The sequence below is a fragment of the Enterobacter sp. Bisph1 genome (assembly GCF_000814905.1).
Taxonomy (GTDB): Bacteria; Pseudomonadota; Gammaproteobacteria; order Enterobacterales; family Enterobacteriaceae; genus Kosakonia.
Genome location: NZ_JXAG01000051.1, coordinates 1 through 57,671 on the forward strand (window position 1 = coordinate 1; position 57,671 = coordinate 57,671).

Below are 57,671 nucleotides of genomic sequence, written 5' to 3' on the forward strand. Positions count from 1 at the left end.
CTTCCCGCCGATGAATGGACGCCGCGCCGCAGCAGAACGCCGCATTCGCCCAGTTGCGTCGGCGTAAAATCACATCGTAAAACATCCGCGGATCGTTAAAAAACGGGTCGCGGCCAATCGTTACCGGGCCGCAGGCTTTCTCAATAGTCCAGCCGAGGGCATAGCCTGCTTTGCCGGTTTTACGCTTAAGCCAGCGCGGCAACCGTTCGCCTTCCGGTAGATCGTAAAACCACTGTGGGGTTTGTACCCATGCGACGTCCGGATCGCGAAAATAGCCCAGCGTATGGCTGAGCAACGTCGGAAAGACGCGCGTGTCGGCATCACAAATCACCAGAAAATCGCCGTCGGTTTGCTCCAGGCCGTTGCGCAGATTTCCCGCTTTGTAACCGATATTGTTCTGGCGGGTGATATAATTCACCCCCTCTTCATCACAAACGGCTTTCATCTCCGGACGACGCCCGTCATCAAGCACATGAATGCGGTAATCCAGCGGCCAGGGATAGGCGATTTTCAGGGCGTCGCGAATGGATAAACGCACCAGTTCCACATCCTCGGAGTAGGTAGCGATAAACAGATCGACTTTTAGCGGCCGGGGATCGACGGCATCGTCAGGATGAAGGCATTGGTTAATATCTGCCGGTGGGCTTTGCTGCGGGACATCTTTTTCTTGCCACAAATTAATCGTGAATAATGCGGTGCCGATCCACGCCAGCGTCTCTGCTACCACAAGGGGAATGGCGTACCACAACGCATCCATATTCAGGGATTCCATCCAGCGCCAGCGAATATAATTGGCCCCCAGAATCAGCGCCGCAACGGCTAAAATTTGCCATGCTTTTTTCACCCATCCGGGCGTGGACAGAGGTTCTGGCGGGCGACGCGTTTCGAACCGGGAAAAATAGAAACCCATAATGGAGATATCCTGCCTTGTGAATTATTTACACTTGAATAATTTTTTCGCTAAATAAAAAATCGATGCGGCTTTAATGGGTTGATAAAAATGCCTTTAACGTCAGTGTAGAAGCCCGGGGCTAACTTTCAAGACCGGCTGTTAATATCTGTAAGAGTGAGTTAATTAATGCTGAGCACTGCTTAAGGATATATTTTGGCGCAAAAATAAAAGGTGTTACATATGCCGCGAAAGGTGAACTACGCTAATAAATATATACTTCTCTATTTTTTTTAAGGCACCTTTTACGCGATGGAAATAAGCCAGCCTGCGCCTCACGCGATAGCAGAAAAGCGTGAAAAGACAACGTGGCAGTATGCAGTTGCCGGAAGTCGCGATCTGCGTATCGATATGATGCGCGGCGTGGCGCTGGTTATGATGGTGGTGGCCCATACGGAAGTGATGTCGATTTTTAATATTTTCACCTGGGAACGATTTGGCCTGACGTCCGGGGCGGAAGGGTTTGTTATTCTTTCCGGGTTCATGCTCGGTATGCTTAATCGAACACGTTTACAAAAAGCCGTGTTATTAACGATTTCCTGGGCGCTCTGGCGGCGCGCCTGGAAAATATATCTGGTCAATATCATCATCATACTTTCAATTTTGCTACTGTCACATCTGTATTTTATTAACACCTTTGAAGTGACCCATTTTACCGATCGTTTCACAGGGACTTCATGGTCTTTATTTCCCACCAGCCCACAAATTCGCGATACCTGGTTTAATATCATTCTGTATTTGCAAATTGGCCCCCATCAGACGCAGATCCTCGGGCTCTATATTTGTCTATTACTTATTAGCCCGTTATTTTTGTGGTTACTGAGGAAAGGGCGCGTATTTTGGTTACTGCTGTTGTCGCTGACGCTCTATTGTTTCTGGCAAATTCACCCCCTGCGCATTACCGAATCGGAGTTTGAATTTGCCTTTCCGCTGCTGGCCTGGCAACTGATTTATGTGCTGGGAATGTGCTGCGGCTGGTACAAAGAGGAACTGTTTTCACTGGCGCAGACACCGGGCGGCAAATGTTTATTAGTGTTGCTGGTGGCGATTGCCGTTGCGCTGGCGTTTATCGCGCAAAACCATACCAATCCGTTTATCCCACCGGGATTGATGCTGCACGTTATTACGCCCGAGGATTTCAACGCCTTTTATCATACCTGGGCGGCGAAAAACGGCCTCGGCCCGGTGCGGGTGCTGAACGATATTAGCCTGCTGGTGACGGTGTACCTCATTCTGACGCGCTACTGGACGCCGTTCTATCGTGCCTTCGGCTGGTTCTTTATCCCGCTCGGACAGCGCTCTTTGTACACCTTCACGGTGCATGTCTTTGTGGTGCTGGCGGTAAGCCAGTTTGTCACCTTCGGTTTATGGCGCCAGGCCTGGTTTACTAACACGCTTATCCACGCGAGCGTGCTGGGCGTGTTATGGCTGCTGGCGAAATACCATGTTGGCGGGCGCTGGATACCCAATTGAGGGAAGATGCGATGCGGGAAAAACTTATACTGGCAGGGCTGCTGTTCGGTGTGATATTTCAGGCCCAGGCAGAGGAAAACACCCCGGACCCAGCGGCGCAACAGCCTACGGTGGAAAAAGTGCCCGCAGGAGGATTAAACAGCCGTTGGGGGCGTCTGTTTGCCGGGAATACCGACACATTCTCCGCGTCGCTGAGTTTTAATTCAGGGCTAAAAGAGCAGTGGATCACTATCCCCAACAGTTCTGAATCGGCGACGCGCAAAAAGAAGCTTAACCAGACGCTAAACCTGAGCATGCAGTATTCCCCCTATAGCTTTTGGTTTGCCAATATCACCAACCGCGTACCCATCACCGATACCAGCCGCTACACCACGGATTTTCGCTATAGCTTCGGCTATGACGACTGGCATCCCAATACCCTAAGCCTGGTCTACAGCAACGATGGTGATAACCATTTCTGGACCTCCGGCAATAAGCGCCAGACCTGGTTTGAACAGGGGACGGTCACGCTGGCGTATAAATTCTCTTTACCCAAGCCGATTGAGAGCAGGCTGCTGATTAACGACGAGGACGCGCTGACCTGCCAGGTCGGTTACAGCTGGGTACCGCGTTACTACGATTTGCAGAGCAACAGCGTAAAAGCGAATAAAAATCTGATGCTTGGCGGCTGCGGCTACACCTTTAAGCAGCACTTTTTTGTTCGCGCCACCGCCTTCTGGTTTCCCGACACCCACCAGCAGCAGCCGTGGAACGGGGATTATAGCTACAGCTTCGGTTATGCCTCTTACACGCCGGGCTCGCTCTCTATTCAGTACAGTAATTATCAGGGCACGCGTTTCCCGGGGCATAAAAACGGCAATGCGCGTTTCCGGGAAGGCACCGTGAGCCTGATCTGGTTTTTACCCCTTTAGGAGCCATGATGACGGAGCGAAAACAGGTTCTGATTGTGGATGACTCGTTAATCTATCGCCGTTTACTGGCCAATCTGCTGGCGCAGTGGGGCTATGGGGTGAGTGAAGCGGAGAACGGCGAAGAGGCGCTGGCGATGATGGCGCAAACGCCTTTTAGCATGGTGATTAGCGACTGGGAGATGCCGGTGATGGACGGGCTGGCGTTGTGTCGCGCTATTCGCAACATTGAATTTGGTCACTATGTTTATTTGATCTTGCTGACGGCACGCGAAAGCGCTGACGATCTCACCGAAGGCTTCGAGGCAGGAGTGGATGATTTTCTCAGTAAGCCTGTTAACCAAAGTGAACTGCGGGCGCGTCTGCATGCCGGGTCGCGTATCCTGGCGCTGGAAGCAAGCCTTGCCGCTCATAATAATCGCCTCACGCAAGCCTTAAGCCAGATTGAGCAGGATTTACAGGTGGCGGCGCGTTTGCAACGTGCGGTATTACCGGCGCACCAGCTGCGCTACGAGGCCTGGTTTGCCGACTGGCTGTTTCTCCCTTCGGCGTGGGTTTCTGGCGATATTTTTAATATCTTTCCGCTGGATGGTCATCTGGGGTTCTATTTCGTTGATGTCGCCGGGCATGGCGTTGGTGCAGCGATGATGTCGCTGGCGGTTGCACGGCAGTTTCTTCATGGCCGCGTCGTTGAACGTTTTCTGTTTGATGAACAGGGCGGCGTGGCGTCACCGGCGGACGTGGTGCAGATGCTGAATACGCGTTTTTGCAGTGAAGACGCAGAGGTAGTGAGTTATTTCACCTTGATCTATGGCGTTATCGATCGGCAAACCGGCTGCGGAACGCTGTGCCAGGCCGGGCATCCGACGCCGTTTATCGTCTCGCCGGATGGACGTGTGCGGCAAATGGGTAACGGCGGCGCGCCCGTCGGGCTACTGGCGGAGATGTGCTGGGAAGATACCCATTTCACTCTCCATGAAGGAGAGCGTTTATGCCTGTTCAGCGATGGCATTACCGAGTGCGAGGGGGCAGACGAGGAGCAGTTTGGCGATCAACGCTTACAACAGTGGATTACGCAACGGCGCGACCATGATATTGAGACGCTGCTGACGTTATTTGGTGAACATTTAACCCAGTGGCGTAACCCTGACGGCGGGCGCGACCGGACCATGACCGATGATGTGTCGCTATTAATTATTGAGCGCAGAGGGTAGCAGGATGAACATTGAAATCGAACACATGCCGCAGATGACGATTATGACGCCGGTAGTCAGGCGACTGGATGCCTCGGTGGCGGCCTCATTCAGAGAGCAGATCGCTAATGAGATGGCGGATGCGCACCACGCGCTGATTATTGATTTTAGCCGGGTCGATTTTATAGACAGTAGCTGCCTGGGAACGCTGGTGTCGCTACTGAAAATGATGAATGGCAAAGGGGAGATGCTGGTTTGCGATTTGAAACCGGGCATTCGTAATATGTTTACCCTGACGCGCATGGACCGGGTCTTTCGTATTTGCGACGATCGTGCAGCCGCCTGCGCCGAGCTGGCCAGGTAAGCGCGATGTCTGACGCGATTATCCTGCCAGCATCCCTTAATTCGTTAGCGCCGCTGGCCGCCTGGCTCCAGCGGCATATGGCCGCGCTGCCGGTGGATGACAAGTGGCGCTTTGCCCTCGATCTGGCGGTGTGTGAAGCGGCGGCCAATGTGATTCGCCATGCGCTGGGTGAAGAGTGCTGTCGCCATTTTACCGTCACTTTTGAGTGCCGCAACACTGCGGCACAGGTGGTTTTTATCGATAATGGCGTGGCGTTTCCTCCACAGTCGTTGCGCAAAGCACGGGACAAAATCGGCAGCGATAGCGAAAAGGATCGGGAGAGCGGCAGGGGGTTAATGCTGATTTTACTCAGCGTCGATAGCCTACAGATTGAGCGGGAGGGCGATCGCAACAAAACCACCCTCACTAAACATCTTTAGCGTTTTAACCACGCACGGTGCGAACCAGTAATTTGCCCTGCAGTAATAGCATCAGGGTTTTGACCATCAACAACGCAATCACCAGGTTGGCAGCGATAAACAGCGGGAAGGAAATCCAGTAGAGCGCGCCGCCCGGTGCGCCATGTCCCAGACGAATCGAGGTAGAAGCCAGCGACGCTACGCCGAATGAAAAACTCCAGAACGACGGATTAAACGGCTGCGCGCTGTACCACGGGATCAGTCTGAGCATAAATAGCATCTGTAACAGACCATAGCCGAATAACAGTTTGGCAAACACATCGACCTGGCCGCCGTTAACACTCAGCCATGCGCTGCAGGCAACGAAGGCGGGAGCCATCTGGATACCAAGGGATGTGCGCACCGCGGGCGACATCTCATCGAGGTTGCGCATGCGGCTCAAAATTGCCGGTTCGAGACTCAGCCAGGAGAAGATCCCCGCGCCAAGAAACAGCATCCCGACATCGTTAAAACCGAACGCGCCGCAGGCCATTGCGCTGATAAAGTTATTCGCTACCGTCGGCAGATAGAGCCCTGGCGTGGTCGCTTCTTTCAGGTGCTGACCACGCCAGAGCCCGCCGGTATGCCACGCCGCATAGATAAGCTGAATCACCACGGCGATAAGAAACAGCCCCAGCGCCAGCGGGTAACACCAGGGATGAATACCAATAGCCACCAGCATCGAGGTGGCCGGGGCAAGGCTGACAAAGCTGCTTTTGAGCGGATGCGCAACCTCTTCCAGCACGCTGGCACCGTGGCGAAACAGGCGGCTGACAAAAGCCATCATCAGTAGCGCCCAAATCACCACCGCCAGAATAATTAAGCTGTCGGCGGGGATAGCCGTCACCGGCCAGATCGTGGCGGCGAAACGCCAGGCAAAACCCAGACCGATAATACCCAGCACAATGCCAAAGTAACCCGCCGGAAGGTTGAGGTGTGAATCTTTCATCACCGAACTCCTGAAATGTAAAAGAGGCTGCATAAGCGCGCGTCATTATATATGACATTTTATATACATGAATATTTTTATTATACCGATCATATTGCTCAAATAACCTTCGCTTCGCCACGTTGAATTATTTCTGGCTTAGTCTAAGGTTAAAGAGTAAATGATAGACGTTGCATTTCCGCTATTCCTTACTGGTTAAAAACTATCCGGAGCATGCGTAATGAACACAAAAAGCATCGTGATTTTTAGCGCCTTAACATTATTAGCAGGTAATGCATTGGCCGCTAAATTAATGGAAAAAGCAGAGTTTGATAAAGTCTCATCCCAGTATGAAAAGGTCGGCGAGATCACCACGGCCGACGAGATGTCGCCGATGGATGCGCGCCATGAACTGAGCAAAGAAGCGGACAAGAAGGGCGGTGATGTCTATGTTGTGACCTCCGACCAAACCAAGCGAAAAATTCACGCTACCGCCGATGTGTACAAGAAAAAATAAAATGACAACTGCCTCTTTTTACGCAGGCGGTTAATTTATTAACCCAATCCTCACTGTATATATCCCGTATCGCCCTCACCAGGTTTAATTGTTATTAACCGCCTCTTGCCGTGCCAGCTATTTAGCAGCACGGCTTTTTTATATCTAAACGGTGAAAAAAATTTTTAAGGCTGCTCATAAAATAATCTACTAACGTGAGAGTGGTATTTTTAATCAGCAAAAAGCGTTTTTTCTTTATCAAAAACGACACAGCCAGAAAGCATCACCCTGTGTTTATCGACCATCGGATTATTCATTCTATTAATTTCTTTTGCTATCAATTATTTATGATTTAATTCATTTTTTTAGCAATATTTTTCTGTCTCATCCGTCTACCTCATAACAAGCATGATTTACTAACACCACGGAGTAGAAAAAGATGAGAGATTTCGATATGCACAGGCGCAGACACGGGCATGGGTTTTCAGGCCCGCGGATGATGAAGCCGCTGATCATTGGGGCGGTGGTCTTTATTGTATTGGGGCTGCTGGTGATGTCCTTATGGAATGCTTTGCTGCCCGCGATCCTCGGCGTAAAAAGTATTGGTTTCTGGCAGGCGCTGGGCGTTTTAGTGCTGAGCCGCATCCTGTTTGGTGGGCTTGGCTTTCATGGCGGCATGTTTGGTATGGCGCGACGCCGTATGCATGAGCGCTGGATGCAGATGACGCCGGAGGAGCGTGAAGCCTTTATCCAGCAGCGCCGCGAAGGGTTTGGCCGGCGCGATCGTTGCGGCTGGCACTCGCGCTTTGACGAACGGGCAGAGCAACGCCCGCACGAGCAAGAGAGTGAGAGCCACGCGAAAAAACCGGACGCTGAGTGACCAGGGTGAAAACCGTGGCCGGGGAGTCTTTGCTGATCGGCGCGCTGAATGCATGTCGGTCACGGCTGACGGCATTTATCCGCAGAAGAACTGCGGTGCGTGAGGACGCCGACGATATTTTGCAGGAAGTGACGTATCAGCTGATGAACGTTGAACAACCGGTGGAGAACGTCGCCGCCTGGTTGTTCCGCGCCGCGCGCAACGAAATGACCGATCGGGCGCGTAAAAAGCGTGAGCTACCGCTGACCGGTTTTTTTAGCGGCGGCGAGGATGAAAGCGATTTTGCGGAAGACGAACTGGCGGAAACGCTATTTGGTGTCCCGCAAACGCCGGAAGATGCCTACTTGCGGGAAATGCTGTGGGAAGAGCTGGAGATCGCGCTGGCGGAACTCCCTGCAGATCAGCGCGAGATGTTCGTCCAAACCGAGCTTTATGGCATGAGTTATAAAACCCTGGTGGCTCAGACGGGGGTCAGCCAGCAGGCGCTGCTGTCACGTAAGCATAAAGCGGTGCTTTACCTGCGCAGCCGGCTGCGTAATGTTTATGACGCGCTTATCGATAGTGCCAGGGGTTAAAAAAACACCTATTCACTGAGAACAGGGGCGCTATATCGTTCGGCATAGCGCGGTAGAGAAAGAAACTTACTACCGCGCTATTAAAAAAACGAAGTGCTTGCACATTAAACGAATCAGAGGGTGTTTAAACCCTTCGCTTAACCCACTACGTTTTTTATTCAGCACCCCAGCGGCTCTTAATATAATTCACCGCCTGCTGGGTTTGCGGCCGCTCGAGAAAGTTTTCACGAAACAGGATCGTGCCGTGGATATGCGGCAGCGATTCATTGAGATCGAGCTGTTTTTTTAACTCCGGTACGCCGCCGTTTACCGCCCAGTCGGGTTCAATTTTTGAATATTCCCCAACCTTATAAAACGCAACGCCGATATAGAGGCGCGTGTTTGTGGTTTTCACCACGTCTGCCCACCATTTTGCCAGTACATCATACCGTGCAGCGTCGCGGGAGAAGGGCCAATAAATTTGCGGGGCAATATAGTCGAGTAATCCTTGTTGCACCCAGCGGCGCGTATCGGCAAAGGATTCGTCATAGGCCGCCGCGCCGCGCGTGTCAGAGCCTGCTGCATCAAAAGAGCGGTTACGCCAAACCCCTGGCGGGCTGACGCCAAATTCCACATTGGGATTAAGCTGGCGGATGGTGCGCGATACTTGCTCAATTAACTGCAGGGTGTTATTGCGCCGCCAGTCGCCTTTTGAGCTAAACGCCTGGCCATATTGCCGGTAAGTCTGTGCGTCATTAAGCATCGAACCGGGTGTTTCGGTATAGAAATAATCGTCAAACTGCACGCCGTCGACGGGATAGCGCGACACCACTTCGGCAACGATGCTGGTTATCCAGTCGCGTACTTCCGGAATACCCGGGTCGAGGACAAAGCGGTCACCCGAGGTACGGATCCAGTCACGATGCAGAACAAATATGCTGGCAGGGTGCAAAGGTAAGGTGCGATTAAGCTCTGCTGCCGTCGACGGTTTAATATTGCTGGAGACGCGATAGGGGTTAAACCAGGCGTGCACCTTCATCCCGCGTTTATGGGCTTCATCAAGGATAAACTGCAGCGGATCGTAGCCCGGATCCTCGCCAATCGTCCCGGTCAGCGTATCTGACCAGGGTAAAATCTTTGACGGCCATAGCGCGGTACCGTCGGGTTTGACCTGGAAAAAAACCGTATTAATCCCCAGGCTTTTCAGTTTATCGAGCTTTGTTATCAGCGCCTGTTGCTGCTGCGTGATACGCAGCGGTGCGCTCAGGTTTACGGAATTGACCGGCGGCCAATCGAGCCGCGAAACCGTTGCCAGCCAGATACCGCGCATCGGCTGCGTATTTTTTGCCGATGGCGAAGTGAGAGGATGTTTCGCTACCGGCGGTAGCGGTGTAACGAGAGATTTCGGCGTTTTTGAGGCACAGCCGACCAGCAACAGCGCAGCGGCAATAAGCACGCCTGTCTTGGGTAGTGACATCGAAAATTCAGCTCTTGGGCGTTTTATCGCGCATCCATGGATTAAACGCAGGTTCTTCAGATTCTGCCGGGGCGCTCTCTTCCAGCGAGTCGAGATACAGCGCTTCGACTTCCGCGCGCGCCCAGGGCGTGCGCCGTAAAAATTTCAGACTGGATTTAACGCTTGGATCGTTCTTAAAGCAATTGATATTGATGCGTTTGCTCAATTCATGCCAGCCGTAACGGGCAACCAGCGCGTTGACCTGCATTTCAAGGGTTACGCCGTGCAAAGGATCTTTTGAAACATGAGCGGGCATACAACGTCCGTTAGTGTGCGGTTGAAAGGAAAGGTTGCGCAGAAGATTACAAGAAGCCCTTTAAGGGGCACGGGCTTTAGCGCTACGGATTTTAAGGAGGGTGGTTTCGGGCGCGAAGCGGGGGAGCGGCAGTAAGCGCATATTCGATGCTGACCGGGTAACCGCTGGCAGCATTGCTGCCAGCGGTTACCCGTATGCGCGCGAAGCGCTGCAACCGCCGTTATTCTAATAAGTTACGGTGTAATGTTTTCATGGCGCTCTCAGCGCACTCGGCTGGCAGCAGGAAGCAAAGTGCATGACTGGAGGCACCGTGGCAAATCATCCGTACGGCATGGGTATCCAGATCGGCAAAAACTTCTTTGCACATAGCCGGAGCCTGCGCGAGCGCATTGCCAATCAACGACACTAACGCCAGCCCGGTCTCGATTTCAACATGGCTGTAGGACGAAAGCTCCGTCAGCAGCGCGGTCGTCATCGTCTCGGCCTGACCGGAAGTAGAACCCGTCGCGTTGAGGATCAGCGCAATACTGCTTTCCGAGATGGTCACCAGATCCAGCGCGACATCATGGCGCGATAAAATGGCAAAGATTTCCGCCAAAAAGCGGTGCGCGGGCTGTCCGTTGACACAGGTTAATTTCAACAGGGTTTGCTGACGGCGAAGCGCCAGCGCCCGGTAGCGCGGAGGCTCCTGAGTATCGCGGCACACCAGCGTTCCCCCCGCGCGCGGCTGGGCGCTGGAACCGACAAAGACCGGAATGTTTTTACGCACTGCGGGCAGCAGGGTCGCCGGATGCAGCACTTTCGCGCCGCAGACTGCCATTTCGCTGGCCTCGGCGAAAGAGAGGGTATCAATGCGTTTTGCCTGCGGCACAATGCGCGGATCGGTAGTGTAAATCCCGGCGACATCGGTCCAGATATCCACGCGCGCCGCCTGCAGCGCTTCCGCCAGCAGCGAGGCGGTATAGTCACTGCCGCCGCGGCCCAGCGTCGTTGTCTGGCCTGCGGCGTCGCTGCCGATAAATCCTTGCGTCACTACCAGCGCCTGATCAATGCGCGGGCGCAAACGCTTTTCAGCCAGTTCGGCAATGGTGTGGATTTCTGGCGCTGCACAGCCAAAGGTATCGTCAGTGCGGATCACTTTACGCGCGTCGAACCATTGTGTTTCCACCTCGCGTTCGCGCAAGACTTCCACAAACAGCAGGGAGGACATCATTTCCCCGTGGCTCACCAACTCATCGCAAAGGGCAGCGGAACGGCTGTCAACGGCCATGGCTGCAAGGTGGCTGATATTGTCGATCAGGCGTTCGATCTCTTGACCGATGGCTTCCGGCTGTTTCAGGCGGGAAATAATGTTGTATTGCAGAGTGCGCAGGGTGTCGATTTTATCTTGTCGAACGCTGCTCTCCAGACCGCCGGAAAGTTCAACTAACAGGTTTGTGACGCCTGCGGAAGCAGACAAAACAACCAGACGAACTGCTTTATCAGCAAGGACGATGGTGGCACTGCGGCTCATCGCATCAAAATCGGCGACGCTGGTTCCGCCAAATTTGGCAACGATGATTTGTGGATAATTGCGAGTCATAACAATCTCATATCAGGGCGCCATAATCTTATGGCATGAAAATTTTCATTCTCGGCATAAGGCGCGAATGCTTCGCCTTACGAAATGTCCGCCCGCGAACATTTCTCTGTACAACCCAGGATTCTGCTCCCGTTGTCGATAACCTGTATTGCCTCTCACGAGTTACCGGGTGTGATGCGCTTTAATGAAATAGATGTTCCTTTTTTGGCCGTTGGGATTTTTATCGCGGGCATAGTAAGTGATTTAACTCGCCGGATCGATATTTTCCTCACCCTTTGCATTAAACCGATGGAAAATCTTAGGATTTATTCATTATTTGCCTGTGAAGTTTGCTTTAAATAACCATTTAATAACAAATAAAATCACTGAGTTTTAAAAGTTATGCATTATCAGCCGCTTGTACATGTTGCCGCCGGGACGTATTTGCTAACAGAATTGTTTACAATTCATCCCGTATGCGTGATGGGCGTTTATATTTTTTGTGATTGATTTTTAAAGAAAATGATGGAAATAGCCGTATAAAAGAAAAGATTGAGTCCGCGGGCGAAAACACATATATTAGCCGCGTTTTTTCCAGACCCCCTTAAACCTTTATTCAACCGGGTGTTAAAACGACCCAGGTTGTAGGAGAGATATGATGACGGATAAAGTCCGTATTGATTCTTTGAATGCTAATTCATTCCCGCAGAGCAACGAGACCTTTTTAGCCAGACAAGCTGAGTTTGAATCCAATGTCAGAAGCTACCCGCGTAAATTGCCATTAGCGATCGCTAAAGCGCAGGGCGTGTGGATCACTGATGTTGAAAACAATCAATACCTTGACTGCCTCGCCGGTGCCGGTACCCTGGCGCTGGGCCATAATCATCCTGAGGTCATTCAGAGCATCCAAAGTGTCATTACCAGTGGCTTACCGTTACATACGCTCGACCTGACCACGCCGTTAAAAGATGAGTTTTCCGCTTATCTGCTCTCGCTGCTGCCGGGTCAGGGTAAAGAGTATTGCCTGCAGTTTACCGGTCCTTCCGGTGCGGACGCTGTTGAGGCCGCGCTGAAGCTGGCGAAAAAAGTGACCGGCCGCTCCGGTGTAATTAGCTTCTCCGGCGGTTATCACGGCATGACTCACGGCGCACTCTCGGTGACCGGCAACCTGTCGCCGAAAGAAGCGGTAAACGGCATGATGCCGGAAGTGCAGTTTATGCCTTATCCGCATCAGTACCGCTGCCCGCTGGGTATTGGCGGTGAAGCCGGCGTAAAAGCGCTGACTTACTATTTTGAAAACCTGATTAACGACGTCGAAAGCGGCGTGCGTAAACCGGCTGCGGTGATCCTCGAAGCGGTGCAGGGCGAAGGCGGCGTGAACCCGGCGCCGGTTGAGTGGCTGCAGCGCATCCGTAAAGTGACGCAGGAACACGGCATTATGCTGATCCTCGACGAAGTGCAGGCGGGCTTTGCCCGTACCGGTAAGCTGTTCGCCTTCGAACATGCCGGTATCGAGCCGGATATTATCGTGATGTCCAAAGCGGTTGGCGGCGGTTTACCGCTGGCAGTGCTGGGTATCAAAAAACAGTTCGACGCCTGGGCACCGGGTCACCATACCGGCACCTTCCGTGGTAACCAGCTGGCAATGGCCACCGGTCTCACTACGCTGAAGATCCTGAAAGAAGATCGTATCGCCGATAAAGTCGCCGAGCAGGGCGAATGGCTAAAAGGCAAACTGGCGGAAATGCAAAAACGTTTCCCGGTGATGGGTCACGTACGCGGTCTGGGTCTGATGATCGGGATTGAAATCGTCAAACCGAACGACGCGCAGGATCATATGGGTTGTTACCCGGCGGACGGTGAGCTTTCTGCGCTGCTGCAGAAAAAATGCTTCGAATCGGGTCTGATCCTCGAGCGCGGTGGCCGTGGCGGTTGCGTGCTGCGTCTGCTGCCGTCTTTGCTTATCAGCAATGCCGAACTGGAAATTTTCCTCGATAAGTTTGAAAACGCACTGCTTAGCGCTGGCGTAAAACCTGTTTAATCGGAGTAAGTGAGCGAATGTCTGATTTAAATCCGATTCTCTCTGGTTCCGCGCAGAGTATTGCCGCCTATCAGGAAGCGATTGAGCAGAGCACGCAGGCCGTGGTGCAGTGGCTTAAGCAACCTGAAATGTATCAGGGCAAAACCGTTGCGGAACTGCGTGAGCGCATCAATCTTGAGTTCACCTCGCAGGGCCTGGGCAACCAGGCCGCCATTGAGCGTGCCGTTGAGTACTTCCTCAAAGACAGCCTGCTGGTCCACCATCCGCAATGCGTGGCGCATCTGCACTGCCCAAGCCTGGTGATTAGCCAGGCCGCGGAAGTGCTGATCAACGCGACTAACCAGAGCATGGATTCGTGGGATCAGAGTCCGTCGGCGACGATCATCGAGATGAAGCTGATCGCCTGGTTGCGCGAGCAGGTGGGCTACCCGGCGGGTGACGCCGGTGTTTTCACCAGCGGCGGTACGCAGAGTAATCTGATGGGGCTGATGCTGGCCCGCGATGCATTTTTTGCGAAACGTGGTCACTCTGTTCAGCAGCACGGCTTAACGGGCGCTCTCAGCAAAATTAAAGTGTTATGTTCTGAAAATGCGCATTTCTCCGTGCAGAAGAACATGGCGCTGATGGGGCTGGGTTACCAGGCTGTGACGCTGGTGAAGACCGATGAGTTTTCACGCATGGACATCAGCGATCTGCAGCAGAAGCTGGCCGACGCGAAAGCCAACGGTGAGCAGGTGATGGCGATTGTCGCCACCGCCGGCACTACCGATGCGGGCGCTATCGATCCGTTAGGGGAGATCGCCGCGCTGGCCGCTGAGCAGCAGATTTGGGTTCATGTCGATGCGGCCTGGGGCGGCGCGTTACTGCTCTCTGAGAAGTATCGTCATTTCCTCGATGGTCTTGAGCTGGCGGATTCCGTCACCCTGGACTTCCACAAGCAGTTCTTCCAGACCATCAGCTGTGGCGCGTTCCTGTTGAAAGATGCTCGCCATTATCAACTGATGCGTTACCAGGCGGCGTACCTCAACTCTGACTTCGATGAAGAGCAGGGCGTACCGAACCTGGTGTCGAAATCGCTGCAGACTACGCGCCGTTTCGATGCGCTGAAACTGTGGATGGGCCTTGAAGCACTGGGTAAAAAGCAGTACGCCGAGATCATTGATAACGGCGTAACGCTGGCACAGCAGGTGGCGCAGTTCGTCAGCGAACAGCCGCAGCTGGAACTGGTGATGCAGCCGCAGCTGGCAAGCGTGCTGTTCCGTTTCCGTCCGCAAAACGGCGATCTCGCTGGCGTTGCGCTGTTGAACCAGCGTATCGGCGACGCGCTGTTGGCTTCCGGTAGCGCCAACGTTGGCGTCACGGAAGCAGACGGTGTGACCTGCCTGAAATTGACGCTATTGAACCCGACGGTAAGCCTTGCGGATGTAAAAGTCCTGCTGGCGAGCGTGGTGGCCTGCGGTGAGCAGTTACATAACGCCTGATTAGCGACCCGATTAAAAAGCCGACAGCAGCGATGTTGTCGGCGTTTTTGTATCTGGTATTGACGCACAAGCACCAAACGACCTGAGCAAAGTCATCATCGTTAGCAGAACAACCAGACCCGGCCACCGCGTCGGGTTTTTTAAGCCCAACGCGTACGAAACCGCAATACAGTGCGGGCAGGGTATGAAAAGCAGATTTTGGATAGAGGTTTGAAAATAAGGGTGAAAATGGTCCTGGTCTATCCCTGTGCGCAATAAGTTCATTTAACATAATATACATTATGCGCACCAATAGTGTAGTAGCTAAATTAAGATGTCCGTCTCTGACCAAATAGACATGTCCGAGCTACAGTCTCATCGCAGCAATCACTGCTTCCAAAGGATGAGACTCATGACGGCATACGGAACGGAGTTTTTCTCAATGAACGATGTGAACCGGCTCAGGATCCTTCAGGACGTTATTGACCGTCGTCTTACAACAAAGACTTTTTCAACGCGTCTACTTTATGCTTCCATGCGACGATTGCCGGGCTTTTGATAAGGGATAATGCGGTGCGCACAACGGCGTTTTTCTTGGTAAGCGCGAAAACCGGCTCAGCACCATTCAGGTTTTAATGGACTGCGATATTTCAATCTTTGGTGATTTAAGGATTATCGCGAATACGGTCTGCGGTCTCTGCTAAATCCATATTGGATTGCAGGGAGAACGCTAAATTTCAGCTGGCAGCAACGATCCCCTTTGACGTGGCTGTTCACACAGCCACGTTTTAATGTGCAGCTATTAGTTTATTCTTCTCAACGTAACATCCCAACCGCCATTATTTTCCTCGGTAGCAAATTCTACCAATCCTTCACATCTTCCGTAGACGTTAGGTTTTCTCAGCGTTCCCGATATACCAGAATCGGCCTCAGGAGCGCCAAAGAATACTTTTGTGTCGGGTATTTTCGAGCAGGCATTTATTGGAGGGTAATATTCCACAAAACCGGCCTCACTATTATTTATTCCTTGTGAGCCGTCTCTGGGTTGCCAGGCGCCTATTTCGCTAATATCGCCAGTGACAGTATCCTCAACATATCCTCTCCATACTTTTGCATTTTCTTCGTCCCTTTTGACCGTTAAATTGTATGTGTGACCAAATACTAAATCGATGGTTTTTGAGCAACTGGACCCTGCTCCGCCATCTGCCGACCCTGTACAATGCGCAGCGATCGGCGTCACGCCATTACCAAATACCGAGAAAATAGCCAGTCCAGTATTTTTTCCCCTCGGCTGCAATCCAATATAACCTAAGTTGCCATTAATGAAGCGATATTGCATCGCATAGTAATAGCCACGTTCTTCAGGCGAGTGGTCTATTCTCATTGGGAACGATAAACGTTCAAATCCTGATTTCGGTGCTTCGGGCAAAGAGTATGGAATACGCACGATACCTGTGGGTGCCCAGGGTCTACCAAAGGGGAACACATCTGACATCCACTGACGCATCGAGGTATAGTCTGATGCGCCGCCCTGCGCGCGACAGCTACCCATTTGCACCGAGTCATTATTATTAAATGTTCGCAGACAATTGGGTTTCACGGCATCCTGAGTATATTTATTTTGCAACTGGACATAGTTTCCATTTTCAACAATTTTCCACAGCCTCATCGAGTTATAATCTGTTGCACCTCCCAGAGCATTACAATCTCCTACACCTACATCGTCGCGCCCGTTAAAGGTTCTTAAACATTGGCCTTTATTCGCATCTCTTTTATATTTGTTTCTTAATAAAAAGAATCCACCGGACTGTTGAACGATTTCCCACTGCCTCATGGAGGTATAGTCTGTTGAACCCCCTAAGGCCGTACAGTCACCCATTGAAACGGAACTGTTATTAGAGAAGGTCCGCAGGCATTTTCTTTTCCCTGCATCCTCTTTATATTTGCTTATAATGGTTGAATAGGTAACGTTATCTGCAGATATTGCATGATTTGAAACCATTGGCGGAATCATAACCGAAGCGAATAATGCTGCGTTTTTAAAATTCATCTCAAACTCCTTTTGTTATATTCTACAGTATAAAAACTGCACCCCAATCCGAACTAGCCTGCTAGCTGGAACCTGCTATCGCTGTCAGCAAAATATCGTCAACGCAAACACACTTTTTACCTGTCCGGCCCATAAGCACTGGCGATATTACTGCTCTTTGTCTATTTCAATAAAGATATGATGTGGAAATGCTGTGAGCCGATAAAGACCATGGATCTGAAGGTTTCTGGCCAATGTTAAAAACAAATTTTCATTGCTGAAAGGAATTTTCCAGGGTTCAGGTAAAATATAGACCCCCCTGTTGGCATCATAAAAATAGAGTGTTTGTTCATTGTTTATCACCACTGTGGTATGAGAGAATCTGTATTCTCCTTCATTTGCTATCACTCGCCTGGTTGTTATCACCATTGCTGTATTTTCATAGTCTTCTCGGTTTTTGATTAGGCCATTAAGCTTTTCACTTGCCTCATCTCCATTGTAGATACTGTATTTCAGCTGGTTTTCACGGCTGGCATTATATTGTTTGCTTTGCGCAAGTAGTTTCTCCTGCGCATTGAGTGAGTTGATGATTTTCTTTTTACGCGTAAACATACCATGTTCACTCCATTCGCACGCTTCATAATATTTCTGCATATACTTGCTGAAATCATAAAATTCACGCACGCTGGCCAGCGGAAAATGAGGTTTTTCTAGTTTGTTAGCGGCCTTTATTAACTCATTTTGCATAAGCAGTCGTTGTGTGTCTTTGATTGCTTGCTTTACTTTACTCGATTTAGGTGTGGATTTAATTAACACATCCTGGAATCTTAGCTTATGGTTTTCACTTAACGTCATGCCAGTGGGTTTATCATATTTGCCTGCCTGCTTTAATATTTCCACAGCTAAATGAAGGCTTGCGCCAAAACAAATGGAATTCTGGTTATCCTGGGCGTTCAGATAGCCGAGATATATATTTTTTGTGGGTATAAAAATATCGTTATCAGTGAGTATATACATCATTTAATCCCTCATGTTGAAGGGTGAAATATATAGGAAAATAAAATTAAGGTATCAATCTGGTGAGTGATTAATTGTGATACGGTGTGAATTTGCACGATTAGAATCTGATTATTCTTTTATGCATTGAACTGTAAGGAATTTTTTATGTTATTTTCCCGGCACTAACTCCCGGCAAACGTTGAACATAAACTGACGTAACCAGCGATGGGCGGGATCGGCTCCCATGCGCGGATGCCACATTTGCGATACGGTAATTGTGCATAGTATGACGGGCAGTTCAATCAATGCTATTCCCTGCCCGATACAGGGTTAATCAGAATTTTGGTGAACAAATGACATCGTCAGATATGTACATCGTCAGACATGCTATAAGCCTTATTGTCGGTAATGATAAAAATATGATGCTTATCATTAGGTAAACCGTAAGGATCTTTCAGTTCTAACGTTTCGGCCAGCGTTGCCACCAAACTATCGCAGTCAAATAAATGTGATTCCTGGTGTGGTAAGTAATAAACTCCAGTATTTAAATCAAAAAAATAATTATCATTATCGTAGTTCAAAATCGCTGCACAATGCGAAAAGGCTTCAGCCGGGGGTAGTTTTTTCTTTAATTTAGCACCAATAACTAAAGCTGTATTTTTATATTGCGGAAATCTATTTATTATTCGAACTAGTATTTCTTTTGCTTCGGCGCCGCTAACCAGAAAATATCTAAGTTTATTTTCGCTTCCGTTATTATATTTTCCTCTCATATATGATAATTCTTCCTGATCGTTTAGCATGTTAACGGTTTTTTGTAACCTTGCAGCAAGGCTCTCTTTAGGTTTTTTTGTTAGTCGGTAATTATCATGCACATGCACTGCATAATCATAAAATTTTTCCATATCCCTATAGAGGACACTTTTGATGGGTCTGTTTTTACCTGCAAACCTCATAGCCTCTACGGCCCAATAGAGGGTGCCGCCAAAGCATATACCCTTATCCCTACCCCTTCTCTGCATGTAACTTAAAAAACTATATCTTATAAACATAATAAGGTCACGTTTTGTTAATAAACGCATTTTTGACATCCTTTTATTTATACAGAATATTCGCATAAAAATTAAAATTTTTTACGATTTAAGTAAAGTGATAAAATGTGATTGTCATTATATTTGTATGGCAGCAAAAGACGATTAGGCACGTTTCTCGTTTTACAATGTTTTTGATAGATTTCTCGTGTATAAATAGCCATGCCCATTGCGGTCAATAGATGCATAGTTGAAAACGCCTGATTCAATTCCTGCGCATTATTAAATTTTCTCAAATACTGTGTGATTTGATATCCATTATTTATTGGGGAATATCAGTATGCAATTAACTTGATTTTTGGTTTCAAAGAGACAAAGTGATTAAATGTGATTCGTTCTGATTTTGCATTGCCATAAGTTGAACTTGCTAATAAGTATTCTGATGCCGCAGAGATTATTCGTTGTTTTTCTCTGGCACTAACTCCCGACAGACGTTGAGCATAAACCGACGCAGCCAGCGATGGGCGGGATCGACTTCCGCGCGCGGATGCCACATTTGCGACACGGTAATCGTGCGTGTTTGTACCGGTAGTTCAAACATTTTTACGCTCTGCCCAATTGCCGGGTTAATCAAAAACGAGGCCGGAACCAGCGCGATAAGGTCACTGGCGCGCGCTACGGCCAGTGCCGCAGGAAAGCCGGGTACCACGGCGGCAATTTTTCGGCGAACGCCCTGCTCTGCCAGACCTTCATCGACCGGTCCGCTTGTCAGGCCACGGCGGGAAGCGACGACATGGCTCCAGGCGATATAGTCGTCAACGGTGACCTGTTCCCGCTGTGCCAGCGGATGTGAAGGACGCACTACACCAACAAAACGGTCCCTGAACAGGGCCTGTATGCGAATTTCCGGCCCCATCTCGCTAAGCACACCAATCTCCAGGTCAATCTGCCCCTCGCGTAGCGCGCGTGACCCCTTCTCCGGTTTTGGCAGAAAGCGCAGCGTTACACCGGGCGCAGCGGCGGCCGCTTTTGCGATCAGCGCCGGGCCAAACCCTTCCACAAACCCATCGTTAGCGCGCAGGGTGAACATCTGTTCTAGCGACGCGACATTAAGCTCCGGTTGCAACGGTTTCAATAGCGCACGGGCTTCAAATACTGCGTTGTGTGTACGTGTGCTTATCGTTTCCGCCCAGGGCGTGAGCACCATATTGCGACCGGCACGCACCAGTAGCGGATCGCCAGTGGTTTCCCGCAGGCGGCTCAATGTTCGGCTCATTGCCGAGGCGCTAAGGCCAAGCCGACGCGCTGCGCCAGCTACGCTGCGTTCGGCGATTAAAACATCCAGCGCAAACAGCAAATTCAGATCGGGCTCGTTCATAGCATGCTTTCCGTGGAAAAGTGAGCCAGGGGTTTGTTGCATTATATACATGCAAATGCTGCGTCTTCCGCCATATATGTCGCGAATCAATCATTATCGCAAGCACTTTTATTATTTTTTTATGTTAGCAACACGGCATGTTGCTGATGAAGGCCTGCCCCTTCTGCTACGGCCTGTCAATTTGAACTCTGATATGATGCGGAAAAGGAGAAAGCCTGCAGGTTTCTCTAATTTTTAAGTTGCGGGCGATCGAAACAAGCAAATTTTGGCACGTGAATGAATCATCTTCCGTTGAGGGTATAATATACACGCCAAAGTTAGGATCGTAAAAATAGAGATATTTTTCGAGGTTTATCAGGACGGTACTATGTTGGAAAAGATCATTTGCATCGTGGTTTCCGCTAATTTTCGTGGTGATGATTAAGGCTATGTTTTGAAAATCTGTACGATGCTTAATCATCATATCAATTTCGTCAGCTACTTTTACTCCTGACACTAATGTATAAACTAATTTATTATCATGGTTTTTTTTGTTGTGTTTGGTGGTTTTATTTTTATTAGCAATGAAATTTTCTTGCGCCGTTAATAACCCAGCAGCAATTTTTAGTACATCAGTGAGTCGCATATTTTTGTAGATACCGGTTTCGATCAGGTTTTGTATATGCGCACTAAAATCGTAAAAATGATAAGGTTCCTTATTAAATAAATTATAAAATGTTAAAAGATGCTCATCTTTAAAAAGTCCATTTGCTGATTCAACATTATCATGTGCCCGTTTTAACATTTGAACTGCAAAACAAAGACTGGCAGCAAAACATATCCCATCAGGTGTGTTTCTTGTTTTGCAATGTCTTTTATAGGTCTTGCGTGTGTAAATAGCTATGTATTTTGCGGTTAATAGATGCATAGTTGGAAACTCCTGATTCAATTTCTGTGCATATATAAGGTTGAATCCCACTCTCGAAACCCTGCGCAGCGCTAATCTACTGGTCTGATCCTGCCCCCTCTGCCAGAGGCATATCTATTTTCACACGGATATGGTGCAGACCTCCGGAAAGTCTATAGGGTTCGCTAATTTTTAAACTACGCGCAAGTGATAAAAGTATGTTGTAACACCTGAATGAATCATCCTCGCTCCACGGGATGATAAATACGCCAAAATTACAATCGTAAAGATAAAGACATTTTTCTAAGTTTATTAGGGTTGTACTATGTACATTCAGGCTCTCTACTGTTGGGCCGTCAGTTAGTTTTGTTGTAATAATAAAAGCCGTGTTTTGATTTATTTCACGACACTTGAGCATGGCGTTGATCTCACTAGCAACTTCGATCCCAGAATGAAGCGAGTAGGACAGGTTATTCTCTGGTTGATTATCTAAATAGTTACTGCTTTTTTTATTTGTTATTATACGCATGAATTTATCTTGTTCGTTTAAATAATTTGTGGTTATTTTTAATAAAACATCTAATGGTATATTTTTGCTGGTGCCAATTTCTAAAGCACGTTGTATGTGCATGCTAAAATCGTAAAATTTATAACCTTGCTTTTTGAGTAGATCGTCCATTTTTAAAAGGTGTTCATCTTTAAAGAGACTGGTTTGTGATTTATTAATTTCTTTGGCCCCCTTTAACATTTCCGTAGCAAACCAAAGACTGGCAGCGAAACATGAACCTTCCTTAATTTTCCTGTCCGCACAATATTGGGCGTATATATTATATGTGCAAACAGCAATATCCATTATCGATAATAGACGCATGATTTAAAAGCTCCAACTTGTTTGTAAAAAATCTATCAGCGTGAGAATCAAATATACCGTATCGATTAATATCGACACGTTGAACATTATTACCGGAAGGGTTGATACATCTCATCTCCGTAATGAGTGCCTCTGGGTTCCATATAGCGTTTATAAACCCCTCTGGTATTTATCAAGAGGTCTTTTTTCAATCCCCGCATATTTTGACATCCATTGTTTATTCGCGAATATGAATGTGTAATTAAACTAATTTCAGGTTCTAAAGAGGAAAAGTGATTAAAAGTGATTCGTTCTGATATTGCATTATCAATAGTTGAAGCTGCGAATATATATTCTTATGCCGGAGAGATTATTCATTCTTTTTCTCCGGCACTGACTCCCGTCAGACGTTGAGCATAAACTGACGCAGCCAGCAATGGGCAGGATCAACTTCCGCGCGCGGATGCCATATTGGCGACACGGTAATCGTGCGTGTTTGTACCGGTAGTTCAAACATTTTTACGCTCTGCTTAACTGACGAGTTAATCAAAAACGAGGCCGGAACCCGCGCGATAAGGTCACTGGCTCGTTAAGTCCAGGCCGACGCGCTGCGCCAGCCAGGCTGCGTCCGGCGATTAATACATCCAGCGCAAACACCAAATTGAGATCCGGTTCACTCATAAAATGATATCCACAAAAGATGAGATAAGGCGTTTACTGCAATCTATAAGTGCAAATGCTGCGTCTTCCGCCCTATATGTCGTGAAACTATCCTTACCGCAAGCACAAAATTAACGGAGGTCGTGTAATGACACTTTTTTTAGATCAGCCCGGCGATGAAGGATTAGCCGGACGTGCGCGATTATGGGCGATGATCGCAGTAATGATCAGCACCACCATGGCGGTGTTTGATGGCGCAATGGTCAATATCGCCCTGCCCCAAATTGCCCGTGCGTTGCAGGTAAGCGCCGGTGACGCAGTGTGGGTGGCCAATGGCTATCTGCTTTCTGCCGCCATGACGCTAGCCATTTTTGCCGCGCTGGCGGCGCGTATCGGCTTTCAAAAGCTGTTTGCCGCAGGGCTTATCCTTTTCACCCTGGCCTCTGTCGGCTGTGCGCTGGCTTCGTCATTAGAGATGCTGGTCACGATGCGCATTATCCAGGGCATCGGCAGCGCGGCGACGCTGAGTATTGCCCCGGCGATCCTACGGTCGGTTTTCCCGAATCGTTTACTTGGCCGCATTCTCGGTATCAACGCCTTGTTAATTGCCACCAGCACCGCTGTTGCGCCGGTTTTAGGCGGCACGCTGTTGGCAACATTGAGCTGGCAGTGGCTATTCGCTATTAATCTTCCCCTTGGGACGCTGGCGCTCATATTAACGCTGCGCGTGATCCCTTCTGCCACCCAGGCTCAGCAAGGATCGTTTGATACCCCGGGCGCGCTATTGTCGGCCATTATGCTGGGGGCGCTGGTGATGGCAGCTAACGCGTTTTCTCACGCCGGGGCGATTGACAGAGCGCTGGTTTACGGTGTGGTCGGGCTGCTTGCCGGAGTCGCTTTTATATTACGTCAGCGCCGAGCGTTGCAACCGCTGATACCGCTGGCGCTCTTCGCCTCTGGTCGGTTTTCTCTGGCCGCGCTCACCTCGCTGACCTCGTTTGTCAGCCAAGGGATCACCTTTATCGCCCTGCCGTTTCTCTATCAAAGCGTTTATGGCTACAGCGCTTTTGCCTCAGCGCTGCTGTTTACCGCCTGGCCCGTAGGCATCATGCTGGTTGCGCCTCACGCCGGACGGCTCGCCGATCGCTATCCGCCGTCGATGATTGCTTCCGTCGGTCTGGGGCTGTTTGCCGTCGGGTTAATTTTGCTGGCGCGCTTACCACAAGCGCCGCAGATTTGGGATATCTGCCTGCGCAGCCTGCTTTGCGGCATCGGTTTTGGCTGCTTTCAAAGCCCGAATAACAAAGAGCTGATGGGCAGCGCTGCCCGGGAGCACAGCGGGTACGCTTCTGGCGTGCTGGCGATTATGCGCACTTTTGGTCAGTGCCTCGGTGCCGCGCTTTTCGGTGGGATCCTCTCGCTCAATGCTCATGGCGATACGGTCGTGCATGCGGTTCGTATTGGCTTAACATTAGCCGCAGCGGCGACCCTTCTCGCTCTGCTCTTAAGCGCAAGCCGCATCCGGCAATCATAGATCAGGAAAAGGTATATTCCCTCTCTCTATAACGTAAAACAGCGCGGAGGGATGGAGACACTCGCGCAGGGCGGGTAAAAGGTGACGGCGTTAGGCGTGGAGGCAAGGGTTATCAGCGGCATTGTGCGTGCCCTGGCTTCACTTTTTATTGTCTTGACGTTCTGTGTCTCCCGCCCCTTTGCACCCCACGCAGTTTTCCCGTTAATGGCTGCATGACAGATATTTCAACTTTTTAAAATTTTAAGCTTGTCATACTTCGATTTCCACACCTACTTCGATTTCCACACCTACATCGATTTCCACACCTACTTCGGTTTCCACTCCTGCTTCGGTTTCCACAAAAATATGGACGGGTTGCGGGTTCAATTGAAAGGTTTGTGTAAGATCGAAATTCCTGGCTAAAGTATGCATTAACATCTCATAGCAACAACTTCCATTGGTGGGCAATGCATATATACCTTTGTTAACATCAAAAAAATATAAACATTGTTCATAGTTGATAATAACTGATACATGGGGAAATGCTTTCTCCTCAGGCACGTCAGTCTCTAACCGGGTAGACATGATCAACGCTTTATTCTCATAAGCATCAGGAGTGTTTAACATACTATCTATCGTGCTTTTTGCTTCTATGGCATCGTAAAGCGAATAACGTAATTTATTTTCCTTTTCATGGTTGTATTTTCGCAACATTGAGAGGTATTTTTCCTGTGAATTAAGCACCCTAATGGTCTTTTGTTTTTTATCGATTATATCCAGAGAAAAATGATTATAAGATGAATGCGCTTTATGTAAAAAGTTGCTAAATTCGTAGAACTGACGCACCTCTTCCAGTGGGAAATTGAGTATGTTAGCGCTATTTGCAGCATTTAAAAAGGTCTCTTGTATTTTTAATCTGCTGGGATCGCTTAACACTGTATTTTGTGAATTTAAATATTTGTGATTTTTAAGTAAGTTATCTTGCATACGAAGTTTATGCACGTCGGCGATGTCCATCTCATTCTGTTTTTTGTTTTTTCCGGCATACCTTAATAACTCACAAGACCAATAGAGACTAGCGCCAAAACAAAGCCCGGTATTTTGTTGCATTAAATTAAGATAGCGTGCATATATGCCCTGAATATTTATTGCAAGGGTGTCTCTTTTAAGGGATTGTCTTTTCACTCTGTGCATAATGCTGTTCCTCTCGCTGCAAATAAAGTTAAGCTAGTTATCCTCTATAGAGAGGGGAAGTGATTAATTATGAAGCTTTATGATTCTGCTTAAATTAATTGCAAATATTCTCTGAGGATAGAGTTTGGCGTTAGTTATTGTCTTGATTAAGTAGAAAGCAACAATTTATCCGGCTGTTTGAGAGGGCAATCTGCAGGAAGCCGCACGCTGCTTTGCGTTGCGACATTGGGGCTGCGTAGTGCAACGCCATTCTAAACTTTAGTAAGAGGAATAAAAGCCTACTGAAGTTAAGGAAATAATCAGTGATTTCATCTAGTTATTTTTTATGTTATTTCTATTTGCCCCGCATATCAAACGTCCGGCTTTCCACAAAGGCCCTGGATGAGGCTCAAAATAATGGAACCTATTGTATATATTGTTGATGATGATAACGCCGTCAGACGCGCGATCGTTCGTCTGCTGGCAGCAGAAGGTTACCGCGCCCTTGATTTTGCCTCCGCGGAGGCGTTCCTCGCCCACCCGTTGGTTACGGTGCCCGCCTGTTTGATTCTCGATTTGAATATGCCGGTGGCGGATGGTTTCGATGTCGCCAGTGCGCTTAAGGATCGCGGGCGCGCCCTGCCGATTATCTTTCTGACCGGTTATGGCACCATCCCGCTGACCGTGCAGGCGATGAAAGCCGGCGCGCGGGAGTTTTTGACCAAGCCCGTAGAGTCAGAGCGTCTGCTGGGTGCCGTTGCCGATGCCCTCAATGTCGCCGCGCAGGAATTTGACCAGCAGCAGGAACAATTTGCCCTGCGCCAGCGCCATTTATCCCTGACGCCGCGCGAGCAGGAAGTGTTTGAATTGGCGATCAGCGGCCTGTTGAACAAACAGATCGCGGCGGAACTCGGCGTGAGCGAAATTACCGTCAAAGTGCATCGCCGCCGGGTGATGGACAAAATGCAGGCCCGCTCGCTGGCGGATCTGGTGCATGCCGCCGGCCACCTGCAGATCGCCAAATCCCGCAGCCGTTAATCCTCTGCCAGCGGTAAGGTAAAGGCAAACACGCTGCCGAAAGGCAGCCTTGATTGCGCGCTCAGGGTGCCGTTGTGCCGTTCAATAATCGCATGGCTGATAGTCAGCCCCATGCCCATTCCCTGCGTTTTAGTGGTATAGAACGACTCAAAGAGCCGGGATTGCACAGCCGCATCCATGCCGCTACCGGTATCGGCAATCTGGCATATCACTTCCTGCGGACCCGGTGAAAGTGTTGAAAGGGTTAATACGCGAGGACGCGAATCGATCTCCGCCATCGCTTCTACGGCGTTCATCACCAGGTTAAGCAGCACCTGCTGGATCTGCACGCTGTCGCCATAAATAAAAGGGTTATCTGCATCCAGCGCATATTCAACAGCGATATCCCGCCGCGCCAGTTCGCTGCGTGAAAGGGTCATAATATGGCGCAGCAAAAAATGCAGGTCTATACGCTCGAACACCGGTTCCTGTCTGCGCGTCAGCGCCTGCAGGCTGCGGATCACCTCCCCGGCGCGCTGCCCTTCGCTGATAATCTCCTCCAGCCCGACGCGCACATTATCCACGGGGATCGGCGAACGATTGAGCCAGCGCAGGCTGGCACCGGCGTTGGAGACTATCGACATCAGCGGCTGGTTAATCTCATGGGCAATCGACGAGGTTAATTGCCCGACGGTGGTCGCACGGGAAACACGCGCCAGCTCGGCCTGGGCAATACGCGCCGCATCTTCACTTTGCCGCTGGGCGGTGATATCGGTAATGGTGCCAAAATATTCATGCACTTCATCGCCGGTGCACACCGGATCGCCAATGCCAAGAATATAGCGGCACGCACCATCGCTACGGATAATGCGAAATTCAGCCTGCATGGTTAGACCTTGCGCCACGCTGCGGGTCACCAGCGCACTGATATGCGGATGATCGTCCGGATGGACAAACGTTAAAAACTCCGCCATTGAGATAAGCTCACGCTCCTCATCAATGCCGAGGATGCGCGCATACTCATCGGACATATGCATTAGATCCTGCGCAAGCTCCCAGCGCCAGGTTCCGGTGTGGCTAATTTGCTCGCCTAACATCAGCGATGTTTGGCTGGCGCGCAGCTCTTTTTCAACGCGCCGACGCTGAACGTTCTCCTCCACCAGCTTGGTGTACAGCCGCGCGGTTTCCAGCGAAACCGCAGCATGGGCACCGAGCAAATTGACCACTCTCGACTGTCCAGCGGTAAACATCTCCGGCATCAGGCGGTTTTCCAGATATAAAACGCCCACGAGCCGCGCCTGTTTAAACATCGGTACGCACATCACCGCCGCCCCGGAAGAAATTAAATACGCATCCTGGCTAAACGGGCTGTACTCTTCCGGCCTGCCGGTGCGGATCTCCTGCCCCGTGCGGATCACCGCCGCCAGCACGGATAACGGCATATCCGTAGCCGTCGGGATCTCTTTCAGCACCCGCACAATCACCCCCTCGTGGCTGGAGTGCGCGCTGGCTTCGATTTCCGGAATATTGTCGTCGAGCACGCGAATCAATAAGCCGCGCTGGGCACCGGCGCGTTCCAGCAGCATGGTCATCAGGATCTGAATCAGCCGTTCGAGGTTGATCTCCTCTGAAAGCGCGCGCGAGGCTTTGATAATGCTTTGCAGATCGCGGATTTCATCGTTCTGCGCAAAGGCGATCGTGTCATAAGGCGTGCTTTCGCCCGGTGTGAAAAGATGGGGATGTTCATGCTGCAAATGACGCACTTTTGCCTGCGCGCCCGTGCGTCCCCACGCCGCCATCGCCCCGCGAAAATAGGCGTCTGCCGCCGTCTGAAAACCGCAGGAGAGCGCGAAACGCCCCGCCAGCTCATGGGCCAGCCCGTTGCTCGGGTTAAACCCCCCTTCGCGCGACAGGCGGATAGCCTTTTCATACTGTTCCAGCGCAATGCTGTTCATACCGTCAAGACGCACAATTTCCGCATACACCAGCGCTTCTTTATCGCTAAACGTACCGGGATTGACGCGTGCCCAGCGGGCAATTTTATTGTAATGCTCGTTTAAGCGCAGACGGTGTTCGGCGGAAAACGTCTCCGGGGTCAGCTGCATCGACAGTGCCAGCGCGCTGTAGAGATGATAATCAAGCTGACTGATATGACCCGGTGCAGACCACAGGTGAATCCCGGCTTTTTGCAGGCACTGTTCAGCCTGAACATAGGCTCCGGAAAGGAAACGCGCCATGCCCATATAGAGCCAGAACCAGAAATGGATGGTCGCAGGCGGTTTTTGTGGCAACAGCTCGTGAGGCAGGATCTCGTCGTCGCTAAACATCCCTTCTGGTTGACGCAGATACTCGACAAAGTGACGTTGTAACAACAGAATATGATCCATATCGGAGAAACCCGTGGCGCGCACAAAGGCCAGCGCGCGATCGATAGCGTCCCTTACGGTATCAAGATGGTCGCCACGGCTCAGGGAATTCACCACCTGACGGAAGGTGGCAATACAGGCAATGGTTAAATCGCCGTTGGCGACCGCGGCGGTAAAACAGGCGTTGGCACACTCGACGCTGCGCGACAGCGGCTGGGTCCAGACGCTGCTGCGCCCGACTGCCAACAAGGTTTTAGCGGCAAAGCCCTGTAATTCGTGACGCTTTACCAACTCCTGGGCCAGCGCGCCGTAGCGAAAACCAAGTTCATACTCTTCATAGCGTTCCCCGAGCAGCACGCCAAACCAGGCCAGCGCCGGGGTCGATGCACCGGTTAATCCGCGTTCAAGAGTCAGATTCAGCATCTGGCACAGCAACAGAAAATGCAGACGCGGGCAGATAAAGCTGGCGTATAAACTGGCGCTGGCCAGCAGATTCATCAGGGCGTCGGTTTCCTGGTGATTCATACGCGGCAGCGCCATAAACAGGCGCGATGGATTATCACCGATCCGCGCATAAATCGCCTGCCACGCCGCATCACACTCTGCTTCATCGGCGTAACGGTGAATATCAATGCCGAACACCGTCAGCCAGCCGAGGGTCGTTTCCAGCGCCAGTTGATAACCGGACTGGCGAATATGTACTTCAGCCAGCAGCGTGGCGGCCTGCGCTTTTTCCGCCAGCCCGCCGGGAGACGCCAGCAGGCGTTCGCACAGTCCGCGGGCGGTTGCCAGATTACCCAGTAAAAATTCACAGGCGGTCTCTTCCAGAGAACGGGCAAAATCGCAGGGTGTATCGGCGTTATCCAACCGTTTTGCCTGGTGTAAATAGTTCAGTGCCGAGGCGTAATCGCCGGTGCGTTTGGCCCGCCGGGCTGCCAGAAGCGAAAGCTCAATAAAGCGCTGCCGCTGTGTTTGCGGGATCGCCTCAATCGCTTCTGCCGCTTCGGCCATATGGTGCAGGGTTCGAAACAGCACTTCATTGCCAGGAGCCTGTTCCGCCGTTTGCGCCAACAGCGTGGCGGTCGTCAAATGCAACTGGCGACGATGTTCTGGTGTTAGCAGCGCGCGGGCGGCCTCATAAATACGTTCATGGAAAAATGTGTACGCATCGGCGTTGAGCGTAATCAAATGCAGCGCTACCGCCGGATGCAGCCGGTAGCCGATCTCACTCTTATCGCAGCCGAGCACGCGGCTTAGCAGCGGAATGTCCCCTGCGCTGCCCAGACAGGCCATACAGCCGAGTAGCGATTGTGTTTCGGGCGGCATATGTACCAGCTGTTGCAGCAGCAGATCGGGCATGTTTTCGCTGTAATAGCGGGCGCTAATGGTCTGCAGATCATATTGCCACTTGCCCTGATGGCTACTGTGAGTGACCAGACCCTCTTCAATAATGCGTTTCGAGAACTCATGAACATACAACGGATTGCCGCCGGTTTTCTCGTGGACAAGTTTTGCCAGATCGGCAATGGAGGCGGTCCGGGTCTGGAAAATCGCCGCCAGCCAGCGCGCAATTGCTTTGGTCGACAGCGGCTGCGGCACACAGGTAATAACCCGGTTGGCGGCGCTGCACAGGCGCGTTAACGCCGCGGCGAAAGTAGCATCCTCTAAGGAAGCCAAATCCTGGTGAGAAACCACCATTAATAACGGTACCGCATGACTGTGTTGTAACAGATATTCCAGCAGTTGCAGGCTGGCGTCATCGATCCAGTGCAGATTATCAATCAGGATGATTAACGGGCAGCCCGGCGTCGCCAGCACATTTATCAGCCGCAGCATCATGGCGTTAAAGCGTGCGCGTGTATCGAGGGATAAGGTCTCGGCGGCCGCACCGGATTTAGCGTCAATCAGTAGCCCCAGCTCCGGCACGAAGCTGACCGCCAGCGATTCATAGCCTGCCAGCGCATTATTGAGCCGGACTTTCCAGCGCGCCACCTCTTCGGCGGGCAATCCCAGCAGATGCAATACCAGCGAGCGAAAAGCGCGGCTCAGCACGCCTAACGGCATCACGGAGGCATTCTGTTCCACTTTGCCCAGCGCAATAAGCGTCGGGCGGGTGTGAAACGCCTTCAGCGAGGAGGCCATTAACGACGATTTACCCATCCCGGTAGGACCGCTGAGGGTGACCAGCGTTTGTGTACCGCTTTGCACCACCGCATCGAGGGCCTGCGCCAGCTCTTTGGCTTGCGGATGAGCGCGATAGAGCGTGTTGGCAAAGTGCAGACCTGGCGATCTATCCTGCAAACCCGGCGTAAACGGGGCGATATCGCCCTCTCTGCTTAGCGTTGCCTGGCAGCGGCGTAAATCCGCTATTAAGCCATCAACGGTCTGATAGCGTTTGTCCGGCGATTTGGCCAATAACTTTAGTACTATCGTCGACAGCATTTCCGGCAGCCCTGCGCGCGAAAGATGCGGCGCAGCCGGTTCGGAGGCAATATGGTGCAACACCCATTCCGCCTGCCCGCCTTCACTAAGATCGAATGGCCGCGTGCCCGTCAGCAGTTCATACAACACAATTCCCAGGCTGTAGAGGTCGCTGCGGCTGTCCACGGCATGATGGGTGCGGGCGGTATGTTCCGGCGACATATACGCCAGCGTCCCGCCGGCCGCCGGCAGCCAGCTCTGCGCCAGTTCGCCAGCGGTGCTGGTGGTAAGGCCGAATCCGCCGAGGCGACAGCCGTCGTCGCTGAGAAAGATATTGCCCGGTTTGATATCGCCATGGATCAGATTGTGACGGTGCATCTGGCGCAACGGCGCGCAAATGCGCAGCGTCAGTTCAAGCCAGTCGTCGACAGAAGGGACAGGCTGGCCGGTCAGGCGCGTCAGCGGTTTAAAGGTAAAGAAGGGATAGACCAGCGCCATACGGCCATGATATTGCGTGCTGGCGACGGGCTTGATCGCCCATGCGCTGTCAAGGTGCGGACAGAGGGTTAATTCATGGTTCAGCAGCAGGCTGGCACTCGGTTCGGCATCGTCGCTCACCGCCGTGGCAAGGATAAAGGCATCGCTGGCCCATGGATAATGGGCATTCATCCAGATAATGCTGCCTTCCTGCGCCAGCGGCGTGTAGATGGCACCGTCCTGTAGCGTAAACGGCTGGTTTTCGCCCACCAGCCGGGGCCAATTAGGTAATGCCTGTTCGGTCATGGCCTGGTTTCACCCCGCAACAGCACCCGTGAAATATGATTGAGCAGTACGTCGATATCGATCGGTTTATGTAAAAAAGCAACGGCACCGGGCTGTCCCGCGAACCGTTGCCAGGTTTCATCATCATGGCCGGAGATAAAGATTACCGGCGGTGGACAGGGGCTGAGCTGCAGCTTTTCGAACAGCGCCGCCCCGCTCATCCCTTTCAGTTTAATGTCGGCGATCACTAGCGCCGTCAGCCGCTGCGAGTGACCATCGTTAAGAAATGCCTCAGCGGACGCGAAGGTCAGCGTGGCATAGCCCTCAGAGAGCAGCAAATTACTTAACCCACTGCGTACGGACGGTTCATCATCAATAATGGCAATACGCAGGGAGTGCGTCATTCGTTATCCTCGGGCATCTTTCCGACGCGCCGTTGTGTCCGGCGGTTCAGGCTGCGGCGTACCGCTAATTTTTGGCACACACTCATGGCGAAACCATGCCATGGTTAACGGCTGTCGGGCAAGTAACCGGCGGGTAATGGGAACAATTTGCTCCCCCACCAGCATGCCGAACAGCCCCAGCAGTGCGATAACCGGCGGTGCCGGGGAGCGCGTCCCCAGTAAAGCATAAATCCCTCCGGCCAGAAGCCCGACCAGGAGGGATACAATCCATGATTTCATTTTTTTACCCCGCAGCGGCGTGCGTTATCAGTACGCTGACGAGTTGTTCACCGAGCAACATGCCCAGCAACCCCACCAGCGCAATGGCGGGCGGCGCGGGCGATCGTACCTTTAGCAAGGCGTACATCACGCCAATCAGCACGCCGGCGGCGAAAGAGATAAGGCCGATACTCATCGCGCTCTCCTGCAATAGTTGGCGGCTGACCGGCGTACACCGGCCAGCCAGCGGATTACTTCGCCGCTACCGGTGCCAGCGTACGATGGCCTGGTTTCGCACGAGAAGGCGCTTTATGCACCATGGTGTAAGCGTAATCAACGCCCATACCGTAGGCACCGGAATGCTCTTTAACGATGTTCATTACCGCGTCGTAGGTTTCACGGTGCGCCCAGTCACGCTGCCACTCCAGCATCACCTGCTGCCAGGTCACCGGGATAACGCCAACCTGGATCATGCGCTGCATCGCGAAATCGTGGGCTTCTTTCGAGGTGCCGCCGGAAGCGTCCGCGACCATATAAATTTCATAGTCGCCTTCGAGAATGGCGCACAGGGAGAAGGAGTTGTTGCACACTTCGGTCCACAAACCGGCAACCACCACTTTACGCTTGCCGTTCGCCGCCAGCGCATCACGCACTTTCTGGTCGTCCCAGGAGTTCATTGACGTGCGTTCCAGAATATCCTTCTCCGGGAACACATCCAGCAGTTCAGGATAGGTGTTGCCGGAGAAGCTTTCGGTTTCTACGGTGGTGATGATCGTCGGAATGTTAAACACCTTCGCGGCTTTCGCCAGCGCCACGGTGTTGTTTTTCAGTACCTGACGGTCGATTGACTGCACGCCAAACGCCATCTGCGGCTGGTGATCGATAAAGATTAACTGACAGTTAGCCGGCGTCAGGAGTTCAAGTTTCGAGGTTGTCATATTAGCACCCATAGAGTTTAAGTGAGGAACGTTACGTTCAGACAGCAAATAACGCGTCATCGCTATCGTGGGCTGTATGTTAGGGGGCCTGTCCCGGCATAACTATTATCTGATGGTATAACTATCCTTTCGTATACCTATACGTTTGTATAACTGTTCATTCCTTCCCGGCGCTTAGCATAATCCTTCCAGACGTTTATCCGGCCCATGAGGTCGCCAGACTGGAGGAAGTATGGATTCGCTGGAACATGCAGAACTGATATTAACTAATGGCCGGTTTCACACCGTCGATCGTGAAAACCCCCTTGCCGATGCCGTGGCCATCCGCGACGGAAAATTTGTCCATGTCGGCACCGAAGCTGAAGCGATGGCCTGGCGCGGCGAGCGCACCAAAATAGTGGATCTGAAAGGCCATACGGGGATCCCCGGTCTGAATGACTCGCACCTGCACCTGATTCGCGGTGGGCTTAATTACAATCTTGAGCTTCGCTGGGAAGGCGTGCCGTCGCTGGCGGATGCCTTACGCATGCTGCAAGAACAGGCGCTGCGCACGCCGTCTCCGCAGTGGGTGCGCGTGGTCGGGGGCTGGACCGAATTCCAATTCGCCGAGCGCCGTATGCCGACCCTTGATGAAATAAACGCCGCCGCGCCGGACACGCCGGTATTTATCCTGCATTTGTACGATCGCGCCCTGCTCAACCGCGCGGCACTGAAAGCCGTGGGCTACACCAAAGAGACGCCCAACCCGCCGGGCGGTGAAATTCAGCGTGACAGCAACGGTAACCCAACCGGCATGCTGATTGCGCGTCCCAACGCGATGATCCTCTACGCCACGCTGGCGAAAGGGCCAAAACTGCCGCTGGAGCAGCAGGTGAACTCCACGCGTCAGTTTATGCGTGAGCTTAACCGCCTGGGACTGACCAGCGCCATTGACGCCGGCGGCGGTTTCCAGAACTACCCAGAAGATTATGAAGTCATTGCCGAGCTGCATAGCAAACAGCAGATGACGCTGCGCATTGCCTATAACCTCTTTACCCAGCGTCCGGGACATGAGCTGGAAGATTTCGAAAAATGGACCGATATGTTAACGCCGGGCCAGGGCAGCGACTTTTTCCGCCACAACGGCGCGGGTGAAATGCTGGTTTTCTCCGCCGCTGACTTTGAAGATTTCCTTGAGCCACGCCCGGATCTGGCACCCGGTATGGAAGATGAGCTGGAGCGCGTGGTGCGCCATCTCGTTGAGCATCGCTGGCCGTTCCGTCTGCACGCTACCTACAACGAATCCATCAGCCGCATGCTGGATGTGTTCGAAAAAGTGAACCGCGAGATCCCGTTTAACGGTCTGCACTGGTTCTTCGATCATGCGGAAACCATCACCGAAGCGAATATCGATCGTGTTAAAGCCCTCGGTGGCGGTATTGCGGTTCAGCATCGGATGGCGTTTCAGGGGGAATATTTCGCCGAGCGCTACGGTCAGCAGGCCACCAAACAGACGCCGCCGGTAGCGCGGATGCTGGAAGCCGGTGTGCCGGTTGGTCTGGGGACGGATGCGACACGCGTTGCCAGCTATAACCCGTGGACCGCGCTGTACTGGCTGGTATCCGGGCGTACCGTTGGCGGTATGCAAATGTACGATCACAGCGCGCGCCTCGATCGCGATACCGCCCTGCTGCTGTGGACGCAAGGCAGCGCATGGTTCTCCAGCGAACAGGGTAAAAAAGGCCAGATCAAAGCGGGCCAGCTGGCGGATCTCGCTATCCTCAGCAAAGACTACTTCCGCGTGCCGGAAGAGGAGATCAAAGGCATTGAGTCCGTGCTGACGGTAGTGGACGGCAAAATTGTTTATGCCGCCGGTGCGTTTGGTCCGCTGGCTCCGCCATCGATCCCGGTGCTGCCGGAGTGGTCGCCGGTGGTCAATGTGCCCGGTCATTACCGTAGCGCACCGCCGCAGGCGGCACGCGTGGGCCAGGCTTTTGGCGTACACCACTGTTCAGGTCCCTGTGGCGTACATGTTCATCAACACGATGTTGCACGCGGGTCGGCAATGCCGGTATCCGATGAGAACGCCTTCTGGGGCGCGCTCGGCTGCAGCTGCTTTGCGTTTTGATATCATGAAAACCTCAACCTTTTCAGCCATCACGCCCCGCATTGATGCGGGGCTGTTTTTCCTGCGCCTGACGGGCAGCCTGCTGCTGTTATATGTGCATGGCCTGCCGAAAGTGCTGCATTTCAGTCAGGAACTGGCGCATATCGAAGATCCCTTTGGCCTCGGTCCGTGGATGAGCCTGCTGCCGGCAATCGTTGCCGAAGTGGTGTGTCCGCTGCTGATCATTGCCGGTATTTATACCCGGCTGGCCTGCCTGCCGATCATCATTGTTCTGCTGGTCGCCATGCTGGTGGTACATGCGGACTGGTCGGTGGCCGAGGGGCAATTCGGCTGGCTGCTGCTGATTATCTTTACCACTTTGCTGTTAACCGGGCCGGGAAGCTGGCGGCCGGGGACGGCGGCGAAAGGAGCCATGGCATGACGCAACAAAACGAACTGCACGCAGCGGTGACAGTGTCACCTGTTGATGAGCCTGCCGCCACCGCCTCCGCATGGCAGCCGCTGCGCCAGCGCGTTTTTCGTATGCTGTGGCTGGCAACGGTGGTATCGAACGTAGGCTCATGGATGAGCGATATCGGCGTCAACTGGACGATGCTCTCTCTGAGCGCCGATCCGCTGGCGGTGGCGCTGGTGCAGGCCGCCAGCTCCCTGCCGATGTTTCTGTTTGTCTTACCGGCGGGCGTGCTGGCGGATATCGTTGAGCGGCGCAAAATCCTGCTGTTCGCCCAGGCCTGGACATTCTGCGCGGCGGGCGGGCTGGCGCTGCTCTCTTTTACCGATCACGTCACGCCGGAGATTCTGCTGGCGGCGACCTTTTTACTCAGTACCGGCGCGGCCCTCAGCTCCCCTGCTTTTCAGGCTGTCGTGCCGGATCTGGTGGATAAACATGAGCTGAGCCCGGCCATTGCTCTCAATTCGCTGGGGATTAACATCAGCCGGGCGATTGGTCCGGCGCTGGGCGGTTTGCTGCTCTCCTTTGCCGGGCCGTGGATGGTGTTTTTGCTCAACGCCCTGTCGGTGATGGGCGTGGCGTTTGTGCTGTTACGCTGGCAGCCGCAGGTGACCATTCAGCGCTTGCCGCCGGAGCACTTCTTTAGCGCTATTCGCGGCGGCCTGCGCTATGTCCATGCTGCGCCGGTGTTGCGCAATGTGCTGGCGCGTACGGTGGCGTTTTTCCTGTTCGGCAGCGCCGGCTGGGCGATGTTGCCGCTGGTGGCGCGCCGTGAACTGGGTCTTGGGCCTGGCGGCTACGGCCTGATGCTGGCCTGTATTGGCTTTGGCGCGATTTGTGGCGCGGTGCTATTGCCAAAACTGCGTAAACGACTGAATGCCGACCAGATGATGGTGGCTGCGAGCCTGCTCTTTGCCGCGACGATGCTGGCGCTGGCGTTTGTTCGCCAGGTCTGGCTGCTTAACGCCTGTGAATTTTTTACCGGCTTTGCATGGATTGCCGTTCTGTCGACTCTTAACGTCGGCGCGCAGCGCAGCGCGGCCCGCTGGGTGAAAGCGCGGGCGCTGGCGGTCTATCTGACGGTCTTTTTCGGTTCTATGACCGTCGGCAGCGCTATCTGGGGGAAACTGGCCTCTGAGTTCGGCGTGAGCTGGGCGCTGTGTGCCGCCACGGTGGGTATGGTGCTGGCCAGCGCCAGCGTTTTACGCTGGCGGCTGGAAAAAGATGCCGCGCTGGATCTCGATATCATTGCCCCGACCGCACAAGCGGACCTGGCTATTCCCCATGAGCGCGGCCCGGTAATGGTGAGCTGTGAATATCGCGTTGCGCCACAGGAAGCCCATGATTTTGTCGCGGCGATGCAGGAGATGCGCCGGGTGCGCAGACGTACCGGGGCAATGGGCTGGGGAGTGTATGAAGACGCGCATCATCCGGGGCTGTTTGTCGAAACCTGGGTAATGGGCTCGTGGATTGAACATTTGCGCCAGCATGAACGTCACACAGTTAACGACAAACTGATTAGAGAGCGCGTACTGGCGTTTCATCAGGGCGATGAGCCGCCGGTTATCCGGCATCTGGTTGCTCCCGCGCTTCGCTGAGCTACGCTTTAAAACACACAACACAACGAAGAGGTAAAGCAATGAGCACAATTAAAACGCAGGATGGTACTCAGATCTATTACAAAGACTGGGGCGCGGGTAAGCCGGTTCTTTTTAGCCACGGTTGGCCGTTAGATGGCGATATGTGGGACAGCCAGCTGAATTTTCTGGCTGAGCGCGGCTACCGCGTGATTGCGTTTGACCGCCGCGGCTTTGGTCGTTCCGATCAGCCGTGGGAAGGCTACAACTACGATACCTTTGCGTCCGACATTAACGATCTGATTAACCAACTGGATCTGCAGGATGTCACGCTGGTCGGTTTCTCGATGGGCGGCGGTGATGTGACCCGCTATATCGGCCGCTACGGCAGCGCGCGCGTGTCCGGTCTGGTACTGCTCGGCGCGGTGACGCCTATTTTCGGCAAAACCGACGATCATCCGCAGGGCGTTGATCAGAGCGTGTTTGACGGTATCAAACAGGGTCTGTTGAAAGACCGGGCGCAGTTTATCAGCGATTTCGCCACCCCGTTCTTTGGCCTCAACGCCGGGCAAAAAGTTTCTGACGGTGTACTGACGCAAACGCTGAATATCGCCCTGCTGGCATCGCTGAAAGGCACGCTGGACTGCGTGACCGCGTTCTCGCAAACGGATTTCCGCCCGGATGTGGCAAAAGTGGATGTGCCGACGCTGGTGATCCACGGCAGCAATGACCAGATTGTGCCGTTCGAAGCGACGGGTAAACTGTCGGCCGAGCTGATCAAAGGCGCCGAGCTGAAAGTGTATGAAAATGGTCCGCACGGCTTTGCCGTTACCCACCAGGATCAACTAAATAACGATCTGCTGGCGTTTTTGAATAAACTGTAATTGCCATACGCTAAGCAACTGCCCGATACGCGCTGCGTACCGGGCTTTTTTATATTCAGTAGATTTTAGGATCAAAAAACACCGTTACTGCGCCACGAAAAGTATCCGGTCGGTTTTTTAACATGGTGTCGACATCCCGCTGCGCAATGAGAAAATCAATGCTGCCGCTTCTGTCCTGACCAAATTCGCGGGTGGCAAAAACGTTTTTGGTTAAATCTTTTCCGACCGTCAGCGGACGTTTCACCACGGTCGCACCTGAAGAGATATCTTCTATATTGCTCGGTAGCGTCAGCAATGTCTGAACCGGAATTTGCTGTGAAGTGTTATCGCCTTTTAGCGCACATTGGTCCCCAACCTGCTCACTGCACTCTGTGTAAACAGTGAAGGTACCGGAGCTGGAAAGTTTAAAGTTGCTTCTACCGGTTAGCTGCGGGGTAATCTGCGAAACCATCCAGCGCTCCCAGTTAGCCTTGCCTTCATCTTCCGAACAAATGCGGCCCGCTGCGCAGGGCTGCAGGGTCACGTTCCGATCTTCAGGCGCAGTGGTAAGCATCAATTCGTGGTTAACGCTGAGGGTGAAGTTAATCGTCAATCCGGTGTGAGAAGGTGCTAAATTATCACCGAAATCAATATCGCCATTCGGCCCGACTGAGTATTTCAGCGTACCTTTATAGATACCAGACTCCATTTTTAAAGGATCGGGCGTTTGGATTTCATAACCGATACTGGTGGTATCGATTTGATAGGGTTCTCCCGTCAGGTCTACTTTGGCTATTTTGACACACGATACGTCACTTGCCGGCCATTTCCATATAAAGGAATATGCTCGGTTTGGTAAAGCGCCAACGCCAGAATAACCGCAGGGTTTAGGTTGGTTAACGAATGAGCTTCCTACCCATTTTGCCCAGTGTTCTTCTAAGCTCCAGTTTACCAACGTTCTGTATGTTGCTGAAAAGCCGTTAATTCTGAATTTGACAGTAGATGTGCGCAGGGAGGATTCGCTATTTGTAACGGTGACCTCTCGCCAGGCTCCCGGCATTTTAAAATACATACCCATTCGGGGTTCGGAATTGGCTTTAAAACCATCACTTACCAGAGACGCTGTTATCCCACCCATATCAATACTGAAGGTTTTATGTGCCGAGCACTGTGCGGGATAAGAGAGACAATAACCACCAGGCGGTGTGTCATTGGTAAAGGTATTATTTTGCGGATTCGCCATTGATGGTTCAAATGACGCTAAGATATTCATCTCTGCATCAGCCCCTATACATGCCGTACTGATGACGGATAAAGATATACCAGCAAGTATTCTCCATAATTTGCTCTTCATCTATTTTCCTCTGCTTCCACAACCTGGCAATTTATCTCATTAAGAAACTGTACTTTCTTACTGGTATCTCTATTTTCTGGTAACGTGCACTCCATTGCTGGCAGCTCTTTTCGCGCTTTAACCGTCAATATTTTATTTGTCAGCCCAGAGTCGACGGTAGCAACCCCTTCGCTGTTAATAAACCCTTCGGCCAAATCGCTTTTTACCGTACGGTTAACCAGCACATTGCCACTTTCATCCAGCAGAATGCCGACCAGCGTCATCGTCTGCCGCGCCTGCACTTTGATGTACTTCACGCTACCACGCTGCATTTGCATGCTGTCGCGCGGTGGGAATACCTGTAAACTCTCACCGCCGCTGGCGGTGAACTGCACGGTGTTCTTTTTCCACAGTTCTGCCGGCACAATATTACGTCCCGGCTTCAACCCTATTTCCGCCATCGGGCTGGAGGCAATCACATTAGCGTTTGGCGCATCCGTATCGATATCCACAATCAGGGCCGAATCCATGCCGCGCTGATTATTACCGTTCACCGAGGCCACTTTGCCGCCGCCGATGACCAGCGCCTGGCTCAGGTTGCCGCCGAGCGTTGAGGTATTTTCCCGTGAGCTGTGCTGTACAAAGCCGTCGGCACTGAGGTGCTGCGTATCGAAGGAACCATTCCCGTTGACCACGGTGTTGTTCGGACTGAACGAGACGCCTGCCCCGAGGCTGCGAAGAGCGCTGTTGTCCGGCTGCCATTGATAGTTGAGGCTGGAGAATGCTTCATCCTGATTCATGCCCGTTTCGGCAGACACAATGTGGTTCGCCGACGGCGCAAGAGAGATGCTAAGGCCAAATGACGCGCCATAATCCCGCTGGTTACCGTTAAAACCCGGTCGGTCATAGAGACTCAAGCGGAAATTCGCATCCCTGCCCCACAGCGTCGCCATCGTGGTTGTCGAGACGTCAACGCCTGCGCCGCGCCGCCATGCCGACTCCGTATACTGACCGTTTACGGTAAGAGAGGTGGACATCGGCAGACGTAATGACAGCGAGCCACCCCAGACATCGCCACGCTGGCGGGTTGTGGTGATATGACCGTAGTTGTCCGTCATGGTTGAACGCCAGAACAGGCTGGCGGAGCCGCCGCCAGGGATAGTGCGGTAGTAGCGAATATCTGTATTCTGGTTAGACATATAATCCATGTCGCCCAGCGTATACTGCGCGAAAATCGCGTCCTTCGGCGACAGCGTCAGATCCATGCGTAACCTGGCGTGATGCGCTTTTTCCGTTGCTGCTGCGCTGATGCCGAGTACCGCGCGTGGATGCGCCAGCAGATCGACGCCGCCGCCGACGGCAAACGGATTGTCCTCTTTTCGCCTTGCTGTGCCGGTGTCAAAGGTCCGGTGCTGCCCGCTCCAGAGGTTCATACGCCAGCGTCTGTCGGGGTTGTGCCAGCCCTGTGGCTTGTAAATCTGCGCCTGCTGCGTATCAACGGTCTGGCCGTTCTCAATAATTCTGATGGTGATATCGTAAATGCCACCCGGTAGCCGACGCGTATCAAGGGCCTGTACCCCTGCCTGCAACTGCTGGGTATAGATCATGCGACCATCGCGCCAGACTTCAGCAATCGACTGATTACGTCCGGTAATATAGACCGGCCAGGCGCTGACGGTGTCCCCATCGGCCAGCAGCGAATCGGAGGAGCCCCACATCGCTCCGATAACGGTATCAGAACCGAACCCCGTGGTCTGGACATTACTGGTATCGTTATCCGGGGTGAAAAAGCCCAGTCGAACGAAACTGCCCTGCAGCTCTTTTTGTGTGAACAGTTCGTAAAGGCCCGTATGGCTGTAATAACCATAATCACTTTCGCTACCGGTTGACTGGAAGGCGACCTTCTGGCTCCAGCCAGCCATGGATGAGGTAAGAGAGGAGTTTAACCCCCAGCTGCGGTAGTCACCCGAGTGCGTAAATGAGGCGTCGTTAAACATAATCATACCGGCAGGGGCATTCTCCGGTAGCGGAATCCACCTTGTAGAGGTTCTGGACTTTTCATAATGTGCAGTGAAAAGTTTAAGTGTGGATTGATCGAGACTGTACTGCACTTCCATCAAACCAGACGGGCACTGCTGAGTACATTTACCCACCCCGATCCCCTGCGATAATATGCCATTCCAGTAATCCCGTGCCTCGGCATCGGCATCCGGGGCATCATCCAGAATACGCAGCAGGCGAACGCTTCCGTCTTCATTAAGGGTGATGGCAGCATCAAACAAGCGGCTGTCATTGAGAAAGACCTGGACGATCATCTCGGCATCATAAAAATATTGCCTGAAATCTTCAGGAAGGCGGTGCATATTCGCCGCCAATGACATTTCTTTCCCCGATGCGATCAGAGGAAATAACATAAGAGTAAGCAGGCTTTTTTTCATAGTAAAAGCCACCACGGTTACGTAGTGGCCTCCCTTAATAATGAATCGTTAAGATAGAGAGATATTAAGGATTAAGGGGCTACTGCAGGTTCGAAAATAATACCCACGCTACCGGTGAAATCGCCGTTTACGGTCAATGGCTGATCGTTATCCTGAGCGATAATAAGTGAGGTTCGACCGCCGATTTTCGCGTCTGCATCACTCACAACGCTTATCGCCGTTTTGCTTAGCGCCACGTTGTTAAATTTCACTGACAGAGGAATAACATCGGGCCCGTTGGATAATTGCGGCTTGCCTGCAGAGTTGAGGTTACCGCTCAGCGTCGCCTGAATACCACCGGAAGTATTTTTAAACTGAAACTGTTTATCAAATACCTTGAGCTTACTGGTGGAAATATCATACCCCATATCCTGCTCCTGGTTAATCCAGCCTGAGTCGACAGGAATAACGTGAAAATCATCAGAAGGCACCGACGCTTTCAGCTGAATGGTATAACTTTCGATAGTATTCGCTGCTGCATGGGCTACCGCGCCGCCGAATGTTGTAGTGATAAACAGTGCTGCGACCATAGTTTTTTTCATGGCAGAAAAATTTGCGTTCATTATTAGTTATTCCTTGAGTGTGTTAAGTCCATCATTAATTAAGTGCTATCACCCTTAATTAATTTTCGGATATTAATAATTTAATACCCTTTTATTGTTTCCCTCGATAAGAGTGAAACTAATCTTATTGCCCGCGTTTCTTTTAACGACGTGGGTGCGGCCGGGAAGAATAATCTCACGCGTGGCGATACTACAATCCGTTCTCACCCCTTTACACTGGCGCAGGTCATCCAGCGCTATCGTGGCGTTTCCATCGTTGCTGATGGTAACGGCTTCGGCGGCTTTATCATTGATGACGGTTTTAAATGTCGGATTGTCGGGCTGTACGATAACTATCGTGCCATAACCCGTAAGTACGTTTAGCCCGGCGTGCAGTGTCTCCTTCCGGTACTGACTGATGGCTTCTTTATCCAGACCAAAACTGTCATCGGCTTCCGGTAACACAGGGGCAAATCTAACGCGGAAATACCTTTCGCGTTCGCGTTCGCCCGGCCAAAAAACGCGTACGACTGAAAATCCTGCCGGTGAAATAATAAGCCGCTGCGGCGTTACCAGTAGTCTGTTGCGTTCAAGCTTGCTCCCGGATAATTCCTTTTGCGGAACTTCTTCTTGCTGTTTATTTTTAGAAGGATCAATTTCCAGAATCTCAACGCGGACAAAAGCGGTTGAGTCGCCCGTATTATGAATACGTTTGGATATACTTTGTGATCCAGGTAAAATTATATCATACATGCTGCTAATACCAATTAGTGGCGCAGACGATACGGCAAAGGAAACGGTGGTAGCAATAATAAAGCTACTGATAACCGTTAATTTATTAATTAAGTGCATAACCTAACCTAAACACCTGAGCTTTATTTGGATGGTCGCTACTATAATGGGCATGCCGGATAAAAAAACAAAAACATGAGCTGAAATATCTTATAAATGTGTGTTTATCTATCTGAAATATCTTAAAAAGCAGCGTGCATGCAGAGAAAAATCTTACTTTTCTTCGATGTCTCCTCTGTTGTCAATAATATGGTGGCGTGAGAATTCTATTTAACCTTTTGTTATGGTGGCCTTTTAAAAAAAATAGTGCGTAACGTACGGATGATTCCAGCCGCAATAGTTGGCAACCGATATTCACTGACTGTTTATTGCTAATGTTAGGCTTTTAAGTAAGCTTCTATTGTAATAAGTTTGGTTTTTTAAAAGGCAGTGTATTAAATATCATACTGGATGGTAGCATCTTCACTTAATCACTGACTGGCGGTCTCCTTTAGTAGTGGATCGTCATCGTGATCCCCTTTCATCATCGAAGCCATAAACACTTTCGCCTGTCTGGAGGTAATAAAACCCTGCTCAACCGAAGCCTGCCTGCTAAGATGATTAACCTGCATGACAAAAGGAGATTAGGGATGAAAGTCATAGTGACTCGGGAAATATCTGAACAGGATCAGCATGAACTACTGACCGGTTTGCGTAGCTACAACAGCCAGTTTATCGATCTCAGCATTATTAAACCGCTCGCCGTTTTTTATCGTGATGCACAGGATGTACTACAAGGAGGATTGATAGGACGTCAGGAGGGGGAATGGTTCAATATCCAGTTTTTATGGGTGCATGAAGCGCGGCGCGGCAGCGGGCTGGGAAGTGACATAATGCAGCGCGCGGCGACAGAAGCAAAAGCCATCGGCTGTAAACACGCGCTGGTGGATACCGCAAGCTTTCAGGCGCTGCCGTTCTACCAAAAACTGGGCTTTCAACTGCAAATGACGTTGCCGGACCATCCGCTGCCCGGTATGCAACGCTATTTTTTAACCAAATCTCCGCTTTAAATTATTGCCGTTGCCGCAATAGTTCTTCTGTGGCGGCAACGGCACGATCGCGCCCGGCTATTTTGGCCTGGTAAAGCGCCTTATCTGCCCCCTCTTTCAGCCGAATCGTGTCATCGAAATCCGCATCGGCCACCAGGCTGTAGCAACCGGCGCTGATGGTGACGACACTATTTTCAGCGCTGGTTTTAGTATGGGGGATTTTGGCGTTACGCACCGCTGCTACCGCCTGACGGGCGACAAACAGCGCACCTTCCGGGCCGGTGGCGGGCAGGATGATGGCGAACTCTTCCCCGCCGTAACGCGCAATCAGATCGTTACCACGCACTTTTAGTTTCGCAATAATTTCGCCCACCATCCGCAGGCAGTTATCCCCGGCAACGTGTCCGTAATAATCGTTATAGCGTTTGAAATAATCAATATCGATCATAATCAGCGCCACCGGTTTTTGCGTCAGCGCGGAGGCTTTCAGGCTTTTCGCCAGATAAAGATCGAACTGGCGGCGGTTGGCAAGGCCGGTCAGACCGTCGGCCAGCGCCATCGATTGTAAGGTGTGATTGATGCTGGTGAGTTCATCCCGCAGCACGGCCAGCTCCGTTTGATTACGCACATTGAGTCTGACCTGACGGAAAATAATGCCGCCCATCAGCAGCGTCCCCAGCAGCAGCATCCCATTGAGCACTAAATCCGGCAGGCTCTCTTTTAACCAGCTTTTCCACAGCGCCGGTTTGGCGTAGCCCGCCGCCACCACCAGCGGATAGCGCTCCAGACGGGAAAAACCATAAATGCGCTCAATATTATCCAGGGCAGAAATCCAGGTGCCGTTTCCACGATCTTTTTTCGCCAGTTCACGGGTAAATAACGGACTGGCGGAAAGATTGCGATTGACGACATCATCCCCGTAAGGTCGCACAAAAACCGTAGTGCCGTCGGTATTGAGCAACGCCAGTATGTCATGGTCTTGCATCTCAAAATAGTTATAGAAATGGCGAAAATAGTCGACTTTTACCGTTGCCAGCAGCACCCCTGCAAAGCCGTTTGAGCTGTCGCTGATACGCAATGAAACCGGAATAACCAGATCGCCGCTGGAACGGCTACGGATAACATGGCCGATATGAATAGTGTCGTGGCTGTTACGCTGGTGATAGCGAAAATATTCACGATCGCTGTTGTTAGCGTTAAGCAGCACTGAGCCAAACGAGGTGGCTTTCATGTTTCCAGCGGTGTCGTAAATCAACAAACCGTGCAGCTGCGGCAGGCGCTCTTTTAGCTCAGTCAGATAGCTGTTGAACTGTTTAACATCAATCCCGTCGATACTTTCCGCGGGCAGATTACGGCGAATGTCCCGTAATATCACTTCCGTTTGTAAAAAGGTATCTTCCGCCTGACGCGCCTGGGCTACGGAAAGGTTGATGGCATTGCGTTCGGTATCTTCCACTTGCCGATCCCACGCGCGCGTAAGCGTCCAGACGCTGGTGGCCGCGCCCGCTAACAGCAGGCCGACCATAAACAGTGTCAGACTGCGTCCAAGAGAGGAATGGAGCGCCAGCGCTCGCGCAATACGTCTTTTAAATTTCATCATTCCCTCAGAAGACACAACCACTACCGTTCAGTTAAGCATAGAAGCTCGCTGATTTATAAGCCAAAGAGTACCTGGCGCAGGCATGCAAACCTCTTTCAGCAGAGAGAACGCCACCCCTTCTATTAATACGGCGGGCTAATCCTTGCGGGTGAGCCGCTGCGGCCAGTTAATCGCCGACACGCCATTGAGCATCGGGCGGGCAAATAAAAAGCCCTGGAAGCGCTGAATGCCAACCGCTTCCAGCCAGCACCACTCTTCTATCTTTTCCACCCCTTCGGCAACAACGGTAATTTGCAGTTCAGCGCAGCAATCGATAATTGCCTTCACAATCGCCTGTTTCGGCCCGTGCAAATGAATATCGGTAACGATGGTGCGATCGATTTTCAGCTTATCCGGCTGGAATTTTGCCAATAGCGATAACCCGGCGAAGCCGGAACCAAAATCGTCAATCGCCAGCGCAATCCCGGCGGCGCGCAGCTGGCGGATGGCCCAGGTAAACTCTTCATAACCGGAAATGACCTCATCTTCGGTTACTTCGACGATGATTTGCCCCGGATTAAGCTGGTTACGCGTGATGTGATTGAGCAGGATCTCTACCGCACCGGGGATTTTAACCAGCGACATCGGTAACAGGTTAATAGCAACTTTGTGGTTGCCGATGCCTAAGCGACGGGCCATCGCCAGCGCCCAGCCTTTTGAGGCCAGATCCGCTTCGTGAAGCTTATTTGGCGCGATAGTGGAGAAATACTCCTGCGGGCTGCCGCCGTTTGGCCCACGGATCAGCGCTTCGAGCGACGAAATATTGCCGCGCAGCGGTTCAATAATCGGCTGGAAAGCAAATTGACAGGGCTGCTCAGCAAAGAGTGGCGCCTCACTGGCGAAGGGTGACGTTTTTATGGTGAACTGCCACTGCTCGGGCGACGTATTGCGTACCCCACCGTTGCCGTTGGGCGAAGCGATAAAATTACGAATGAATTTGTAGACCCGATCGTTACTGGCAAGCTTATATTTCAGCGTGCCAAACCTGAGTATTTTACGTAACACGAGGGACGGCTGCATGACCCGGAGGTCAAACAGCACCATGCCCATGTCGACGAAGCGGCGGCACGGCGCAAAATCACGCAGCAGTTCCACCACGTTACCGTGACGGGTGTCCTGGCTGATGCGCGCATACGCCGCATTGACTGACGCCAGCGACCCTTCAAGAACCTGTAAAAAATACTCGCCGTCGAACAGTAGAATTCCCGTCACCTGCACTTGCGCGTTACGCAGACTGGCTTGCTGGACAAGGTCCGCAAGCTGCGATGGATCTAATGTTTGATTCAGTCGGCTACGGTAAATCAACGTCGCTAACACGAAATGCTACCCTCAGAATGCCCGAATAAGATGATGCCATTCTGAAGTCTATCAGCGAGGTCTAATTCCCGTCGGTCAAATAAAGGCCATTCTGTTAGCGTTCTCGCTGGCTTAAGATGGTCAAACGCGCGCGATAGCCGTGGCGAATATGCTCGCAGGCAATATTTTGCGCTGCGGCGCTGTCACGTCGCGCCAGCGCGTCGACGATTGCCTGATGTTCACGTTTGGCCTCTTCGGTACGCTCTTTAAGTTCATAGGTGGTACTGCGCAATAGCGACAGGTGGATACGCAAATTGTCGAGCATTTCATTGAGATAGGGGTTATGTGTGGCGCGGTAAATCTGACGGTGAAACATGCGGTTATGATCGTGCAGGGCTTTACTGTCGGTAAGTGAAGCTTCAGCGTTCACCATCTCCTGTAACAACGCAATTTCGGCATCGGAAGCCGCGTTGACCGCCAGTTGCATCGCCAGCCGCTCCAGCCCTTCACGCACATCGAACAACTGTCGCAAGCGTTCATAACTGATATGCGCGATGATAAGCCCACGCTGCGGCCCCGGCTCGGCGAGTCCCAGGGTTTCCAGACGATGAAGTGCTTCACGGATGGGTGTACGGCTCAGGCCGAACTGCTCCGCGAGCCGGGTCTCCTGTAAACGCTCCCCCGGCTGCAGTTCCCCCGCTTCAATGGCGGAAAGCAGAATTTCAAATGGCGTTAAGCCTACGTCGCGACCCGTCGTTTTCACGTTCATCTCCTTTTGTCTGTTCGATATTGGCTTTGCAAAGTCTGCACCCTGCCGTCGCACATCTTGCCACAGGAAAGCGGACGTTTTGGCAATTTTTATTATGAGCTTATTTAAAAAACATCTTTTGACGTTGGTGAATTCGCTGCTATGGTTAAGTGGAAATTCATTGTATACAAATGAATTCAATGAGAGACAAAAGCAATAACAATTGTTTTATTTTGTAAGCCAACACCGTTTTTACAAGCCAATACCAGGGAAACTTGTCTTAAAGTTCGTCATGAAGCAAACGCGCCTTAATTGATTACCCTGGCGTGGCGCTCGGCGCGGTTAATGACGATGCGGTTATCGCCGTCCGCCAGATGGCTAAAAAATGGCGCGCCGCCGGTGATGTACATATGCGACGAGATCTCACCGCTGGATTTCACCGAAAGCTGAGAGTTGCTGACCAATGGCTACAAGCTGTATGCCAGCTGTCGCGGCACCCACGCCTTCATCGAAACCGCGCGCAAACTCTATCCGCGTATCCCGCTGGCAAGTAAATTTAGTATCCCGCACTGTATTACCCTCGCGTTGTGCGGCTATGCCCTGACGGACAAGGATTTTACTCAGGCAACCATTGACGACCCGGCTGCGCGCGCCCTGCTGCCGCTGCTGGAGATTGAACCTGTTGACGGCCAGTACGCCAGCGCCGCCCTTATCGACGTTTGGCTTAGCGACGGCAGCGTGTTGCATGCCCATACCGATGTCTATCGCGGGCACGCGCAAAATCCCCTGAGCGACGATGAACTGCGTACTAAATTCGATGTCCTCACCGCCCCTATTATTGGCGCACAGCGCAGCGCTGAACTGTATGATGCGGCGGTCAATTTCGAGCGTCCGGGTAATCTGGCGCGCATTACCGGCTTACTGGCCGGCGAGAACTGATTCTTTTTTAATACAGGAAATTTGTAGATGACCATTGCCCGACAACTTGCCGGTAATTTACTGGCGTTCTCCCGGCAGGCTTTCCCGTACGCGGCGTTTGCCCAGGCACGGACGGCGATCATTGATACCTTAGGCGTTACGCTTGCGGGCGGCGTGCAGAATGGCGCGAAAAAGCTGCGGGCGGTGATTGTGCCAACTTCTGCTGCGGGCAACAGCCGCGTCTTCGGCACTGACTTACGCCTCAATGCGCTGGATGCTGCCCTGTTAAACGGCGTCTCTTCCCACCTGCTTGATTTCGACGACTCCAACTCCTGGCTACACGGCCATATTTCTGTGGCGGTATTACCCGCGCTGCTGGCGCTGGCGGATGAAGGTGCGATGAGCGGCGAGGCGGTGCTACGTGCCTATATCACCGGCTACGAAACGGCGGTGCGGATGGGCAAAGCCGTCAGCCCGTTCCAGTATCGTCATGGCTGGCACCCAACCACCACGGTGGGTGTGTTTGCCGGTGTCGCCGCCTGCGCGGTGGCCCTCGATCTTGATGAACAGCAAACGGCGACGGCGCTGGCGATGACCGCGTCGCTGGCCAGCGGCATAAAATCCAATTTCGGCAGTGAAACCAAAGCGCTGGCGGTCGGCCAGGCGGCACGCAGCGCGGTGATGGCCTGTAAACTGGCAAAAGAAGGTTTCAGCGCTGGCGCTACGGCCTTTGAGCATCATCAGGGGTATTTCCACGTTTATAACGGCGAAGGTAATGTCGATCCGCTGCCGCTCACGGAACGCTGGGATGCGCCACCATTTATTGTTGATACCGTGAAGAGTAACAATTACAAATACTTTCCCTGCTGTTACGCTATTTTGTCGCCGCTGGATGGCGTGCTGGCGTTACGTGAAGAGACCGGGCTGCAGCCGCAGGAGATTGAGCATATCGAGGTGAAAGTCCATCCGATCCGCTTCCCACATATCAATATTCCGCAGCCGGAAAACCCGATGGCCGGGAAATTCAGCCTGCATTATTGCGTGGCGCGCGCTTTCGTGACCGGGACATTGACGCTGGATGATTTTATCGACGATGCCCGTTTTCAGGATCCCGCAACCCAGCATTTAATGCACAAAGTAACGCTGGAGTGCCATGACGAAGAGATTACCCACAGTGCGTTTATTACGCTGCGCACCGTCGACGGGCGGCAGTTTGCGCTGCGGGTGGCTGGCGCGCGTGGTTCCAGCCCGGCTATCCCGCTGCCGGATAACCTGATTGAACAGAAATTTCTTGATTGCGCCAGCCGGGTGTTATCCCCTACTGAAGTCCAGGCGCTGTACCAGCGTCTGCTGCAGGATGATTTCCGCTAAACGGATATAACGATGACCCTGACATTGATTCCCCCAGAAATATCACCGCTGTTTGCCGCGCTTATGGTGGTATGTAGTTTTCTCACCTCGGCACTAACGGCGGCGATGGGACTGGGCGGCGGTACGGCGCTGCTGGCGGTAATGGGCCTTGGGATGCCGGTCAGTAGTCTGATGCCGGTGCACGGGATGGTGCAGCTTGGCTCTAACCTTAGCCGTACGCTGTTCCAACGTATGTATGTAGTCTGGCCGTTGGTGCTGTGGTTCTTACTGGGCAGCACCGTTGGCATTGCCGTTGGCGCGCCGCTGGCAGCAGCGATCCCGGACAGCATTGCCCGCATCGCGCTGGGGCTGTTTATCCTCTGGTCGGTGATGCGCAAACGCGGTGAGCAGAAACCCCTAAGCCGTCCGTTCTTTATTATTGGCGGCGGGTTAAGTAGTCTTGGCACGATGATCGTCGGTGCCACCGGGCCAATGGTTGCCGGGCTTATCAGCTCTCAGGGGCTAAAACGCCAGCCGCTTATCGCCACGCACGCCACCTGCATGGTGTTGCAGCACGGGCTTAAGATCCTCGCTTTCGGGCTCATGGGCTTCGCCTGGGCCAGCTGGTTACCAATGCTGGCGGCGATGATTGTCAGCGGCGCGCTGGGCACCTGGCTTGGTACACGGGTGCTGGATAACGTGCCGGAACGGCTGTTCCGTATTCTTTTTCGTATTACCATGATCCTCCTCAGCGCCCAACTGCTGTGGCAAGGCGTGCGGGGATGGCTGTAATAATTGCTTCGTCAGTTACTGGATATGCTTTACTGAATTCGTTTTTTACTTACAGGTTCATGGATGAGGAATATGCGAAGAGAAAGGAAATACCCAAGAAAACAGTAATAAATACAGTTAATTAATCGGATTGCAACGTTAAAAAGGATCGGTCATGCTCAAAAAAACTCACCTTGTCGCCTCAGCGTTACTGCTGGCGCTCGGCAGCTTCCTTGCGCCTGCCCAGGCGGAAAACGCGCCTGTCACCAATGGCGATACCGTGAAAAAAATCAAAGCCCGTGGCGAACTGGTGTGCGGCGTGCACCCTGCCCGCCACGGTTTTGCTGCCATCAATAGTAAAGGCCAATGGGAAGGTCTGGATGTTGATTTCTGCCGCGCGCTGGCCACCGCCGTGCTTGGCGACGCGTCGAAAGTGCGCTTTACGCCGCTTTCCACCGCGCAACGCTTTATGGCGCTGCAGTCTGGCGAAGTGGATGTGCTATCGCGCAATACCACCGTCACTCTCACCAATGATGTTGCGCTGGGCGTCAGTTTTGCCCCGCCTAACTTTTATACCGGCACCGGCTTTATGGTGCGCGCCAACAGCGGCGTGAAGAAGCTCGAAGATCTTGATGGCGCAACGGTCTGTGTCACGCCAAGCGGCACCGAGCGTAACGTCGCGCAGATCTTCGGTGCGCGCAATATTCACTACACGCCGGTGGTTATTGAAAACAATAAAGAGTATGTCGCCGCCTACCTTGCCGGGCGCTGCGATGTGATCGCGCGCGATAAAGTGGCATTGCCGGGCATCCTGGCGTTTGATACCGACAAACCGCAAGATCATATGATTCTGCCGGGCATGTACTCGAAAGAGCCGCTGGCGATGGCGGTGCGTAAAGGCGATAACCAGTGGTATGACATCGTTAAATGGGTGGTGTACGCCACTTTCGACGCCGAAGAGATGGATGTTAACCAGAGTAACGTTGACGAAAAACTGAAATCCGCCGATCCCGATGTGCAGGGTTTGCTGGGGGTAACGGGCGGTTTCGGCGAGAAACTGGGACTGGATAACAAATGGGTCTACAACATCGTTAAACAAGTGGGCAACTATGGCGATATTTATAACCGCCACTTCGGCCCGAACAGCGTGCAGCCGCTGGATCGCGATCTGAATAATCAGTGGAATAAGGGCGGCCTGCTTTACGGTCTGCCGATCCGTTAATCGCCGGGCCGCCTGCGCCAGGCGCGGCGGCCCTCTCCACTCCTGCCACAGTCGTAATATTAATGATGAAACAGCCTGACAGCCCCGGCGTTCTGGCGTCTGATTCGTCACGCGAAAATGCCGCGTTTCGCCTTTTCAGCGTGTTCAACAGCAAGTCCGTACGTAGCGCCTGTTATCAATTATTGTTGGCGGCGCTGCTTATCGGCCTCGGTTACTGGCTTTACCACAACGTGGTGGCTAACCTGCATGCGCAGCGCATCGCCACCGGCTTCGATTTCCTGGGCCAGCCTGCGAATTTCGCCATCGGCGAAACGCTGATCCCCTATAGTGCAAACGACACGTATACCCGCGCGCTGCTGGTCGGTCTGCTGAACACCCTTTATGTCACCCTGTGCGGCATTGTGCTGGCGACGCTGCTCGGTTTTATTGTCGGCATTGGCCGGGTTTCTAAAAACTGGTTATTAGTAAAACTGTGTATTACGTGGGTGGAACTGTTACGCAACGTACCGGTGATTCTGCATGTGATCTTCTGGTCGATGGTGATTCGCAACCTGCCCGCACCGCGCGAGGCCATCACCCTGCCGGGCGGCTTCCTCACCAACCGCGGGCTGACCTTTACCGTTCCGGCGGCGCATAGCGGCTGGCTGTGGACGCTGCTGGCGCTGTTTATTGGCTGCCTGTTAGCGCTGCTGGTGTCGCTGTTTGCCCGCTACTGGCGCGAGCGCCGCAGCCGCGTGCTGCCCACCGGTCGGATCAATGCGCTGCTGATTGTTGCGCTGCCGCTGCTGGTGTGGTGGCTGTGCGGTGCGCCTAATGAACTGAATCAACCGGCGCTGCGCGGGTTCAACTTCCGCGGCGGATTTACCATCAGCCCGGAGTTCACCGCCCTGCTGCTGGGTATCTCGCTTTACTCCTCGGCCTATATCGCCGAAATCGTTCGTGCGGGTATTCAGTCGGTGCCGAAGGGGCAACTGGAAGCAGCGCGGGCGCTGTCATTTTCCTCGTGGCATGTGATGCGCCACGTTGTGCTGCCGCAGGCGATGCGGGTAATGGTGCCGCCGCTGGCGAGCAAATATGTGAGCCTGGCGAAAAACAGCTCTATTGCCGTGGTGATCGGCTACCCGGAGCTGGCCAATATCAGCAATACGATGATGAGCCAGACCGGGCAGGCGCTGGAAGCCATCGCCATTATGATGGTGGTGTATCTGATCATTAGCGGCACGACGTCGCTGCTGATGAACCTGTTTAACCGTTACGTCGCCATTAAAGAGCGCTAAGGAACCATGATGCAAAACGCTGTAGCGGTCTGGCTGCGACAACATCTCTTCAGTAGCGTACTGCAAAGCGTGTTGACACTGCTGTTGTTAGCCGTGCTGACGTGGGTCGCCAACGCGATTTTACGCTGGGCAGTGATCGACGCGGTGGGTTTCGGCGCAAGTGCCGATCAATGCCGCGCAGCGACGGGTGCCTGCTGGGCGGTGATTGGCGAAAAATATCGTCCGATGCTGTTTGGGCTCTATCCCTACGAACAACAGTGGCGCGCGGCGCTGGCGGTGCTGGTGTGGTTTGTCACCGTCGGGCTTTCTCTGTCGCCGCGCTGCTGGCATTCGCGCCTGCTGTGGCCGCTGTGGCTGGTCTCCCTGGCGGTGATGTCACTCTTGATGAGCGGCGGCGTGTTCGGGTTGGCTCCGGTTTCCTCCGCCGACTGGGGCGGGCTGCCGCTTACGCTGCTGCTGTTTTCCGGGACGGTGATTATCGGTATGCCGGTGTCGGTGATGCTGGCGCTGGGCCGCCGCTCTCCGCTGCCGTTTTTACGCGGCTTATCGGTGATCTTTATTGAAGGGCTGCGCGGCGTGCCGCTCATCACTATTCTGTTTGTCGCGGTAAATGTCTTTCCGCTGTTTTTACCGGCGGGGATGGAGATCAACAAGCTCCTGCGGGTGATAGTCGGTATCGCGCTGTTCTTTGCCTGTTACCAGGCGGAAGTGATTCGCGGTGGGCTGCAGGCGGTGCCGCGCGGCCAGTATGAAGCCGCCGCCGCGCTGAATCTTGGCTACTGGCACACCACCAGCAAAATCGTGCTGCCGCAGGCGCTGCGCATCTGCCTCCCGGCGGTGACTAACCATATTATTGCGGCGATGAAGAACTCCTCCTTCGTCATTATTATCGGTCTGTTCGATGTGTTGACCGCCACCACGGCGGTGATGCAGGATCCTGTCTGGCGGCGTTACTACGTCGAAACCTATATCTTTATCGCCGGTCTTTATCTGCTGTTTGGTTTGTCCCTGTCCCGTTACGCGGTGTGGGTAGAAAGACGCATTGATGCGCACCGCAACCCTGAAGGAGTTTCCTGATGCTAACAACCGCCCCCGAACACGATGCGATTATCCAGATGACCGACGTCAGCAAATGGTTCGGGAAATTTCAGGTGCTCGATAACGTCTCGCTGAGTGTGCAAAAAGGCGAGCGGGTAGTGATTTGCGGCCCTTCCGGCTCCGGTAAATCCACACTTATCCGCTGCATTAACCGGCTGGAAGAGCACCAGAAAGGCCAGATTCTGGTGAACGGTATCGAAATGAATGACAATGTGCGCAACATCAGCCGCATTCGCTCAAGCATCGGCATGCTGTTTCAGCAGTTTAATCTGTTCCCCCATTTAAGCGTGCTGGATAACCTGATAATTGGCCCGACGTTGGTACGCAAAATGCGTCGTAGCCAGGCGATGGAACTGGCAATGGGCTATCTAGAAAAAGTGCATATTGCCGACCAGGCGCACAAGTTCCCACTGCAGCTCTCCGGTGGCCAGCAGCAGCGGGTGGCGATTGCCCGCGCGCTATGCATGGAGCCGGAAATTATGCTGTTTGACGAACCGACTTCAGCGCTGGATCCCGAGATGATTAAGGAGGTGCTGGACGTAATGCTCGATCTGGCGGACAGCGGGATGACGATGCTGGTGGTCACCCATGAAATGGGCTTTGCCCGCACCGTTGCCGACAAGGTTATTTTGATGGCTGATGGACGCATTGTGGAATCTGCTCCACCGGAGACCTTCTTCACCCAGCCGACGCATCCACGCACACGCCAGTTCCTCGAGCAAATTCTCAGCCATTAATCATCCTGCGGCGCTAAGCCGCCGCAGGGTCATATGACAACCTGCCCCTTTTTACGGTCCATTAGCGACAAAAGAAAAATAAACACGGCAGCGTCAGATGTTAATTATTTTTAATTACAGGCGGCGTTTTTTTCGCCTTTTTTGCATCGACGGCGGGTAATTTAACTTAAGCCTCTATTTATGGCTGGGCAGAGAGAAAGTCGCCATTATTGTTATGCAAACTAATAACAAATTAATTGTACAGACCGTAAGCAGCACTAAAAAAATATTTAATGTAGCTACTTTTCGTTGACGATAAGTTTGTGGAGAATGCACGGGTAATAAAACAGTCACTGGCCGGTAAATTATAAAAAGAGCGTATACCCGTCAGTAAATATTTTTTCGCGGTTTATTGTGGGGTTTTTAATGAAGCGTAACACTCCTGTTACACAGAACGAGTATTTGCTTAACGAAGGGGCGACGCTGTTGTCGACCACCGATATGCATAGCCATATTACGTATGCTAACACCGCATTTATTGACGCCAGTGGATTTACTGAACAGCAGTTAATGGGCGAAGCGCATAATATTATTCGCCACCCGGATATGCCCCCCGCCGCGTTTGGTGATATGTGGTTCACCATTCAGCAGGGCGACAGCTGGACCGGCATGGTGAAGAACCGCCGCCAGAACGGCGATCACTATTGGGTGCGCGCCAACGTAACGCCGGTTTACCAGCAGGGAAATCTGACCGGCTATATCTCAGTACGCAATATTCCGCAGCGGGAAGAAATAGACGCCAGCGCGGCGCTGTATCAGCGTGTCAATGAAAACACGCTAAAAGGTTTTCGTTTTTATAAAGGCTTAGTGGTTCGTCGGGGTTTATTCTCTTTTCTCTCTCTTTTTCAGCGCATCAGCGTGGCGAAACGGATTAATATTGGCGCATTGTTCAGTGCTGCTCTGTTAGTGGTATTGCAATTTGCTGCGGTTAATGCTGCGGTAAAAGCAGGCGCAACGATTATTATTTTCGCGTTGCTTGCTGTTTACTTACATAGCCAACTTGCACGGCCGTTAAAAATAATTCTTTCACAAATGCAGAAAGTGGTTTCCGGGCGTAAAGCCGACTTTTGCCATTTTAACCGCGTCGATGAAATTGGCTTACTGATGCGGCTGGTAAACCAGTCAGGGTTAAATCTTAACTCGCTGGTCGGCGATGTCTCGGCACAAATAAAAGGCATTCGGGTAATCAGTGACCGCATCTCCAGCGAAGGCGACGCACTGCGTAAACGCACGGAAGAGACCTCCGGCGATCTGCACCAGACTGCGGCGGCGGTAGAAGAGATCGCCAGCGCCGTCAGGCAAACCGCAGAAACCGCCGCTGACGCAGTGGCCCGTGCCGATGAAACCAGCGCCCACGCGGTGAAGAGCGACGATGTGATGAAAAAGACCATCGGTATGATGCAGGCGGTTTCGGCAGATAATAATAAAATCGTTGATATCATTGGCGTCATTGACAGTATCGCTTTTCAGACCAATATCCTGGCGCTGAATGCGGCGGTGGAAGCGGCGCGCGCCGGGGAATCCGGCCGCGGCTTCGCAGTGGTAGCGGCGGAAGTGCGCAATCTGGCGCAGCACTCCGCCTCTGCAGCACGGGAAATTAAAACGCTGATCGAAAATAACGTTGCCAACGTCAAAAACGGCGTGCAGATGGTGGTGAATACCGAAACCCACCTGACGGCGGTGATCGACAGCGTGATGACGATGT

Annotated in this window: 50 protein-coding genes and 2 pseudogenes (1 of these 52 running past the window's edge); 25 read left to right on the forward strand and 27 right to left on the reverse strand. The window is 52.3% G+C overall.

Features of this window, described 5'->3' with window-relative positions; translation table 11 throughout:
* On the reverse strand, positions 1–910 hold a 910-nt coding region (locus tag RW65_RS19010; RefSeq protein ID WP_039058394.1), incomplete at its 3' end, for a glycosyltransferase.
* Between the two features lie 390 nt (positions 911–1,300).
* Between RW65_RS19010 and opgC the strand changes: the two genes are divergently transcribed.
* From opgC to RW65_RS19035, 5 genes are read left to right on the forward strand one after another with little or no spacing between them, the layout of a single operon-like run.
* Positions 1,301–2,422 carry an OpgC domain-containing protein gene (gene opgC / locus RW65_RS19015; RefSeq protein WP_502685568.1) on the forward strand — a complete coding sequence of 374 codons (1,122 nt, stop codon included), beginning with the start codon at positions 1,301–1,303 and terminating at the stop codon, positions 2,420–2,422.
* A gap of 11 nt (positions 2,423–2,433) precedes the next feature.
* Positions 2,434–3,333, forward strand: coding sequence for a hypothetical protein (locus RW65_RS19020; RefSeq protein WP_039058395.1), 900 nt, complete (start codon positions 2,434–2,436; stop codon positions 3,331–3,333).
* Positions 3,334–3,341: 8 nt separating this feature from the next.
* The gene (locus tag RW65_RS19025) at positions 3,342–4,544 is read left to right on the forward strand and encodes a PP2C family protein-serine/threonine phosphatase (RefSeq protein WP_039058396.1); all 1,203 of its coding nucleotides are present in this window, start codon (positions 3,342–3,344) and stop codon (positions 4,542–4,544) included.
* A 4-nt stretch (positions 4,545–4,548) separates the two neighbouring features.
* Positions 4,549–4,887, forward strand: a complete 339-nt coding sequence (locus RW65_RS19030) for an STAS domain-containing protein (RefSeq protein WP_039058397.1) — start codon at positions 4,549–4,551, stop codon at positions 4,885–4,887.
* Positions 4,888–4,892: 5 nt separating this feature from the next.
* Positions 4,893–5,306, forward strand: coding sequence for an ATP-binding protein (locus RW65_RS19035; RefSeq protein ID WP_039058398.1), 414 nt, complete (start codon positions 4,893–4,895; stop codon positions 5,304–5,306).
* A 4-nt stretch (positions 5,307–5,310) separates the two neighbouring features.
* Here RW65_RS19035 and tehA read toward each other — a convergent pair whose 3' ends face one another.
* The gene (tehA, locus tag RW65_RS19040; RefSeq protein WP_039058399.1) at positions 5,311–6,273 is read right to left on the reverse strand and encodes a dicarboxylate transporter/tellurite-resistance protein TehA; all 963 of its coding nucleotides are present in this window, start codon (positions 6,271–6,273) and stop codon (positions 5,311–5,313) included.
* 220 nt (positions 6,274–6,493) lie between these two features.
* Between tehA and yahO the strand changes: the two genes are divergently transcribed.
* The 3 genes from yahO (at position 6,494) to RW65_RS19055 (ending at position 8,203) form a co-directional block, all read left to right on the forward strand.
* Positions 6,494–6,769 carry a DUF1471 family periplasmic protein YahO gene (gene yahO, locus RW65_RS19045; protein WP_039058400.1) on the forward strand — a complete coding sequence of 92 codons (276 nt, stop codon included), beginning with the start codon at positions 6,494–6,496 and terminating at the stop codon, positions 6,767–6,769.
* A 418-nt stretch (positions 6,770–7,187) separates the two neighbouring features.
* Positions 7,188–7,628 (forward strand): hypothetical protein, encoded by a 441-nt coding sequence (locus tag RW65_RS19050; RefSeq protein WP_039058401.1) that lies wholly within the window; start codon positions 7,188–7,190, stop codon positions 7,626–7,628.
* 5 nt (positions 7,629–7,633) lie between these two features.
* Positions 7,634–8,203: a sigma-70 family RNA polymerase sigma factor gene (locus tag RW65_RS19055; protein ID WP_039058446.1), complete on the forward strand. Its 570-nt coding sequence runs from the start codon at positions 7,634–7,636 to the stop codon at positions 8,201–8,203.
* Between the two features lie 154 nt (positions 8,204–8,357).
* On the opposite strand, the gene RW65_RS19060 is transcribed toward RW65_RS19055, so the two are convergent.
* From RW65_RS19060 to lysC, 3 genes are all read right to left on the reverse strand, one after another.
* Positions 8,358–9,659 (reverse strand): glycoside hydrolase family 10-like protein, encoded by a 1,302-nt coding sequence (locus tag RW65_RS19060; RefSeq protein WP_039058402.1) that lies wholly within the window; start codon positions 9,657–9,659, stop codon positions 8,358–8,360.
* 7 nt (positions 9,660–9,666) lie between these two features.
* Complete coding sequence (locus RW65_RS19065) at positions 9,667–9,954, reverse strand: VF530 family protein (protein WP_039058403.1); 288 nt, start codon at positions 9,952–9,954, stop codon at positions 9,667–9,669.
* Positions 9,955–10,174: 220 nt separating this feature from the next.
* On the reverse strand, positions 10,175–11,536 hold the full coding sequence (gene lysC / locus RW65_RS19070) for a lysine-sensitive aspartokinase 3 (protein ID WP_039058404.1): 1,362 nt from the start codon (positions 11,534–11,536) through the stop codon (positions 10,175–10,177).
* A 634-nt stretch (positions 11,537–12,170) separates the two neighbouring features.
* On the opposite strand from lysC, the gene RW65_RS19075 reads away from it, so the two are divergent.
* On the forward strand, positions 12,171–13,556 hold the full coding sequence (locus tag RW65_RS19075; protein WP_039058405.1) for a diaminobutyrate--2-oxoglutarate transaminase: 1,386 nt from the start codon (positions 12,171–12,173) through the stop codon (positions 13,554–13,556).
* A 17-nt stretch (positions 13,557–13,573) separates the two neighbouring features.
* On the forward strand, positions 13,574–15,037 hold the full coding sequence (locus RW65_RS19080) for a pyridoxal phosphate-dependent decarboxylase family protein (protein ID WP_039058406.1): 1,464 nt from the start codon (positions 13,574–13,576) through the stop codon (positions 15,035–15,037).
* Positions 15,038–15,818: 781 nt separating this feature from the next.
* Here RW65_RS19080 and RW65_RS19085 read toward each other — a convergent pair.
* The 8 genes and pseudogenes from RW65_RS19085 to RW65_RS23415 all read right to left on the reverse strand — a co-directional run.
* Positions 15,819–17,066, reverse strand: coding sequence for a DUF3472 domain-containing protein (locus RW65_RS19085; protein ID WP_039058407.1), 1,248 nt, complete (start codon positions 17,064–17,066; stop codon positions 15,819–15,821).
* A gap of 147 nt (positions 17,067–17,213) precedes the next feature.
* Positions 17,214–18,065: a hypothetical protein gene (locus RW65_RS19090; RefSeq protein ID WP_039058408.1), complete on the reverse strand. Its 852-nt coding sequence runs from the start codon at positions 18,063–18,065 to the stop codon at positions 17,214–17,216.
* Positions 18,066–18,212: 147 nt separating this feature from the next.
* A pseudogene (locus RW65_RS23110) lies at positions 18,213–18,356 on the reverse strand (LysR family transcriptional regulator); the annotation flags it as partial.
* Positions 18,357–18,406: 50 nt separating this feature from the next.
* On the reverse strand, positions 18,407–19,126 hold the full coding sequence (locus RW65_RS19095; protein ID WP_039058409.1) for a hypothetical protein: 720 nt from the start codon (positions 19,124–19,126) through the stop codon (positions 18,407–18,409).
* A 403-nt stretch (positions 19,127–19,529) separates the two neighbouring features.
* A complete protein-coding gene (locus tag RW65_RS19100; RefSeq protein ID WP_039058410.1) occupies positions 19,530–20,453 on the reverse strand; it encodes a LysR family transcriptional regulator in 924 nt (307 codons plus the stop codon).
* 166 nt (positions 20,454–20,619) lie between these two features.
* Complete coding sequence (locus RW65_RS19105) at positions 20,620–21,360, reverse strand: hypothetical protein (RefSeq protein WP_156124033.1); 741 nt, start codon at positions 21,358–21,360, stop codon at positions 20,620–20,622.
* Between the two features lie 76 nt (positions 21,361–21,436).
* The gene (locus tag RW65_RS19110; RefSeq protein WP_156124034.1) at positions 21,437–22,210 is read right to left on the reverse strand and encodes a hypothetical protein; all 774 of its coding nucleotides are present in this window, start codon (positions 22,208–22,210) and stop codon (positions 21,437–21,439) included.
* A 382-nt stretch (positions 22,211–22,592) separates the two neighbouring features.
* A pseudogene (locus tag RW65_RS23415) lies at positions 22,593–22,778 on the reverse strand (LysR family transcriptional regulator); the annotation flags it as partial.
* A gap of 219 nt (positions 22,779–22,997) precedes the next feature.
* Between RW65_RS23415 and RW65_RS19115 the strand changes: the two are divergent.
* Positions 22,998–24,383, forward strand: a complete 1,386-nt coding sequence (locus RW65_RS19115) for an MFS transporter (protein ID WP_039058413.1) — start codon at positions 22,998–23,000, stop codon at positions 24,381–24,383.
* A gap of 249 nt (positions 24,384–24,632) precedes the next feature.
* On the opposite strand, the gene RW65_RS19120 is transcribed toward RW65_RS19115, so the two are convergent.
* Complete coding sequence (locus tag RW65_RS19120; RefSeq protein WP_039058414.1) at positions 24,633–25,556, reverse strand: hypothetical protein; 924 nt, start codon at positions 25,554–25,556, stop codon at positions 24,633–24,635.
* A 396-nt stretch (positions 25,557–25,952) separates the two neighbouring features.
* Here RW65_RS19120 and RW65_RS19125 point away from each other — a divergent pair, with 396 nt between their 5' ends.
* Entirely contained in the window at positions 25,953–26,573 is a 621-nt protein-coding gene (locus RW65_RS19125; protein WP_039058415.1) for a response regulator transcription factor, read from the forward strand.
* On the opposite strand, the gene RW65_RS19130 is transcribed toward RW65_RS19125, so the two are convergent.
* From RW65_RS19130 to RW65_RS19145, 5 genes are read right to left on the reverse strand one after another with little or no spacing between them, the layout of a single operon-like run.
* The gene (locus tag RW65_RS19130) at positions 26,570–32,122 is read right to left on the reverse strand and encodes a trifunctional serine/threonine-protein kinase/ATP-binding protein/sensor histidine kinase (protein ID WP_039058416.1); all 5,553 of its coding nucleotides are present in this window, start codon (positions 32,120–32,122) and stop codon (positions 26,570–26,572) included. The genes RW65_RS19125 and RW65_RS19130 overlap by 4 nt on opposite strands.
* Positions 32,119–32,505, reverse strand: a complete 387-nt coding sequence (locus RW65_RS19135; protein WP_039058417.1) for a response regulator transcription factor — start codon at positions 32,503–32,505, stop codon at positions 32,119–32,121. The genes RW65_RS19130 and RW65_RS19135 overlap by 4 nt, the downstream gene beginning before the upstream one ends.
* Positions 32,506–32,508: 3 nt before the next feature.
* Positions 32,509–32,784, reverse strand: a complete 276-nt coding sequence (locus RW65_RS19140) for a XapX domain-containing protein (RefSeq protein ID WP_039058418.1) — start codon at positions 32,782–32,784, stop codon at positions 32,509–32,511.
* Between the two features lie 4 nt (positions 32,785–32,788).
* Complete coding sequence (locus tag RW65_RS22255) at positions 32,789–32,959, reverse strand: DUF1427 family protein (RefSeq protein ID WP_072037795.1); 171 nt, start codon at positions 32,957–32,959, stop codon at positions 32,789–32,791.
* A 55-nt stretch (positions 32,960–33,014) separates the two neighbouring features.
* Positions 33,015–33,701, reverse strand: coding sequence for a hydrolase (locus tag RW65_RS19145; RefSeq protein ID WP_039058419.1), 687 nt, complete (start codon positions 33,699–33,701; stop codon positions 33,015–33,017).
* A 232-nt stretch (positions 33,702–33,933) separates the two neighbouring features.
* On the opposite strand from RW65_RS19145, the gene RW65_RS19150 reads away from it, so the two are divergent.
* The 4 genes from RW65_RS19150 to RW65_RS19165 are packed head-to-tail and all read left to right on the forward strand — an operon-like array spanning position 33,934 to position 38,720.
* Positions 33,934–35,808, forward strand: a complete 1,875-nt coding sequence (locus tag RW65_RS19150) for an amidohydrolase (RefSeq protein WP_039058420.1) — start codon at positions 33,934–33,936, stop codon at positions 35,806–35,808.
* Between the two features lie 4 nt (positions 35,809–35,812).
* Positions 35,813–36,229, forward strand: coding sequence for a DoxX family protein (locus tag RW65_RS19155; protein WP_039058447.1), 417 nt, complete (start codon positions 35,813–35,815; stop codon positions 36,227–36,229).
* Positions 36,226–37,857, forward strand: a complete 1,632-nt coding sequence (locus tag RW65_RS19160) for an MFS transporter (RefSeq protein WP_039058421.1) — start codon at positions 36,226–36,228, stop codon at positions 37,855–37,857. Before RW65_RS19155 ends, RW65_RS19160 begins: the two co-directional genes overlap by 4 nt.
* Before the next feature lie 41 nt (positions 37,858–37,898).
* Complete coding sequence (locus RW65_RS19165) at positions 37,899–38,720, forward strand: alpha/beta fold hydrolase (protein WP_039058423.1); 822 nt, start codon at positions 37,899–37,901, stop codon at positions 38,718–38,720.
* 55 nt (positions 38,721–38,775) lie between these two features.
* Here the strand turns inward: RW65_RS19165 and RW65_RS19170 are convergent, their stop codons facing one another.
* The 4 genes from RW65_RS19170 to RW65_RS19185 form a co-directional block, all read right to left on the reverse strand.
* A complete protein-coding gene (locus RW65_RS19170) occupies positions 38,776–40,053 on the reverse strand; it encodes a hypothetical protein (protein ID WP_052250346.1) in 1,278 nt (425 codons plus the stop codon).
* Positions 40,050–42,413, reverse strand: a complete 2,364-nt coding sequence (locus tag RW65_RS19175; protein ID WP_231564416.1) for a TcfC E-set like domain-containing protein — start codon at positions 42,411–42,413, stop codon at positions 40,050–40,052. The genes RW65_RS19170 and RW65_RS19175 overlap by 4 nt, the downstream gene beginning before the upstream one ends.
* Positions 42,414–42,541: 128 nt before the next feature.
* Positions 42,542–43,072, reverse strand: a complete 531-nt coding sequence (locus RW65_RS19180) for a CS1 type fimbrial major subunit (protein ID WP_197058908.1) — start codon at positions 43,070–43,072, stop codon at positions 42,542–42,544.
* Positions 43,073–43,144: 72 nt separating this feature from the next.
* A complete protein-coding gene (locus tag RW65_RS19185) occupies positions 43,145–43,903 on the reverse strand; it encodes a hypothetical protein (protein WP_039058425.1) in 759 nt (252 codons plus the stop codon).
* A gap of 569 nt (positions 43,904–44,472) precedes the next feature.
* On the opposite strand from RW65_RS19185, the gene RW65_RS19190 reads away from it, so the two are divergent.
* A complete protein-coding gene (locus RW65_RS19190) occupies positions 44,473–44,892 on the forward strand; it encodes a GNAT family N-acetyltransferase (protein ID WP_039058426.1) in 420 nt (139 codons plus the stop codon).
* Between the two features lies 1 nt (position 44,893).
* Here the strand turns inward: RW65_RS19190 and RW65_RS19195 are convergent, their stop codons facing one another.
* From RW65_RS19195 to RW65_RS22900, 4 genes are all read right to left on the reverse strand, one after another.
* A complete protein-coding gene (locus RW65_RS19195; protein ID WP_039058427.1) occupies positions 44,894–46,468 on the reverse strand; it encodes a sensor domain-containing diguanylate cyclase in 1,575 nt (524 codons plus the stop codon).
* Between the two features lie 138 nt (positions 46,469–46,606).
* On the reverse strand, positions 46,607–47,827 hold the full coding sequence (locus RW65_RS19200) for a diguanylate phosphodiesterase (protein WP_039058428.1): 1,221 nt from the start codon (positions 47,825–47,827) through the stop codon (positions 46,607–46,609).
* Between the two features lie 94 nt (positions 47,828–47,921).
* On the reverse strand, positions 47,922–48,569 hold the full coding sequence (locus RW65_RS19205) for a GntR family transcriptional regulator (protein ID WP_082022466.1): 648 nt from the start codon (positions 48,567–48,569) through the stop codon (positions 47,922–47,924).
* A gap of 293 nt (positions 48,570–48,862) precedes the next feature.
* Positions 48,863–49,018 (reverse strand): hypothetical protein, encoded by a 156-nt coding sequence (locus RW65_RS22900; RefSeq protein WP_197058911.1) that lies wholly within the window; start codon positions 49,016–49,018, stop codon positions 48,863–48,865.
* Between RW65_RS22900 and RW65_RS19210 the strand changes: the two genes are divergently transcribed.
* From RW65_RS19210 to RW65_RS19245, 8 genes are all read left to right on the forward strand, one after another.
* Positions 49,008–49,493, forward strand: coding sequence for an MmgE/PrpD family protein (locus RW65_RS19210; protein WP_052250347.1), 486 nt, complete (start codon positions 49,008–49,010; stop codon positions 49,491–49,493). The two genes, RW65_RS22900 and RW65_RS19210, sit on opposite strands and share 11 nt — an antisense overlap.
* A gap of 27 nt (positions 49,494–49,520) precedes the next feature.
* Positions 49,521–50,843 (forward strand): MmgE/PrpD family protein, encoded by a 1,323-nt coding sequence (locus RW65_RS19215; RefSeq protein WP_039058430.1) that lies wholly within the window; start codon positions 49,521–49,523, stop codon positions 50,841–50,843.
* A 12-nt stretch (positions 50,844–50,855) separates the two neighbouring features.
* A complete protein-coding gene (locus tag RW65_RS19220) occupies positions 50,856–51,614 on the forward strand; it encodes a sulfite exporter TauE/SafE family protein (RefSeq protein WP_039058431.1) in 759 nt (252 codons plus the stop codon).
* Positions 51,615–51,768: 154 nt separating this feature from the next.
* Positions 51,769–52,815, forward strand: coding sequence for an amino acid ABC transporter substrate-binding protein (locus RW65_RS19225; protein WP_039058432.1), 1,047 nt, complete (start codon positions 51,769–51,771; stop codon positions 52,813–52,815).
* Between the two features lie 62 nt (positions 52,816–52,877).
* The gene (locus RW65_RS19230) at positions 52,878–54,092 is read left to right on the forward strand and encodes an amino acid ABC transporter permease (RefSeq protein WP_039058433.1); all 1,215 of its coding nucleotides are present in this window, start codon (positions 52,878–52,880) and stop codon (positions 54,090–54,092) included.
* 9 nt (positions 54,093–54,101) lie between these two features.
* Entirely contained in the window at positions 54,102–55,169 is a 1,068-nt protein-coding gene (locus RW65_RS19235) for an amino acid ABC transporter permease (RefSeq protein WP_039058434.1), read from the forward strand.
* Complete coding sequence (locus RW65_RS19240; protein WP_039058435.1) at positions 55,169–55,927, forward strand: amino acid ABC transporter ATP-binding protein; 759 nt, start codon at positions 55,169–55,171, stop codon at positions 55,925–55,927. Before RW65_RS19235 ends, RW65_RS19240 begins: the two co-directional genes overlap by 1 nt.
* Before the next feature lie 405 nt (positions 55,928–56,332).
* Positions 56,333–57,671, forward strand: partial view of a methyl-accepting chemotaxis protein gene (locus RW65_RS19245; RefSeq protein WP_039058436.1) — the 5' portion only. Its footprint extends 200 nt past the window's final position; 1,339 of the gene's 1,539 nt are visible here — the first part of the coding sequence; it begins with the start codon at positions 56,333–56,335; its stop codon lies off the right edge, out of view.

Bases quoted from the DNA above. Each gene is read 5' to 3' on its own strand.
- RW65_RS19060 (WP_039058402.1), bottom strand. From the start codon at position 9,659: ATGTCACTACCCAAGACAGGCGTGCTTATTGCCGCTGCGCTGTTGCTG.
- RW65_RS22255 (WP_072037795.1), bottom strand. From the start codon at position 32,959: ATGAGTATCGGCCTTATCTCTTTCGCCGCCGGCGTGCTGATTGGCGTG.
- RW65_RS19215 (WP_039058430.1), top strand. From the start codon at position 49,521: ATGACCATTGCCCGACAACTTGCCGGTAATTTACTGGCGTTCTCCCGG.
- RW65_RS19130 (WP_039058416.1), bottom strand. From the start codon at position 32,122: ATGACCGAACAGGCATTACCTAATTGGCCCCGGCTGGTGGGCGAAAAC.
- RW65_RS19075 (WP_039058405.1), top strand. From the start codon at position 12,171: ATGATGACGGATAAAGTCCGTATTGATTCTTTGAATGCTAATTCATTC.
- RW65_RS19225 (WP_039058432.1), top strand. From the start codon at position 51,769: ATGCTCAAAAAAACTCACCTTGTCGCCTCAGCGTTACTGCTGGCGCTC.
- RW65_RS19170 (WP_052250346.1), bottom strand. From the start codon at position 40,053: ATGAAGAGCAAATTATGGAGAATACTTGCTGGTATATCTTTATCCGTC.
- tehA (WP_039058399.1), bottom strand. From the start codon at position 6,273: ATGAAAGATTCACACCTCAACCTTCCGGCGGGTTACTTTGGCATTGTG.
- yahO (WP_039058400.1), top strand. From the start codon at position 6,494: ATGAACACAAAAAGCATCGTGATTTTTAGCGCCTTAACATTATTAGCA.
- RW65_RS19185 (WP_039058425.1), bottom strand. From the start codon at position 43,903: ATGCACTTAATTAATAAATTAACGGTTATCAGTAGCTTTATTATTGCT.
- RW65_RS19105 (WP_156124033.1), bottom strand. From the start codon at position 21,360: ATGCATCTATTAACCGCAAAATACATAGCTATTTACACACGCAAGACC.
- RW65_RS19230 (WP_039058433.1), top strand. From the start codon at position 52,878: ATGATGAAACAGCCTGACAGCCCCGGCGTTCTGGCGTCTGATTCGTCA.
- RW65_RS19085 (WP_039058407.1), bottom strand. From the start codon at position 17,066: ATGAATTTTAAAAACGCAGCATTATTCGCTTCGGTTATGATTCCGCCA.
- RW65_RS19180 (WP_197058908.1), bottom strand. From the start codon at position 43,072: ATGAACGCAAATTTTTCTGCCATGAAAAAAACTATGGTCGCAGCACTG.
- RW65_RS19140 (WP_039058418.1), bottom strand. From the start codon at position 32,784: ATGAAATCATGGATTGTATCCCTCCTGGTCGGGCTTCTGGCCGGAGGG.
- RW65_RS19220 (WP_039058431.1), top strand. From the start codon at position 50,856: ATGACCCTGACATTGATTCCCCCAGAAATATCACCGCTGTTTGCCGCG.
- RW65_RS19125 (WP_039058415.1), top strand. From the start codon at position 25,953: ATGGAACCTATTGTATATATTGTTGATGATGATAACGCCGTCAGACGC.
- RW65_RS19155 (WP_039058447.1), top strand. From the start codon at position 35,813: ATGAAAACCTCAACCTTTTCAGCCATCACGCCCCGCATTGATGCGGGG.
- RW65_RS19120 (WP_039058414.1), bottom strand. From the start codon at position 25,556: ATGCACAGAGTGAAAAGACAATCCCTTAAAAGAGACACCCTTGCAATA.
- RW65_RS19175 (WP_231564416.1), bottom strand. From the start codon at position 42,413: ATGTCATTGGCGGCGAATATGCACCGCCTTCCTGAAGATTTCAGGCAA.
- RW65_RS19190 (WP_039058426.1), top strand. From the start codon at position 44,473: ATGAAAGTCATAGTGACTCGGGAAATATCTGAACAGGATCAGCATGAA.
- RW65_RS19025 (WP_039058396.1), top strand. From the start codon at position 3,342: ATGACGGAGCGAAAACAGGTTCTGATTGTGGATGACTCGTTAATCTAT.
- RW65_RS19035 (WP_039058398.1), top strand. From the start codon at position 4,893: ATGTCTGACGCGATTATCCTGCCAGCATCCCTTAATTCGTTAGCGCCG.
- RW65_RS19065 (WP_039058403.1), bottom strand. From the start codon at position 9,954: ATGCCCGCTCATGTTTCAAAAGATCCTTTGCACGGCGTAACCCTTGAA.
- RW65_RS19240 (WP_039058435.1), top strand. From the start codon at position 55,169: ATGCTAACAACCGCCCCCGAACACGATGCGATTATCCAGATGACCGAC.
- RW65_RS19135 (WP_039058417.1), bottom strand. From the start codon at position 32,505: ATGACGCACTCCCTGCGTATTGCCATTATTGATGATGAACCGTCCGTA.
- RW65_RS19110 (WP_156124034.1), bottom strand. From the start codon at position 22,210: ATGCGTCTATTATCGATAATGGATATTGCTGTTTGCACATATAATATA.
- RW65_RS19165 (WP_039058423.1), top strand. From the start codon at position 37,899: ATGAGCACAATTAAAACGCAGGATGGTACTCAGATCTATTACAAAGAC.
- RW65_RS19115 (WP_039058413.1), top strand. From the start codon at position 22,998: ATGACACTTTTTTTAGATCAGCCCGGCGATGAAGGATTAGCCGGACGT.
- RW65_RS19235 (WP_039058434.1), top strand. From the start codon at position 54,102: ATGCAAAACGCTGTAGCGGTCTGGCTGCGACAACATCTCTTCAGTAGC.
- RW65_RS19080 (WP_039058406.1), top strand. From the start codon at position 13,574: ATGTCTGATTTAAATCCGATTCTCTCTGGTTCCGCGCAGAGTATTGCC.
- RW65_RS19090 (WP_039058408.1), bottom strand. From the start codon at position 18,065: ATGATGTATATACTCACTGATAACGATATTTTTATACCCACAAAAAAT.
- RW65_RS19150 (WP_039058420.1), top strand. From the start codon at position 33,934: ATGGATTCGCTGGAACATGCAGAACTGATATTAACTAATGGCCGGTTT.
- RW65_RS19020 (WP_039058395.1), top strand. From the start codon at position 2,434: ATGCGGGAAAAACTTATACTGGCAGGGCTGCTGTTCGGTGTGATATTT.
- RW65_RS19030 (WP_039058397.1), top strand. From the start codon at position 4,549: ATGAACATTGAAATCGAACACATGCCGCAGATGACGATTATGACGCCG.
- opgC (WP_502685568.1), top strand. From the start codon at position 1,301: ATGATGCGCGGCGTGGCGCTGGTTATGATGGTGGTGGCCCATACGGAA.
- RW65_RS19160 (WP_039058421.1), top strand. From the start codon at position 36,226: ATGACGCAACAAAACGAACTGCACGCAGCGGTGACAGTGTCACCTGTT.
- RW65_RS19095 (WP_039058409.1), bottom strand. From the start codon at position 19,126: ATGCGTTTATTAACAAAACGTGACCTTATTATGTTTATAAGATATAGT.
- RW65_RS19145 (WP_039058419.1), bottom strand. From the start codon at position 33,701: ATGACAACCTCGAAACTTGAACTCCTGACGCCGGCTAACTGTCAGTTA.
- RW65_RS19195 (WP_039058427.1), bottom strand. From the start codon at position 46,468: ATGAAATTTAAAAGACGTATTGCGCGAGCGCTGGCGCTCCATTCCTCT.
- RW65_RS19050 (WP_039058401.1), top strand. From the start codon at position 7,188: ATGAGAGATTTCGATATGCACAGGCGCAGACACGGGCATGGGTTTTCA.
- RW65_RS19100 (WP_039058410.1), bottom strand. From the start codon at position 20,453: ATGAACGAGCCCGATCTGAATTTGCTGTTTGCGCTGGATGTTTTAATC.
- lysC (WP_039058404.1), bottom strand. From the start codon at position 11,536: ATGACTCGCAATTATCCACAAATCATCGTTGCCAAATTTGGCGGAACC.